This window comes from Stenotrophomonas maltophilia (assembly GCF_001676385.1).
Taxonomy (GTDB): Bacteria; Pseudomonadota; Gammaproteobacteria; order Xanthomonadales; family Xanthomonadaceae; genus Stenotrophomonas; species Stenotrophomonas maltophilia_J.
The window spans coordinates 171,066-211,782 of sequence record NZ_LYVJ01000011.1 but is presented as its reverse complement, the minus strand read 5'-3'; the positions used below and the strand labels follow the sequence as shown (position 1 = coordinate 211,782).

Here is a 40,717-nt window from a genome sequence, read left to right as displayed (position 1 = left end):
TCCCCACCTCGCCCCCGCCCCTGCCGATGTCCGGTGAATTCAGTCTCCACGGAGTGTTCGTCCCCACCCTGCTCGGGTTGATGCTGCTGGCCTACCTGGTCAACAGCGGCCTGCACGCGCTGCTGCAGCGTGCCGGCGCCTATCGCCATGTCTGGCACCCGGCGCTGTTCAACCTGGCGCTGTACGGAATCGTGCTGGGCCTGCTGTTCCATCTCCTGCGTTGGATGCAATCGTGAACAAGATCGTGAAGAAGACCCTGCCGGTGCTGCTCACCAGCGCGGCCGTGATCGTCGCCCTGCTGGTGCTTCGCCAGCTGTGGGTCTATTACATGGATGAGCCGTGGACCCGCGACGCCCATGTCGGCGCCGACGTGGTGCAGATGGCGCCGGATGTTTCCGGCCTGGTGGAAACGGTCAACGTGGCGGACAACCAGGCGGTGAAGAAGGGCGACCTGTTGTTCGTGGTCGACCGTGCCCGCTACCGCATCGCGCTGGAGCAGGCCAAGGCCAGCCTGGCCGAGCGCCAGGCCTCGGTGGCCCAGCTGCGGCGCGAGATCGGCCGCGACCGCAGCCTGCAGGACCTGGTCGCCGCCGAGGACGCCGAAGTGCGCCGCGCCAAGCTGCAGGCCGCACAGGCCGCGCTGGCCACCGCACAGGCCGCGGTCGACCTGGCCGAGCTCAACCTGGGCCGCACCGAGGTGCGCGCGCCGGCCGATGGCCGAGTCAACGACCGCACCCTGCGCGTGGGCGACTACGTGGTGGCCGGCAAGCCGGTGCTGGCGCTGCTGGATACCGGCTCGTTCCGCATCGATGGCTACTTCGAGGAAACCCGCCTGCGCGGCGTGGCGCCGGGGCAAGCCGTGGATATCCGCCTGATGGGCGAGTCGACTCCGCTGCGCGGCCACGTCGAGAGCATCGCTGCCGGCATCGAGGACCGCTACCGCAGCAACGGCAGTTCCCTGCTGCCGAACGTGACCCCGGCCTTCGACTGGGTGCGGCTGGCCCAGCGCATTCCGGTGCGCATCGCCATCGACGATGTGCCCAAGGGCGTGGAACTGATTGCCGGCCGCACCGCGACGGTGACCGTGGACACCGGTCGCCACCCGCACGACAACAAGGCCGGCACTGTGCCGGCTCAGGCGGGCCTGTGAACGCCCCCCTGCCCCGTCTCGGCCTGATCGTCGCGCTGGCCAGCCTGGCCGCGTGCAGGACCGTCGGCCCGGACTATGCACTGCCGGAAAGCTCGGCGTTCAAGCGCCCGGAGGCCAATGCGGCCTTCATCGATACCCAGAACCCGCAGATTGCCGCCAACCAGGCGCTGCCCGACCGCTGGTGGTCGCTGTACAACGACCCGGTGCTGGACGGCCTGATCACCCAGGCGCTGCGTGACAACGTGGAACTGAAGGCCGCCGATGCGCACCTGCGCCGCGCGGCCGCCGTTTACGAACAGGCGCTGGACGCCGGTGGCTTCGAGTACGAGGCCGAAGCCGGCGCCAGCCGCGCGCAGCTGTCGGCCGAATCGTTCCTGCAGGAGCACGAGCTGCCGGTGATCAACCTGGCCGATGGCAAGTTCGCGGTCAGCTACCAGTTCGATCTGTTCGGCAAGCTCAAGCGTGGTGCCGAGGCAGCGCGTGCCGACGAGCAGTCGGTCGCTGCGGCGCGCGACCTGGCCCAGGTCAGCGTGGTCGCGCAGGTGGCCGACAGCTACCTGGAAATCTGCCACGCCAACCACGAACTGCACGTGGCCGAGCATTCGCTGCAGCTGCAGCAGCGCAGCCGCAGTGTCACCGAGCGCCTGGTCGCAGCCGGCCGCGGCACGCCGCCGGAACTGGCCCGTGCCAATGCCCAGGTCGCGCTGTTGGAAGCCGCGCTGCCGCCGCTGCGCGCGCAGCGTTCGGCAGCCGCCTATTCGCTGGCCGCCCTGCTGGGGCAGACCCCTGGCCAGCTGCCGGCCGGCGTGATCGACTGTGCGCACGCGCCCAGCCTGGCGCAGCCGCTGCCGGTCGGTGACGGCCGGGCACTGCTGCAGCGCCGCCCCGACGTGCGCCAGGCCGAACGCAAGCTGGCCTCGGCCACGGCTCGGATCGGCGTCGCCACCGCCGAGCTGTACCCGAACATCCGCCTGGGCGCCTCGGCCGGTGCCGCCGGCCTGCTGGAGGACTTCGGCACGCCGATGACCCAGCAGTGGTCGATCGGCCCGCTGATCTCGTGGACGCTGCCGTCGTCCGGTACCCATGCACGCATCCACGCCGCCGAAGCCGGTGCGGATGCGGCGCTCGCCGAGTTCGACCACATCGTGCTGCAGGCGCTGCGCGAGACCCAGACCGCGCTGGACCGCTATGCGCAGGACCTGCGCCGGCTGCAATCACTGCGCACCGCGCAGGAACAGGCCGCACTGGCCGCCGAGCAGAACCGCCGGTTGTACCAGGGGGGCCGTACGCCGTACCTGTCCAGCCTGGATGCCGACCGCAGCCTGGCCACCAGCGATGCCACCCTGGCCGCCGCCGAAGCGCAGGTCTCGCGTGACCAGATCCACCTGTTCCTGGTGCTCGGTGGTGGCTGGCAGGCAACGGCCGCGCCCGCCAATGCACAGGCCTCTGCGAAGTAATCCATGAACGCGCTGACCGACCGCCAGGCCTGGCTGTTCTCGATCAAGACCTACCTGGCCGCAGTGGCCGCGCTGTACATCGCCATGGCCGGCAACCTGTCACGCCCGTACTGGGCGATGGGCACGGTCTATATCGTCAGCCAGCCGCTGCTGGGCCCGACCCGCGCCAAGGGCGTGTACCGCATCGTCGGCACGCTGGTGGCCGGCCTGGCGACCCTGCTGGTGCTGCCGGCGCTGGTGGAGACGCCGCTGGTGCTGAGCGCGGCGATGTCGATCTGGCTGGCCGGTTGCCTGTTCATGGCCCTGCTCAATCGTGGCCCGCGCGGCTACGCGTTCCTGCTGGCCGGCTACACCACCGCTTTCATCGGCTTTCCGGCGGTGACCTCGCCGGAAACCATCTTCGACACGGTGGTGGCGCGCAGCGAGGAGATCATCCTCGGCACGGTGGTGGCGGTGCTGTTCGCCTCGTTGCTGTTCCCGGCTTCGGTACGCCCGATGCTGCGTGCACGCATCGGCAACTGGATGGAGGATGCCGCGCAATGGTGCCGGCAGGTCCTTGAACGCGGCCGTGCGCATGCGCCGCGCAACCGGCTGGCCGCCGACCTGGTGCAGTTCGAGGCGCTGATCGAGTTCCTGCGCCGCGATGATCCGCGCCACGCTGGATCGGCGGTGTCGATGGAACGGCTGCGCGAGCGCATGCTGCTGTTGTTGCCGGTGCTGTCATCGATCGCCGACCGCCTGAGTGCACTGCGCAGCGGGGGCCAAGACCTGCCGGAGGGCCTGCCGGCGCTGGTCGACGACATCCACGATTGGCTGGACGGACCGACCAACGCCAGCGAGTACGCACGGCTGCGCGCGCGCATCAGTGCGCTGAAGCCGCAGGTGGACCGCGACCTGCAGCACCTGCAGCTGGCCAGCCTGCTGCTGCGCCTGGAAGAGCTGGTGGACCTGTGGCAGGACTGCCGTACCCTCCAGCACGCGATCGACCATGGCACCGCACCCCTGGACCGCGCGCACTACCGCATCCGCACCGAACGGGTGGCCGCCGACAGGCACGTCGACTACGGCATGGCGCTGTTCTCCGCACTCAGCGCCGGCGTGGCGTTGATGAGCTACTGCGTGCTGTGGATCGCGCTCGGCTGGGAAGGGGGTGGCAATGGCGCGATGATGGCCGCAGTGACCGCCGCGTTCTTCGCCGCACAGGACGATCCGGCGCCCAGCATGGTGTCGTTCCTGGTGTGGGCGATGGTCGCCTCGGTGGTGGCGGGCGTGTACCTGTTCGGCGTGTTTCCGGCCGTGCATGACTTCGGCCTGCTGGCGCTGGTGCTGGCGGTGGCATTCCTGCCACTGGGGCTGATGCTGCATCACCCCAAGAGCGCGCTGTTCGCGCTGCCGCTGACAGTGAACCTGGCCGCACTGTTGAGCCTGCAGAACACCTACAGCGCCAACATCCAGGCCTTCCTCAACTCGTCGATCGCGATGTTCATCGGCATCGGCTTCGCCGTGGTGATGACCCGCCTGTTCCGTTCGGTGGGTGCCGAATGGACCGCGCGCCGGCTGGTGCGGCAGGGCTGGACCACGCTGGCCGAGGCCGCCGAGGGTCGCGGCCAGCAGGACCGCCAGCGCTTCGCCGCGCGCATGCTCGACCTGCTGGGCCTGCTCGCACCACGCCTGGCGGCAACGCCGGAGGGCAGCGACATTGCCTCGGTGGACATGCTCAACGAGGCGCGCATCGGCCTGAACATCCTGCAGCTGCGCCGCGCCCGGCTGGAACTGCCCGAGCGCAGCCGCGAGGCGGTCGAACACATTCTTGAAGAGATCGCCGTGCACTACCGCCGGCAGATCGCTGCGCGCAGGCCGATCGCTGCTGACCAGGCGCTGCGCGAGCGCCTGGATATGTCGCTGGGACGGGTCGGCAGCGTGGCCGCCTGCAAGGCGCGTGACGAGGCGCTGATGGGCCTGGTCGGGTTGCGTTTCGCACTGTTCCCGGACGCGAAGGCATTGGCACCGGGGCTGGCCATGGACACGGCGACGCAGCCGTAGCGCGCTACCCTGTGTGGCCACAGACTCCGCGGAGGGGTCAGGGCCCTCTCCTGCGGAGAGGGATCCGACCCCGGCGCTGCAACAGGACGGTTCAATGAGTTACGACATGATGGTGTTCGAGGCCAGCGCCGCGCCACGTGAGGCGGCGGCCTTCATCGCCTGGTTCGAAAAGCAGACGCAGTGGAACGAGCGCCACGAGTACGACGACCCGGCCGTCAGCAGCCCGGCGCTGCAGGCGTGGTTCGCGGAGATGGCGCAGGAATTCCCGCCGTTGAACGGACCAGTGAGCAACGACGATGACGATCGCGCCGAGGTGACCGAGTACAGCATCGGCCGGCAGGTGATCTACGGCGCGTTCGTGTATTCGGTGGCCGAGCGCGCACATGGTCGCGTGCAGGACCTGGCCGAGAAGCATGGGGTTGGGTTCTTCGATGTGAGCGCCGATGAAGCCGCGATCGTGTATCCCGATGGACTGGTGCTGATTGCGGAATGACGCAGGGTCGGATCCCTCCCGAAGGGAGGGCTCTGACCCGGAACATGCGTGTCCCGGGCGATGGGGTCAGAGCCCGTTCCCGGTGGGAACGGGATCCGACCCCGGTTCAGAACAACTGGCCCTGCACCGTGGGCTGTTCGATGGGCGCCGGTGCTTCGGCCATACCTTCCGCACCCAGCCGCCAGGCCAGGCCACCCAACCGGCTGGCGTGGCGCTTCAACGCGGCCTGCAGCACCTCCGCACTGCCGGCTACATGCAGCACCTGGCGCGCTCGGGTCAGCCCGGTGTAGACCAGTTCACGCGACAGCACGCGGCTGTCCTGGCGTGGCAGCTGCAACCACACTTCGTCGAATTCCGAGCCCTGCGCCTTGTGCACGGTCATCGCGAACGCGCTTTCGTGCGCGGGCAACGCGGCCGGGTGGAAGGCGCGCGGCTGGTCGACGCTGTCGCCGGGGAACCAGGCCACCATCGCGCCACTGTCGTCGCGCAGGCAGATGCCAATATCGCCGTTGAACAGGCGGTGGCGGTAGCTGTTCTCGGTGACCAGCAGCAGGCGGCCCTGGAAGTACCCCGGGGTGTTGCCGGCCAGCAGCTGTTCGATACGGCTGTTGAGTCCGCGCGCACCCTGCGGGCCTTCGCGCAATGCCGTGAGCACGCGCAGGCGGCCGGCCTGCTGCAGGGCATGCACCGGATCGGCGGCGTCAGCCAGCGCGCGCCAGTGGCCCAGCAGGTGCTCGCGCTGGCCGCGTAGCGGGTCGGCTTCACCTTCGTGGAAATGCACGCCGGCCAGTGCACCGCCACGCAGCAGCTGCAATGCGATGCTGCCCTCACCCTCGCGTACGGCGTGGGCCAGAGGTGCCAGTTCCAGCGCATCGCTCTGCCGATAGCCGCGCCGCAACTGCACGCGACGGCCGGCGAAGGCGCGCGTTGCGGCCTGTGGCTGCAACGTAGCGGGTGCCAGCAGGCCGTGCAGCGCCTGCGCGTCGTCGGCGCGGGTGCCGATGCCATCGCCGCTGGCACGCAGGATCGCGCTGAGCACGTCGCCCGCTTCCACCGACGGCAGCTGGTCGGGATCGCCGAGCAGGATCAGCCGGGTGCCGCTGGCGATCGCATCGACCAGCTTGGCCATCATCGGCAGGTCGATCATCGAGGCTTCGTCGACCACCACGACGTCCACCGGCAGCGGGTTGTCGGCGTGGTGGCGGAAGCGCGGAGAATCGGGAATCACGCCGAGCAGTCGATGCAGGGTGGTGCCGGTACCGGGCAGCGCCGCGCACAGTGCCGGGTCCAGCCCCTGTTCCTGCACGCGTTGCATGGCCAGGCGCAGGCTCTCGGCCATGCGCTCGGCGGCGCGCCCGGTGGGGGCAGCCAACGCCACTTCGGGGAGTGGCTGGCCGGCCTGCTGGGCCTGCGCCGCCAGCAGCAGCAGCAGGCGCGCGATGGTGGTGGTCTTGCCGGTGCCGGGGCCACCGGTGATCAGCGCCAGCGGGTGGCGCAGGGCCACACCGGCCGCGCGTGCCTGGTGGTCCTCGCTGTCCAGCGCCTGCGGGAACAGGCGCGCGAACAACGGTGCCAGCGCCGCCACGTCGGGCGCTGGCACGGGATGCCGGCCGATACGCTGCAGGCCGGCCGCCAGCTGCCGCTCGTATTCGCGATAACGGCGCAGGTAGAGCAGTCCGTTTTCCAGCACCAGTGGCGCGTCATCGGCGACGGCGTCGGCCCGCTCCGGTGTCGCCACCCACGGCGATGCGCGCAGTTGTGCCAGCCAGTCCTGTGCGGCAGGCCACTGGGGTATGCCTTCCAGCAGCCGCTGCGGTTGCGCCGGGTCGAACGCGGCGTGACCGTGAGACACCGCCAGCGAGGCCAGCGCAGCGGCCACCGCCACGCTGTCCGGGGTGTCGTCGCGCAGCCGCTGCAGGCTGGTCGCCAGTGCATGGTCGAGGGTGCGCAGCTGGCCATTGCGGTAGAGCTCCTGCAACAGGCTCATGCGCTGGCTCCGCGGGCACGCGCGGCCAGTTCGGCCTGGGCCTGTTCGCCACCCGCGAACAGCGCGTCCAAGGCATCCACCAGCGCGAACGGGAAGCGGTCCGCGTGCACGCCGTTGCCGGTGCCGTCCAGCCCACGGCAGAACAGGTAGCGGATGCCGCCCATGTCGCGCTCGTAGTCGTACGCCGCGCCCAGCCGGAAGCGCAGCCAGCGATGCAGGGCCACGGTATAGATCAGTGCCTGCAGGTCATACTCGCTGTGGCGCATGGCAATGGCCAGCAGGTCCGGGCTGTAGCCGGGCAGGCGGTTGGACTTGTAGTCGAGCACGTACCAGCGCCCGTCGCGCACGTAGGTCAGGTCGATCATGCCGGTCATCAGCCCTTCCAGGCGGCGGCGCTGGCCAAAGCCGCGGCGCGCGCTTGAGATGCCGTGCGCATGCAGGACCTGCAGCAGCGCCGGCACCGCGGTCGCTTCGATGGCGAAATGGAAGTCGATTTCGGCGCGGCGCTCGCCTTCCCCCAGGCTGTGCAGCGCGCCGCCTTCGGGCAGCGGCACGGTCAGCGTGTGGCCCACCAGCGGCACCAGCACGGCCACGCCGTCGTCCAGATCGACGTCGGCATAACCTTCGTCGTGCAGCGCCTTGCGCAGCACCTCGGCCTGTCCTTCCGGGGCCGGCAAGCCGGGTTGCCATCCCGCCCATGCGGCGAAGTCGACGTTTTCCATTGCCTCGTGCAGCACGTTGCCGAAGCGGCTACCCATGAAACGCGGGTCGAGCGGCGCGCTGTCCTCGGCCGCCGCGGCGGCTTCCGGGAGTGCCGGTTCCAGCGGCAGGTCCGGGCCGGTGGGTTCGTCGGCTGCCGGCGCCGGCAGCGCGGTGGCAGCCGCTTCGATGTCACTGCCCGCGCCGGCATCGGCGTGGGCCAGCTGGGTGAAGCTGTACACCCACCAGTCGTGCGGCACGCGCCGGGTCAGCGCGCGCACTGCCGGCAGTTCGCCTTCCATCTCGGCCGCAAGCTGCGGCAGTGCGGCCGGCGCTTCGCTATCGTCGATGTGCACGTCGGCATGCGCGCGCAGCGCCTGCAGGTCACCCAGCAGCGGCGCCAGCCGCGTCCTGCCCAGCCCGGCCAGGTCGCCCACGGCGATCCACAGCGCATGCTCGGCACGGGTCAGTCCTACATACAGCAGGCGCGCATCCTCGGCGCGCTGCTCACGCTCACGCTGGGCACTCGCCGCTTCCCAGGCCTCGTCCTTGTCCAGCTTCCAGTGCAGCTGGCGCTGGCCGCCGACGTGCACGATGCAATGCGAGGCGGTGTTCCGGGCGCCGCCGTCGATGCCGACGAAGGGCAGGAACACCAGCGGGTACTCCAGGCCCTTGCTCTTGTGCAGCGTGATGATCTGCACGCGGCGCGCGTCCGATTCCAGGCGCAGCAGCTGCTGCTCGTCATCCTGGTCGGCACTGGCCATCTGCCCCTGCAGCCAATCCAGCAGGCCATGCATGCCCAGCGCGTGCGCCGCGGCCTCCTGCAGCAGCTCGCCCAGCTGCAGGTAGTTGGTCAGGCGGCGCTCGCCGTCGATCAGCGCCAGCAGGCGTTCGCCCTGGCTGGCACAGACGTCGGCGATGACCGCGAACGGCCCGCCGCGCTGCCAGCGCTCGCGCCAATGCAGCAGCTGTGCCTGGAACTGGCGCTGCAGGTCGCCCTCGCGCTCCATCGTGGCGATCGCACTGGCAGGTTGGCCCAGCAGTACGGTGGCCAGTGCCGCGCGCAGGCGGCCCTCGTCGGCCGGTTGCAGCAGTGCAAGCAGCAACGCGCGCAGGTCGCGCGCTTCGCTGGTGGCAAACAGGCTCTGCTTGCCGGCCGCGACCGCCGGGATGCCGACCGCCGCCAGCGCGCGTTGCACCTGGGTCGCCTCGCGATGCGAGCGCACCAGCACGGCAATGTCGCCCGGCTGTACCGGCCGTCCGCGCAGCAGCGCCTTGCCGGCACGTGCATCGACCAGGGTCTGGTGGACCGCGGCCACGCAGGCCTGGGTCGCCGCGTCACGCGAGGCATCGGCACTCATCGCCTTGTCACCGCCACTGCGCAGCACGCGCAGGGTCAGTGCCGGGGCCACATGGCCGTCACGCAGGTAGTCCGCATCGCTGCGCACGCCACCGGCCCGCACCGGCTCGAACTCGATGCCGGGTTCAAGGAAGGCGTCCTCGCCACCGTTGTCGTACAGCGCCTGCAGCGCACGCAGCACGGCCGGGCGCGAGCGGAAGTTCTGGTCCAGCACCGGTGCCTGCTGCGCCGCCCACTTGGCCTTAAGGTAAGTATGGATGTCACCGCCGCGGAACCCGTAGATCGCCTGCTTGGGGTCACCGATCAGGAACAGCGCGGGCGCCAGGCCGAGCTCACGCACCTCCGGCGAATCGCCGAACACGGTATGGAAGATGCCCCACTGGCGGTCGTCGGTGTCCTGGAACTCATCAACCAGCGCGATGCGGTACTGCGCGCGCAGCTGCCTCACCAGTACCTGCCGCTGTGGGCCTTCCAGGGCCAACGCCACGCCGTCGATCAGGTCGTCGTAGGTCTGCACCCGGCGCGTGCGCTTCAGTACCTGCAGACGTTGCGCTGCCTCGTCGCGCAGGCGGTGCAGGAAGTTCAACGCGGTGGCACGCAGCCAGGCATCGCGTTCGGCGAGCAGCGCGACATAGCGCGCCAACGGCGCCTGCAATGGCGACGACGGCGTGCGGTCGGAGAACTTCTTGTTGGTCTTGCCGGCCAGCACGTCCGGCAGCAGTGCCGGCAGGCGCTCGCTGGCCAGCAGCTCGCGCGGATCGGCGCGCTCGGCCCAGGCCAGCAGCTGCCGGCCCAGCGGGTGCAGCCAGCCCAGCTTGTAGGACACGCCATTGATCCATTTGTTGTCGACGGCATCGCAAAGGTCGATGAAGAACTGCTCGCCATGCTCGCGCAGCGCCTGCTGTAGTTCGGCAGCGGTGGCCTGCAATGCCGGCTGTGGATCGGCCGGCACCATCGGCCGTGGCAACGGGTGCAGTGGCGGTGCGCCCAGCAGCGCGCGCAGATCGGCCGCCAGCGCCTCCGGGTTGGACCACAGCCAGGTCAGCGGCTCCAGCGTTGCCGGGTCGTTGGCGTGCATGCGCCACAGGTCGGCGGCCAGCTCACCCAGCAATTCACGATCGCTGGCCAGCAGTTCCGGCGGATCGAAGGTATGGCCGCTCTCCAGCGCATGCTCGCGCAGCACGCGAGTGCAGAAGCCGTGGATGGTGAAGATGGATGCCAGGTCGATCTCGTCGGCAGCCACCTGCAGGCGGCGCTTCAGTGCAGCCGCGCTCTCGCTGCCACCCTGCAAGTGACGCTGCAGCACCTCGCGGGTCAGGCAGGCGTCCGGCGCCTCACCCTCGGCCGGTTCCAGATCGACCAGGCGCGCGGCCAGCGCCAGGCGCTCACGGATGCGCTTGCGCAGTTCCTGCGTAGCGGCATCGGTGAAGGTTACCGCCAGGATCTGGCCGATGCGCAGGCCCTGCTCTACCACCAGGCGGGTGAACAGCGTGGCCAGGGTAAAGGTCTTGCCGGTACCGGCACTGGCTTCGATCAGGCGGACGCCATCCAGTGGCAGGGCCAGATAGGGATCGCCTGCCATGCGCTGGATTCCTTCGTCTGCCATGGAGGTGTTCATTCGCTGCCCTCATGGCTGGCGTCGGCGCCCAGCGCGCGGCCTTCGCGCACGGCGCTGAAGACCACCTGGCTGTTGTGCAGAAGTTCGGCATAGCCAGCATCGGTGGCGAACGGGTCGGCACCGCGCAGCAGCAGCTGCCAGGCATCGCTGCTGGATTCGCCCCAGGTGCGGTCGCTGCCGTGCCACTGCTTCCAGCCTTCGCTGCGCTGCTTCTCACCCGTCGTGGTGTACAGCACCCAGCCGGTATACGGGGCAAAGCGCAGCGGCTGGCGCAGGCCGCGCTGGCGCAGCCGCAGCAGCGCGCGCAGCGCCGCGCGTGCAGCGGGAGCACTCAGTGCCGGCAGCACATGCGGGCCAGGCCCGGCATCGCCGCCGTCGTGGAACTGCACCAGTGGCAACGCATCGCCCGCAGCATTGGCCAGCAACCAATCCAGGCCATGGCGGATCGCCGCGTTGCCGTTGAGGGGGCCGGCGCGCAAGCGCACCAGGCCCTGGGAATGACGATCAGCCACGCGGCCGTGCAGGTGTACGCCGTCGATCTGCACGTCATAGCGGCGGCTTTCCAACGGTTCGCCCTGCATCCAGCCCAGCAACGCGGTGGCATAGGGGCGGGTCTTCAGCTGTTCCACCTCGAACTGGCGCTCGCCCAGTGGACCGGACGGCAGCAGGCCTCGCGCGCGCAGTCGTGGGTACAGGGGCTCGCTGTCGCCGCTGAGCGTGGCACGCACCACCGCCGCCTGCACGCTTCGCCTTTCCGGGCCCCGCGAGGACAGCACCAACGGTTCCAGGTCATCGACCTCCTCGACATCGTCGGCCAGGCGCAGGCCGAGCGACTGCGCGAGGAACTGCCCGGCGGGGTCGCACAGGAAGCGGCGCAGGGTATCGAGTGCAACCTCGTCCTCCACCACATCGTCGGCCGGCGGCGGCAACGGTGCATCGAACCAGGGTGGCAGGCCACCGCGCCGGCCGGTGAGGCGGCCGGCGGCCGGATGCCACTGCCGGCGATAGCTGAAGCGGCGCGGATCGCCATCACCGAACGCGGCCGGCGAGAACGGCTGCAGCGCGTGGCGCACGATGAAATCGCGGGCCACCGCAGCCGGATCGAGGTGATACGCGGCGGCGGCATCGATCAGCTCGCTGACCAGCACGGACGGCTCACGCACGCTGCCATCACGCGGATCGGCGCCGAGGTAGCTGAGGTAGAACACTTCCTGCGCCGCAGCGAACAGCTGCAGGAAGAGGAAGCGATCATCTTCGCGGGTGGAGCGGTCGCCCGGTCGACGGCGCGGCGTGTCCAGTTCGGCGGTGAGCTGGTTGAGGCCGGCGGCCGGGTCCCGGCGCGGGAAGTCGCCATCATTCAGGCCGAGCACGCAGATCACCCGGAACGGCAGCAGGCGCATCGGCACCATGCGGCCGAAGCTGATGCCGCCCGTCAGCAGCGGCGCCCGCGTGTCGGCTTCGCCCAGCACGCCGGCGAAGTGGGCACGCACCACCTCGGGCGGCACGCCTTCTTCGAAGCCGGCTTTGGCGGCATCGTCGGCGAACTGGTTCAACAGTCTGCGCAGGCGCTCCAGTGCGCGCTGGCTGTTGGGCGAGCTGGGCGAGTCCGGCAGCAGGGCGTCCAGCAGCGACAGCAGTCGCTGCCGCCATTGCGCCGGGGTCAGCAGTTCGCCGAGGCGGCGCTGGTAGGCCGCCAGCACGCGCAGCAGGCGCAGCAGGCGGTCCAGCGCTTCCAGCGCGCCACCTTCCAGCTCGGTCCACGGTGCCACGCCGGCCAGGTCGGCCTCGCTGCCCGTCGCGTGGCCCAGCACCAGCCGGTCCAGCGCGAACTGCCAGGTGTAGGCATCGTCGGCCGGTGCCTGGTGCTGCTGGCGGTGCCTGGCATCCAGTCCCCAGCGTGCGCCGGCCTGCTGCAGCCAGCCATGCAGGCGGTCGAAGTCCACCGCCTCCAGCCCGGCCGCTTCGGCCAGCGGCGCGCTGGCCAGCAGGTCCAGCACTTCGTTCAGGCCGAAGCGCGAGACCGGCAGGCCCAGCAGGTGCACGAACACGTCGGCCAGCGGCTCGCCAGCGAGCGGGCTGCTGTCGGCCAATGCATACGGAATATGGTCCTCTTCGCCGCCGCGGCCACCGAACACGGCTTCCAGGTACGGCACGTAGGGATCGATGTCCGGCGCCAGCACTGCGATCTCGCGGGCCTGCAGCGGCGGGTCGAAACGCGGGTCCTGCAGCAGGCTGCGCAACTGGTCGTGCAGGACCTGCAGTTCGCGCAGCCGGGTATGGCAGGCATGCACCTGCAGGCTGGGGTCGTCGCTGCGCAGCCCGTCGCGCAGCTCGCCCGAGGGCAGAGCGCGACGATGGAACAGATCGCGCTGCAGGCGGTGCAGCAGGCTGTCCGACAGCCCGCCTTCGGCCAGGGTTGGCCGGGTGTCTTCCTCGGGATCGGAATAAGCGGCGATCTCGCCCGCCGGGTGCACCACTTCGTAACTACCCAGCACCGCCATGAAATCCCGCCCCGCCGCACCCCAGGCTTCCAGCAACCGGTTCTCGCCCGCGGCTTCGCCGAACGGATCCGGCGCGCCGCTGCGCAGGCGCTCGGCCAGTGTCTGCAGGTCGCCCCAATAGGACTGCACCGGGGTGGGCATGTAGAAGTGCAGCTCGCCCACCCGTGCCTGGGTGGCCATCACCCGCAATACGTCGGGTGAGATGTTGAGCGTCGCGAAGGCGGACAGGCGCGGCGGCAGGCCCAGCGGCAGCGGCTGGCCAGCGCCTTCGAAGCGATCCAGGTACTCCTGGATGCGGCGCGCGCGGTAATCGTGGCCGCGGGTGATCGTGCGCCACAGGATCGCCTGCGGATCGGCCGGATCGGCGCCGGCGGCCCAGTGCAGCAGCCAGTCGCGGCGCCAAGCCTGGTATTTCTCGAACACCGCGGCCAGCTCGCCGGCCAGTGCCCACGGCTTCAACGCATCATCGCCGGCAAGATATGACTGCAGCGCGCGCATCGGCGGCTGTGCCAGCAGCGCCGGGTCGCGCAGCGCCTGGTACAGCTTCCAGCGCAGGCCCGCAGCGTCCAGGTCGTCGTGCTCGCCGCTGACATTGGCCTTCAGCGCGCGGGCGACGAATTCGCCCGGCGTCAGGAACTCGAGGTTGGCGGCGACACCGAACTCCGCCGCCAGTGTTGCCTGCAGCCAGCGCCGCATTGCTACCTGCGGGATCAACACCACTTCGGGGGCCAGCAGGGGCTGGCCAGGGACGGGCGCGCGCACATTGCGCGCCAGCAACGCCGCCAGCACGTCCAGGGAATTGGAATGGTAGAGGCGGAAGTCGTTGCCCGGGTCATTCATCATGCACAGTGTGCAGCACGGCAGGCCGTATTCAATGGCCAACGCACCGCCGGTATGGATTGTTCCGGGCGTCCCGCCGATTGTCCCGGCCTGCGCGGGCCGTTGTCGTGCAACAATACTGGACCGCCCAGTCTGCTTATGTTCAGCCAGCTGGCCCGATCCTGCCCTGTCGAAAAAACGTTAATGGTGCCCATGCCGGCTTCCGCCTCCAGTCTGGTGCAGTTGTCCAACGTCCGCATCGACCGGGGCGGGCGCACGATCCTGCGCGATGTATCGATGCAGGTGCCCAAAGGCAGCATTACGGCGGTACTTGGCCCGTCCGGCAGCGGCAAGTCGACCCTGCTGGCGGCGTTGACCGGTGAGCTTCGCCCGGTCGCCGGCGCGATCACGCTGTTCGGCAGGCCGGTCCCGCAGGACAGCGGCGCCCTGCTGGAAATGCGCAGGAGCGTAGGCGTGCTGCTGCAGGGCAATGGCCTGCTCACCGACCTCACCGTGGCCGAGAACGTCGCGCTGCCGCTGCGCACGCATACCCGCCTGCCCGCCGTGGTGCTGCGCCGGCTGGTGGAGATGAAGTTGCATGCGGTAGGCCTGCTGGCCGCCGCCGATGCGTGGCCGCGGGAGCTGTCGGGGGGCATGGCGCGCCGCGTGGCGCTGGCCCGTGCACTCGCACTGGACCCGCCGCTGATGATCTACGACGAGCCGCTGACCGGGCTGGACCCGATCGCCTCGGGCGTGATCATGAGCCTGATCCAGCGCCTCAACCACAGCCTCGGCCTGACCAGCATCATCGTCAGCCACCACGTGCATGAAACCCTGCCGATCTGCGACCAGGTGATCGCGATCGCCAACGGCGGCATCGTGTTCCAGGGCACGCCCGAGGCGCTGCAGTCCAGCCAGGATCCGCTGCTGCGGCAGTTCCTGCATGGCCAGCCCGATGGCCCCATTCCGTTCGATGCCGCGCCACGCGCGAGGGTGGCCTGATGCCGTTCGTTGACGCTACCCGTTCTCTGGGCCGCGCCGGCCTGTTCTCGCTGACGGTCCTGCGTGGTTCACTGCCCACCCGTGACTTCCTGGCCGAACTGACCCGCGAGATCTACAAGATCGGCGCACGCTCGCTGCCGATCATTGCCGTCGGCGGTGCCTTTGTCGGCCTGGTGCTGACCCTGCAGGGCTATCGCACGCTGACTACCTTCGGTGCGGCGGATGCACTGTCAACCCTGCTGGGCCTGTCGCTGTACCGCGAGCTGGCGCCCGTGCTGACCGCGTTGTTGTTCATCGGCCGTGCCGGCAGCTCGATCGCCGCCGAACTGGGCCTGATGCGCGCCACCGACCAGATCAAGGCACTGGAACTGATGGCGATCGACCCGGTGGCCAAGGCGGTGGCGCCGCGCTTCTGGGCGGCGGTGCTGACCGTGCCGTTGCTCACCGGTATTTTCTGCTCGCTGGCGATCAGTGCCAGCTACTTCGAAGCGGTGCATGTGCTGGGGCTGGACAACGGCGTGTTCTGGTCGGCACTGCGCAACAGCGTCGACTTCTGGGATGACTTCGGCGTGGCGATGCTGAAATCGGCGATCTTCGGCGGCACTGCCGCACTGGTCGCTGCCTATGTGGGTTTCCACGCCGAGCCGACCATCGAGGGCACGTCGGTGGCGACGACCCGCGCAGTGGTCAACGCCTCGCTGCTGGTACTGATGTTCAACTTCGTGCTGTCGGCAATGTTGTTCACCTAACCCTTCCACCGGCGGTGCGCAGGCGCGCGCGGCCACAACGACTCGATCAGGTAATCCAACATGGCCATCCGCGGTCCCAGACTCGAATTCTCCGTCGGCGCGTTCCTGCTGCTGGCCCTGGCCTCGCTGCTGGTGCTGGCCGTGGCCTCGACCAACCAGCGCTGGAGCTGGGGCAGCGGCGGCTATGAGCTGAAGGCACGCTTCTCGCAGGTCGGCCAGCTGCGCAAGCAGGCGCCAGTGAAGATCGGTGGTGTCACCGTCGGCCAGGTCGCCTCGATCGACCTGGACCCGGTGAAATTCGAATCGATCGTGACGCTGCGCATGGATGCCAAGGTCAAGGACCTGCCGGCGGACACCTCGGCCGGCATCTTCACCAGTGGTTTGCTCGGCGAAAGCTATATCGGTCTGCAGCCGGGTGGCGATCCGGACGTGCTCAAGGCGGGTGACGAGATCGTCTTCACCCAGCCGGCCGTGGACCTGATCCAGCTGGTCGGCAAGTACATGTTCAGCGGCGGCGCCGGTGGCGACGCCGCTCAGAAACCCAACGATGGCGCGCAGGCGCCTGCAACGGAACCGCAACCATGAAGACCAAACTGATCCCGGCCCTGCTTGCCTCGGCGCTGCTGACGGCCACCCCGTTCCTCGCCCAGGCGCAGGCCACCGCCCCCGCCGTTACCGCGACGCAGGGCCAGGCGGGCAAAGTGGTGATCGATGCCAGCACGCGCATCCTCACCACGCTGCAGCAACGCCGGGGCGAGTTCAGCAGCAACGCGGCCAGCCTGCGTGGCTACATCGACAGCGAACTGAACCGCACCTTCGACCGCGACTATGCCGCGCGCCTGGTGCTGGGCCCGCACTCGAGGGGTGCATCCGACGCCGACATCAAGCTGTTCGCCGATGCGATGGCCGACAGCCTGATGCAGCGCTACGGCTCGGCCCTGCTCAACATCCAGGGCAAGCCCAGCTTCCGCCTGAAGGGTGAAAGCCCGCTGCCGGGCAACCGCGGCGTGCGCGTGAGCACCGAGCTGGTCCGCGCCGGCAACGAGCCGACGCCGGTCGAGTACTGGATGCGCAACGTGAACGGCCAATGGAAGATCTTCGACGTCAACATCGAAGGCATCTCCTACGTCCAGACCTTCCGGAACCAGTTCGACTCCCCGCTGCGCCAGAAGGGCATCAAGCAGGTGGCCACCGAACTGCGCAACGGCAGCATGCAGGCCGGGCCTGCGGCCAATGGCAAGTAACGCGCTGGCGCTGCTGGAGGGCGATACCCTGCGCCTGCGCGGGGTGCTCGACCGGGCTGCGGTGATCGCGCTGTGGCCGCAGCTCCAGGCCCTCCCCGCCAAACTGGCGAGGCTGGACCTCGGCGAGGTCGAGCGCGTGGACAGCGCCGGCCTGGCACTGCTGGCCGAGCTGGCAGCGCGTGCACGCAGCAGCGGCCACGCGCTGGCGATCTCCGGCGCACCGGCCGGTTACAACGAACTGAGCGCCGCCTACCGGCTGTCGCCCGACCTGGATTTCAACGCTACTTCTGCTGCGAGCTGACATGAACGTCATACGCGCTTTCTTCCTGATCGTCCTGGCCGCCTCCTTGACGGCCTGTGCCGGCAAGGCCACGCACAGCGATGCACCCATGGCCGCCACTGCGGTCCCGGCCAGCGCACCCACCGAAGCGCCGGCCGATGCAGCCCCGGATGCCGTTGCCGGCACCACTGGCACGGCGGCGGCGCCGACCGTGGCCAGCCAGCCGGTACCTGCGGCGGCACAGCCTTCGGCGGCTCCTGCGCAGCCCACGGCCACCGGCACGGCCGATGCCACTGCCACCGCACCGGGCGGCGACGACGACTTCGACGCCCTGTATGGCGGCACCAACGCGACCGGCAGCGCCGCAGCCTACGATCCGTGGGAGAAATTCAACCGCAAGGTGCACACGTTCAACAATGCGGTCGACCGCAGCGTTGCACGCCCGTTGGCGACGGCCTATACCCATGTGGTTCCGCGCTTCGCCCGCACCGGCATCAGCAATTTCTTCAGCAACCTGCGTGCTCCGGTCACCATTACCAACCAGCTGCTGCAGGGCCGCGGCGCGGATGCCTGGGACAGCCTCGGCCGCTTCCTGATGAACAGCACGCTGGGCATCGGTGGCCTGTTCGATCCGGCCAGCAAGGCGATGGTGCCGCGACGCAATGAAGACTTCGGCCAGACGCTGGGCGCCTGGGGCTGGCGCCGTTCGCGCTATGTGGAACTGCCGTTCTTCGGCCCGCGCACCGTGCGCGATGTATTCGGCCTGGCCGGCGACATCCCGCTGTCGCCGATCCGCCGCATCGAACAGGACAAGGTCCGCATCGGCCTGCAGGGCCTGCAGCTGGTCGATACCCGCGCGCAGTTGCTGGCGATCGACGACCTGCGCGACAGCGCCGTGGATGAGTACTCGCTGGTCCGCGACGCCTGGATGCAACGGCGCAACTACCAGATCGAAAACGATCTGCGCAGCAAGCGCGACCGCGGTCATGACGATGCAGATTCGCCGATCCCGGTCGATGCGATGCCGATGCCGCAGTGGACCAACTGAGCCTGCTCATGAGTACGTGAAAAAACCCCGCCGAGGCGGGGTTTTTTCTTTTTGCGGCGGGTGCCAGTCCTGGTTGGCCCACCTTTCCTCAAGCAGCCAGCGCGGTTTCGATGGCCTCGCGCAGGCGCGCATCGTCGGCAGCCACGTCCGGCGCGAAACGGGCCATGACCTTGCCATCGCGGCCGATCAGGAACTTCTCGAAGTTCCACAGCACCGACGGTGCTGGATGGATCGGGATCTCCTTGCTGGCCAGGCGCTCACGCAGCGGGCCTTCACCGATCGAGACCGGCTGCGCTGCGGTCAGCTGGCGGTACAGCGGGTGGGTGTCGTCACCGGCCACGCTGATCTTGGAAAACATCGGGAAGCCGACGTCATAGGTAAGCTGGCAGAACTGCTGGATCTCCGCGTCACTGCCGGGTTCCTGACCGAGGAAGTTGTTGGCCGGGAAAGCCAGCACTTCCAGGCCCTGTGCGTGCTTTTCTGCATACAGCGCCTGCAGGCCTTCGTACTGCGGGGTCAGGCCGCACTTGGAGGCGACGTTGACCAGCAGCAGTACCTTGCCCTGGTAGTCGGCAAGCGAGGACGGCTGGCCGTCGATGGTGGTAAGGGGAATATCCTGGATCGGGGTGCTCACGCGGGGCTCCGGTTGCAGCGGGGAATGGCCCGACAGCATAGCGCCGCACGCGCTGTTGCAGAGCCGGGCCCATGCTCATTGCTGGGCAGCCGAGCATGGGCTCGGCTCTACGCAGGACATCCTCAATCCACGCAGATCGTGCCCTGCGCCGTGCCTTCGTCGATGCGCTGGCGGCAGCCGAAATTCTGGCTGGCATCACGCTGGCAGGTACCCCGGGCAACGCTGCCTGCGGCCACCGCGGTGCCGGCCAGGCACTGGCCGGTGCAGTCGCTCTTGCGGCTGCATGCCTTGCCAGCATCGGTGTAGGGAATCACGCACTGCTCGCGCTGCAGGCGGCCCAGTCGCTGCAGAGTGCCACCGGCCGCTTGGCAGTCGACATCGCGCGCTTCCTGATAGGCCGCGGCCGCTTCGGGGCCGCTGGGTGCAGCGGGCTCTGCCACCCCCCTGACAACCGGCACTGCACTGCTGCAAGCGGTGAGCAGTGCGGCCAGCATGAAACCGATGCAGAGTCGCAGGCGCATGGCGATACCCGATCAGAAGGACAGGCCACCAGCATACGCATTGATGACGCAGGCGGCATGCCCGGTCGGCTCAGGCCTCCTCGCCGTCAGGCCCTTCTTCCTCGGCCTCGGTTTCCCCCAGGTCGCCCAGCAGGGACTGCACCTGCTCCGCTGCCAGCGACTCCACGCCACGCAGGCGGCGCTCGATGGTGCGGGTCTTGCGGCTGGCCTCGCCGATGCTGCGGCCAACGGTGCTGATCTGCTTCTCAGCCTTTTCCAGAATCCCGGCGAACTTGCCGAACTCGCTCTTGACTGCCCCAAGCAGGCTCCAGACCTCGCTTGAGCGTTGCTCGATGGCCAAGGTGCGGAAGCCCATCTGCAGGCTGTTGAGCAGCGCGGTCACCGTGGTCGGCCCGGCCACCACCACGCGATGCTCGCGCTGCAGCAGGTCAACCAGGCCGGGGCGCCGGATCACTTCGGCATACAGGCCTTCGGTGGGCAGGAACATCACCGCGAAATCCGTGGTGTGTGGCGGCGCGATGTACTTGTCGCAGATCGACTTGGCCTGTACGCGGATCGCGCGCTCCAGCTGGATCCCCTGCAGGCGGACACCCTCGGCGTCGCCCTGTTCCTGTGCATCCAGCAGCCGCTCGTAGTCCTCACGCGGGAACTTGGAGTCGATCGGCAGCCACACCGGCGTGTCGGCCTGGCTGCGCCCCGGCAGCCTCACGGCAATGTCGACCATCTCGCCACTGTCAGGGCGTACCTTCACCGCGCGCGCGTATTGCTCCTGGGTCAGCGTCTGCTCCAGGATGTTTTCCAGCTGCACCTCGCCCCAGCTACCGCGGTTCTTGACGTTGGTCAGCACGCGCTTGAGGTCGCCGACGCCGGTGGCCAGCTGCTGCATCTCGCCCAAGCCACGCTGGACCTGTTCCAGGCGCTCGGACACCAGCTTGAAGGAACTGCCGAGGCGTGATTCCAGCGTCGACTGCAGCTTCTCGTCGACCGTGTGGCGCATCTGCTCCAGCTTCTGCGCGTTGTCGCTCTGCAGCGCGCGCAGCTGTTCCTCCAGCGTCGCGCGCATCTCGGCGATGCGCTGTTCATTGCGCTGGGTCAGTTCCTGCAGGCGCAGGCCCAGGCTGTCGGTGAGGCGCTGCTGTGACTGGGCGCCTTCCTCGCGGCCCTTGCGCGCATCGTCCACCAGGGTCTGGCGCAGGGCTCCCAGCTGCGTGTCGGTGCGGCTGGTGAGCTCCTGCAGCTGCTGGCCAAAGGCATGGATGCGGGCCTCCTGCTGCTGCCCGAACGCATCCAGCTGGCCACGCAGCTCCTGCAGGCGCTGCGCCAGCAGGGCTGCACCCCGCTGCTGCGTGTCTGCCGCCTCGGCACGTGCCTTGCGCGCGTCGTCGCCCAGCGCTTCACGCAGCAGGTCCAGGCGCTGGTCGGTGCGGGTGGACAGGTCATTCAGCGCGCGGGCGAAGCCATCGAGCTGTTCGCGCAGCTCGCTGCGTCCGGCCCGCGCCTCCTCGCGCACTGCCTGTTCCAGCCGATCATGCGGCGGGCGGCGCAGCAGGGCGACCAGCTGCAGGATGAGCACGGCCAATAGAAGGCCGGCAATGAGCAGGTATTCGGTTTGCATGGGGCAAGTGTAGGCTGGGCGAGTCTCATCCGCTGCGTCCGGGACCATGCTTGCTCTGTACGGAAAGCCCACCTCCATCAATGTGCGCAAGGTGCTGTGGTTGTGCGCGGGGCTCGATCTGACCCTGCACCACGAGCCGGCACCGCCGCCGGACCTGCTGGCCGCGCTGAACCCTAACCGGCAGGTGCCGGTACTGCGCGACGGCGACTTCGTGCTGTGGGAGTCCAACAGCATCTGCCGCTATCTGGCCGCGCGCGCCGACCGCGACGACCTGCTGCCCAGCCAGGCGCAGGACCGGGCCCGGGTCGAGCAGTGGATGGACTGGCAGGCCAGCGACCTCAACAGTGCCTGGCGCCACGTGTTCATGGCCCGGGTACGCCAACACCCGGATTACCTCGATGATGCCCGCGCCGAGGCCGGCATGGCACAGTGGAACCGGCTGATGGGCGTCCTCGATGCCCAGCTGGCAGGCGGTCGTTCCTACGTTGTGGGCGACACCTTCACTCTCGCCGACATCGTGCTGGGCGTGTCGACCCAGCGCTGGCGCAGCACGCCCGGCGCCAAGCCCCTGCTGCCGCATCTGGAGGCCTGGTTCGAGCGACTGCGCCTTCAGCCCGGTTTCGCCGAGCACGTCGACAATGGCGTGGCCTGAGGCAGGGCTCAGATCCCTTTCCCAAGGGAAAAGGATCTGACCCCTGGGGCGCGGGAACAGCCGGCCTTACCAGCCTTCCAGCACGATCTTGCCCCGGGCGCGGTGGCTTTCCAGCAGCGCATGCGCCCGCCGCAGGTTGGCGGCATCGATACGACCGAAGTGCTCGCCCAACGTGGTCTGCAGCACGCCGGCATCGATCAGTTCCGAGACACGGTTCAACAGGTCATGCTGGCGCTGCATGTCGGCGGTGCGGTACAGCGGCCGGGTGAACATCGACTCCCAGTGCAGTGACAGCGCCTTGCGCTTGAGTGCCATCACATCCACCTGGCCCGGGTCGTCGATCAGGCCGAGCTGGCCTTGTGGCGCCAGCAGCTCCACGACCTGCGGGTAATGCTGGTCCGAGTGGGTCAGGCTGGCCACGTGCTGCACTTCGCTGATGCCAAGCCGTGCCAGGCCCTCGGCCAGGGGCAGGCGGTGGTCGATCACATGGTGCGCCCCCATCGCATAGACCCAGTCCTGCGTATCCGGGCGCGAAGCGGTGCCAATCACCGTCAGCTTCGTCAGCTTCCGCGCCAGCTGCACCAGGATCGAACCAACGCCGCCGGCGGCGCCGATCACCAGCAGAGTCTGGCCTTCGCCGCCGCCTTCGGGAATGCGCAGGCGGTCGAACAACAGCTCCCAGGCGGTGATCGCGGTCAGCGGCAATGCGGCGGCGGCGGCATCATCAAGGCTGGCCGGCTTGCGGCCGACGCTGCGCTCATCCACCAGCTGGTACTCGGCGTTGCTGCCCGGACGATCAATCACGCCGGCGTAATAGACCGCATCGCCCGGCTGGAACAGGGTCACATCACTGCCCACTGCGTCGACGATGCCGACCGCATCCCAGCCCAGCACGCGCGGGCCGTCGGTGGCCGCGCCGCGACGGACCTTGGTGTCAACCGGGTTCACCGCCACCGCGCGCACCGCCACGCGCAGGTCGCGCGGGCCGGGTTGCGGCAGCTCCAGTTCGATATCGATCAGGGCCTGGGCATCTTCGATCGGCAGGCCGGCTTGGGTGTAGGCAATGGCGCGCATGGCAGCGGTCCAGTGGGGAAGGAGACGACAGGTTGCGCCGCGCACGCTCCCGCAGAAAGGCGCAGAATCGGGCAGCACTTTCACTCCAGCAATGAAAATGATCCGATTCGACGACCTGCAGCTGTTCGTTCGTACCGCCGCGCTGGGCAGCTTCTCGCACGCAGCACGGGAGGCCGATCTGCTTCCCGGCCAGGTCGCCGCCGCCGTGGCACGGCTGGAGCGCGAACTGGACCTGCGCCTGTTCGTGCGTACCACCCGCAGCCTGCGCCTGACCGGCGAGGGCGCACTGTACCTGCCGTATGCGCAGGAGGTACTGGCGACGCTGCGCGAAGGCCAGGCCCGCGTGCAGGGCGAGGACACCGAACTGCACGGCACCCTGCAGCTGTCGGCGCCGTCGGACTTCGGCCGCAACCTGCTGCTGCCCTGGCTGGGCGCGTTTCGTGCGGCCCATCCCCGGCTGCGCCTGCACCTGCGCCTGTCCGACGAGGTCGCCGATGTGTTCCGCGACCCGGTGGACGTGGCGATCCGCATTGGCCACTTCGACGACGCCAGCTACGTTGCCCTGCCCCTGCTGGAGGGTAACCGGCGGGTGCTGGCGGCCTCCCCTGCTTACCTCCGGCGGCGCGGCATACCCACGCGCCTGGACGACCTGCGCGAGCATGATTGCCTGGTCTATCAGCTCAACGGCCGCGCCTATGACCGTTGGTCGTTCGATACCGAAGGGCGCCGCAGCGTGGTCCCGGTGCGCGGGCCGCTGGTCTGCGACGATGCCGACGTGGTCCGGCGCTGGGCGGTGGCCGGCGAAGGCATTACCTACAAATCCTGGCTGGACCTGCGCGAGGACGTGCGGGCCGGTCGCCTGCAGCTGCTGCTCGACGGCGTCGGCAGCAGCATTCCACTGCAGCTGGTGTGCCCGCACCGCAAGCAGTTCTCGCCGGCGGTGCGGCAACTGCATGCGCAACTGCGCCAGCACCTGCAACCGCTGCTGTCCGGCATGCCGGTCGGCCCCGGCCGCCCTCTGTCGCCAACCGGGGCGCTGGCCGACAATGGCCGCCCCGAATAACAGGAGCGCATCGCCATGCCGTGGATGGGCATCCAGGACCTGTGGACGTTTCTGGTCGCCGTGCTGGTGTTTCTCGCGCTGCCCGGTCCCGGCACGTTCACTCTGCTGACCGCCACCGGACGCGGGGGCGTGCGCGGTGGCTATACCGCGCTGGCCGGCCTGCTGGTCGGCGACCAGATCCTGATGTGGCTGGCGCTGGCCGGCGTGGCCGCGCTGCTCAAAGCCAACCCGCTGGTATTCCACGCCGTGCAATACCTGGGCGCCGCCTACCTGGTGTGGGTCGGCATCAACCTGCTGCGCACACCGAAGCACGAGGGCGGTGACGCCGGCCCGATCCGCATGCAGCCCGGCCGCTACTTCCAGCAGGCGATCCTGGTCAGCCTGCTCAACCCGAAGGCAATCCTGTTCTACATGGCCTTCCTGCCGCTGTTCATCGACCCGAAGGCGCACCAGGGCATTGCCACCTTCGCAGCGCTCGCCGGCATCATCCTGGTGGTCAGCATCGCCTACTGCTCGCTGCTGATCGGCGTGGGCAACCTGGCCCGGCGCCGGCTGATCCAGCACCCGCGGATCAGCGATGCGCTGCGCCGCGTGGCCGGCCTGTTCCTGGTGGGGTTCGGCATCCGGTTGGGGCTCAATGGCTGAGGCGGCCGACCGGCACTCGGACAAATTCGATTTTTGCCTGAAATTGTGCTGATTTCGGCGCAAACGGTGGCGTACAGGCGTCATCGGTGTCGCGTTCGACCCTTGCATGACCGCCATCAGTGGTAATGCTGCGGCGCATTCGTTCACACTCGGGAGCTTGTCGTTCCCAGCCCCCTTCCGAGGCCTGCATGTCCCTGTTCCGGCGCAAGTCCCTAGATTCCGTCACCACCCACGAAGCCGGCAGGCGCCTGATCCCAACGCTCAGCTGGCCACACCTGATCGCGCTGGGCATCGGAGCCATTGTCGGTACCGGCATCTACACGCTGATCGGCGTGGGTGCCAATCTGGCCGGCCCGGCCGTGCTGATCTCATTCGCCATCGCCGGCGCGGTCTGCGCCTGCGCGGCGCTGTCCTACGCCGAACTGTCGACGATGATGCCGGCCGCAGGCAGTGCCTATACCTACAGCTACAGCGCACTGGGCGAGGTGTTCGCCTGGGTGGTGGGCTGGAGCCTGATCCTGGAGTACTCGCTGGTGGTGAGTACGGTGGCGGTGGGCTGGTCCGGCTACTTCGTCGGCTTCCTCGAATGGGTCCACACCCAGTTCGGCTGGAACGTGCACCTGCCGGCCTGGCTGGCGGCCGGCCCACACGTGGAAGGCGGCATGATCAACCTGCCCGCCATCGTGATCACCTGGCTGGTGGCCGGCATGCTGATGGCCGGCACCAAGGAAAGCGCCACCCTCAACGCCATCCTGGTGGTGTTCAAGCTGATCGCACTGGCGATCTTCGTGGCTGTGGCGCTGCCCGCGTTCGACAGCAGCAACCTGCAGCCGTTCATGCCTTACGGCTTCGCCAAGTCGATGGGCCCTGATGGCGTCGAGCACGGCGTGATGGCGGCGGCGGCCATCATCTTCTTCGCCTTCTACGGCTTCGATGCGATTTCCACCGCGGCCGAGGAAACCAAGAACCCCGGCCGCGACCTGTCGATCGGCATCATCGGTTCGATGATCGGCTGCACCATCGTCTACGTGCTGGTGGCGCTGGCCGCCGTGGGTGCGATGAGCTACGCGGTATTCGGCCACAGCGCCGAGCCGCTGGCGCTGATCATGCGCCAGCTGGGTCATCCGACCGCGGCAATGGTGATCGGCGTGATCGCGATCATCGCGCTGCCGACCGTGCTGCTGGCCTTCCTGTACGGCCAGAGCCGCATCTTCTTCGTGATGAGCCGCGACGGCCTGCTGCCGCGTGGGCTGTCCAAGGTCAACGCACGCACCGGCACGCCGGTGGCGACCACGCTGTTCACCGCGGTGGTGGTGTCGGCGCTGGCCGGTGTGGCCCGCCTGGACGAGATTGCCGCGCTGGCCAACGCCGGTACCCTGGCCGCGTTCACCGCCGTGGGTATCTGCCTGGTGGTGCTGCGCCTGCGCGAGCCGGACCGCGAACGCACCTTCCGTACCCCGCTCGCCTTCCTGGTCGGCCCGCTGGCCGCGCTGGGCTGCATCTACCTGTTCGTCAGCCTGCCGCACACCACCCAGCTGTATTTCCTGCTGTGGAACGTGGCAGGCCTGGTGCTGTATTTCCTGTACAGCCGCCGCCACGCGCTGATCGCGAAGTAAGGACGCCGCCGGGCGTGGCCCGGCGCCCCTTTGTAGAGTCGAGCCATGCTCGACTCACGCGATGCCTGTCGAAGCAGTCGAGCATGGCTCGACTCTACTTGCCCGCGGCGTAATCCTGCGCCTGGCGCATCACCCGCAGCAGGTTGCCGCCCCAGATGCCGGCAATCTGCTGCTCGGTGTAACCCTTGCGCAGCAGCCACGCGGTGATCTTCGGCAGCTGGCTGACATCGGGCAGGTCGCTCAAGCCACCGCCGCCATCCCAGTCAAGGCCGATGCCCACGTGCTCGGGGCCGACCACCTTTAGGATGTGCTCGAAGTGGGCGAAGAAGTCGTCCAGGCTGGCATGGCGCACCGGGTGTTCGTGGTCCAGCGCCTGCTCGGCCTTCAGCAGCGCGACGCCCTGCTCGATGCCCATCCCTTCCCAGCCGCCCAGCTGCTTGCTGAGTGCTTCTTCGGCCTGCTTGCGCTCGGGCGTCTTCGCCGTGTCGATCAGGTAACCGCCATAGGCGTTCACCTGGATCACGCCGCCGGCCTTGGCCAGCTTGCGCAGGCGCGCGTCATCCAGATTGCGCGGGTGGTCGTAGACCGCCTTGGCCGAGCTGTGAGAGAGCACGAACGGCACCGGCATCATTGCCAGCAGGTCATCGAACACCGCGTCCGAGGCATGTGACTGGTCGATCACGATGCCCAGCTTCACCGCCTGCCGCACCAGGTCCTTGCCGGCCGGGCTCAGGCCCTTCCACTCCGCCCCCTTGGGGTCGGTGGCCGAATCGGCGAACTCGTTGTTGGCGAAGTGCACGGTGCTGAGCAGGCGCAGGCCGGCGCGGTGGTAGAACGAGAGCAGGCTGGGGTCTTCCACCAGCGGGCTGGCGTTTTCCATGCTGATGTAGACCACGCGCTTGCCGGCGGCCTTGATCCGCGCCGCGTCATCGGCGGTCAATGCCAGCGCGAAACGCTCGGGATTGGCGGCCAGCATTTCGCGGATCTCCAGCAGTCGCTGCAACCCGTGGTCACGTTCGGCCAGGTGAGCGGCCGGGCTGCGGTCGCCCTGATCGGTGTAGATCGCCCAGAAGCCACCGTCCAGCGCGCCTTCGACCATGCGCGGGTAGTCGACCTGCGAAAGCGCGTTGCGGTCGTGGCGCTGTTCGATATCGAAGCCGATTCGGCCGAAGTTGGCCGGCGTATCCAGATGGCTGTCCAGAGTGACCAGGCGCTGCTGCAGGATCTTGGCGCGGGCCAGTTCCTGCGTACTGAACTCGATGGCGTGAGCGGACAGCGGCGCACACAGCGCCAGGGCGAGCACGACGGACAGATGGCGCAACCAAGGCATGGGCTCTCACCGCGAATGGGAAGAGCCCGACCATAGCGCTGCGGCCGGCCAATTTGTAGAGCCGAGCGTGGGCTCAGCTCTACAGCAACAGACGGGTCAGTCGACCACGCGGCAGAACACGGCCTTCAGGTAACGCGATTCCTGCACGTGGGCCATGAACGGATGGTCCGGCCCCGCGCCAGCGACCTTCAGGATCTGGATCGTGCGGCCGGAGAAATAGGCTGCGCGGCGCAGCATGTCGAGGAACTGGTCCTCGGCCACCAGGCCGGTGCAGGAGAACGTGGCGAACAGGCCACCAGGCTTGACCACGCCCAGGGCCAGCTTGTTCATGTCCAGGTACTTCTTCAGCGCGGTGATGACCTGGTCGCGGTCGCGGGTCATCTTCGCCGGATCCAGGATCACCACGTCGTACTGCTCGCCGCGATTGGCGGCATCGCGCAGCCACGGGAAGATGTCGGACTGGACGAACTTCGGACGCACGTTGTTCAGGCGCGAATTGCCCTTGGCGATCTGGATGACGTCTTCATCGATGTCGATGCCGACCACTTCAGAGGCGCCACGCGCCGCTGCGTACACGGCGAAGCCACCGGTGTTGCAGCACAGGTCCAGCACGCTCTTGCCTTCCACCTGCCGGCTCAGCCACTCGCGGTTCTCGCGCTGGTCGGCGAAGAAGCCGGTCTTGTGCGCACCCGCCGGGTCGGCGCGGAACTTGATGCCGTACTCGGTGATCACCGCCGCTTCGGTGGTGGTGTTGCCATGGAAGTCGAAGCTCTCCTGCTTCTGCACGTGCTCGTCGGCGAAGCTGTGGAAGCGGCAGCCCGGGAACTGCTCGCGCAGCGCGTCATAGATCCACTCACGGTGGCGGAACATGCCGGCGGCGAAGAACTCGACCACCACCAGGTCGCCATAACGATCGACCACCAGGCCGGACAGGCCGTCGCCCTCGCTGTGCACCACGCGCCAGGCATCGGAGACTGCATCGAGCTTCAGCACCTCACGGCGCAGCGACACCGCCTGGGCGATCTTGCGCGAGAACCAGCCGGCATCGACCGGCACGTTCTGGTCGGTTTCGAGGATGCGCACGGCGATGCGCGAGTGCCCGTTGTAGAACCCGCGGCCAATGAACTCGCCATCGATGCCGACCACGTCGACGATGGAACCGGGCTTGGGCCGGACGGTCGGTTTCTCGACCAGTTTCTGGAAGATCCACGGGTGGCTGGAACGCCACGCATTCTTGAGGCGGACAACGGGGAGGGGGGTATTCATCCAGCTATTGTAAACCGCGCGCCGGGGTCGGATCCCCAACGGGGCTCCGACCCCATTCCGCCTTGGTAGATGCCAACCTTGGTTGGCACGCTGGTCGGGGTCAGAGCCCCTGCGGGGATCTGACCCCGACTGGCCGCCCCATTTGACGGCGGCCCGGCCAGGCCGCAGAATCGGCCCCAGAAGGGGAGTAGCTCCCAGACGTTGTCGCCGTCATTTCGAGCCCGCAGGCTCCGGTGCAACGGCAGTTCCAGCCGACTGGAACTGCGAGCGAGACCTTCGCCGTACTGGCGAAGCTCTGTCCCTGGATCCCCCTCCCGGTCCTCCGTTGCAGATCCTCGCCGTCCGGCCTGGCATTCATCTTTCCAACGGACATTCCCAATGCAGACGATCGGTAACGTGTGGTTGTGGGGCGGCTTCGCAGCGGTGGTGGTCATCGCACTGCTGGTCGACCTCGTGTTGATGCGCCATGGCGGACCGCACAAGGTCACCTTCAAGGAGGCCCTGTGGTGGTCCATCGGCTGGGTCGCGCTGGCCCTGCTGTTCAACGCGGGCCTCTGGTACTACCTGAATGAGACCGCCGGCCAGGTCGTAGCCAACAAGGTCGGCCTCGAGTTCCTGACCGGCTACCTGGTCGAGAAGGCGCTGGCAGTCGACAACATCTTTGTCTTCCTGATGATCATGAGCTACTTCGCGGTGCCGGAGGAGCAGCGCCAGAAGGTGCTGATCATCGGCATCCTCGGTGCGATCGTGCTGCGTACGATCATGATCTTCGCCGGTAGCGTGCTGATCAGCCAGTTCCATTGGCTGCTCTACGTGTTCGGTGCGTTCCTGCTGTTCACCGGCTGGAAGATGTGGTTCGCTGCCGGGCAGGAGCCGGATCTGGAGACCAACCCGGCGCTGCGCTGGATGCGCAGGCACCTGCGCCTGCTGCCCGGCTATGAGGGCAACGCCATGAGCGTGAAGCGCGACGGCGTGCGCTGGTTCACTCCGCTGTTCGCGGTGCTGATCCTGATCGCGGTCACCGACGTGATCTTCGCGGTGGACAGTATTCCGGCGATCTTCGCGATCACCACCGATCCGTTTGTCGTGCTCACGTCCAACGTATTCGCGGTACTGGGCCTGCGCGCCATGTTCTTCCTGCTGGCCGGCATGGCCGACCGCTTCCACCTGCTGCCGTACGGCCTGGCGCTGGTGCTGGGCTTCATCGGCGTCAAGATGATGATCATCGACCTGTTCAAGATCCCGACCCCGGTCTCGCTGGGCGTGGTGGCGGTGATCATCGCGACCACCGTGGTGCTGAGCCTGAAGTACCCACCGAAGGAAGGTGAAGGCCAGGCCTGAGCCTGGACCGCTGCCCGGTGCGGCCGGCGGGATTGTCCCGCCGGCCGGCCGTACTCTCCCGCGGCGGTGGCCTTGGTTTCGCGCCGGTCACCGCCATTGCTGAAGCATGGACAACAACGCGCCCCTGCCCGCTGGCGATGTGCCGGCCCCCCGCAACGACCGCATGCGCATCCTGCGGGCGTTCAATACGAGCCTGGCCGCCGTGCTGGTGCTGGTCGTCGTGTTCGCACTGCAGGGCACGTTCGACTGGCGGCCGTGGGCGGTGGCACCGCTGGAGGCCAGCGGCCTGCTTGGCCTGCTCGGTGGCCCATTGCTGCATGCCTCGATCGAGCACATCGCCGCCAACAGCATCGCGATCCTGATCCTCGGCACCCTGGCCGGCAGCGTGTACCCGAAGGCTACCGTGCGTGCACTGCCCCTGCTCTGGTTGGGCTCGGGCATCGGGGCATGGATGCTGGGCAACCCGGGCAGCGTGCATCTGGGCGCCAGCGGCGTGACCCACGGCCTCATGTTCCTGCTGGCCAGCCTCGGCCTGCTGCGCCGTGACCGTGCGGCGATCGCCACCGGCCTGATCGGCATGCTGTTCTACGGTGGCATGCTGATGACCATCCTGCCGCACGCTGATGGCGTGTCCTGGCAGTCGCACATGGGCGGCGCCTTCGCCGGCATCATCGCCGCGCTGCTGTTCCGCAGCGCCGATCCACTGCCGCCACGCCCGCGCTACAGCTGGGAAGATGAAGAAGACCCGGTCGAACCGTTGGCCGATGACGAGCTGGAACCGCCGTCACCGCAGCGCGTACCGGTGCTGTGGCAGCCGCGCGAGGGGCAGGACTACGTGGTGATTCCCTTCCGGCGGCCGGACGAACCGCGCGGTTGAAGCGGTGACCGGGGTCGGATCCCTGTAGGGGCTCCGACGCCGCCTGGCATCTTCATGACCCGGTAGGGGCCGATCTTGGTCGGCACTCCTGCCGTGTGCCAACCAAGGTTGGCGTCTACCAGAGCGCGTCAGTCCGCCGCGTTCCCCGCCGCGCCCGTCCCGTCCACCGCCTGCCGGCCCAGCGCCGGGTCGTCGGTGAAGAAGGCATCGATGCCAGTCGCCAGGTAGGCGCGCATCTCGGCGACGGACCCCTCTGCATTGCGGGCGCTGTCGCTCCCCCTGCGCAGGTTGCTGGGCTGGAAGTGGTTCTCCGGGCGGAAGGTGTACGGAATCACCATCAGCCCCGCCGCGTGCGCGTCGCGCACCAGCGAGGTGGGCGTACCCAGTACTCCCTGGGCGTCGAGCGGAATGATCGAGCGCAGCTCAGGACCAATGCTGTCGGCGTAGCTGGCGATGTCCTTCAGCCCGGCCGGCGTCATCATCTGCGCGTAGGTCAGCGTGCCGCCGGCCTTGGCGATATCGGCCGGCCGGGCATCGCCCTTCCACAGCAGCTGCAGCAGGCGGATGTTGCTGCCACGGCCGATCTTTCCGCGCAGGTAGCGCAGGTTGGCGGTCTCGAACGACTGGATGGTGACCGGGCCGACGTTGGTATAGGCATTGCCACGCAGCGCGGCCAGCAGCTTGTCTTCCATCGGCAGGCCGATGGACTGGAAGTAGGTGGGGTGCTTGATCTCCGGCACCAGGCCAATGCCGCGGTTGGCACGGCCGGCCTGCTGCACCAGGAAGGCCAGGATCTCGTCCAGGCTGGCGATGCGGAACTGGCCGTCGTAGGCGGTGCTGCGCAGCTCCGGCAGGCGCTCGCGCGTGTACAGCGTCTTCAGCTCGGCCAGGGTGAAGTCTTCGGTGAACCAGCCTTCGACCCTCTGCCCGTCGATGACCTTGCTGGTGCGGCGGCTGGCGAACTCCGGATGCGAGGCGACGTCGGTGGTGCCACTGATCTCGTTCTCGTGGCGGGCCACCATCACCCCGTCCCGGGTCATCACCAGGTCCGGCTCGATGTAGTCGGCGCCATCGGCGATGGCCTGTGCGTAGGCCGCCAGGGTGTGCTCGGGCAGCAGCGCGCTTGCGCCGCGGTGGCCGTAGACCGACACCTTGGGCGCGGTCGAAGGGGAGGATTCAGCACTCATGGCCACCGATGGTGCCACTGCCAGCGACAACAGCAACGCACAACCCCACGACTTCACTGCGACGTCCTCAAGCGGTATGTGATAGGCGTCAGTATGCGGCGGCAATGTGACAGGTGGGGGAAGCCTGCACCTGTAGAGCCGAGCCCATGCTCGGCTCTGCAGTTACTTGCCGATGCAGAAGCTCGAGAAGATCCTTCCCAGCAGATCATCCGCACTCATCTGCCCGGTGATCTCGCCCAGTGCGTCATGGGCCAGCCGCAGTTCCTCGGCGGCCAGTTCCAGGTGCTCATGCGCCAGTTCGCCATCGGCGCGCTGCGCATGTTCCTGCGCGCGTTCGATTGCATCGACATGGCGGGTGCGCGCGGAGAATTCGCCCTCCACCTGCTCGCCGGCCCCGGCCGAAGCGATCGAGCGCAGGCGCGCGTGCAGGTCTTCGAGCCCGGCACCGGTGGCGGCCGAAACGAGTATCCGGTCCGGATCGTCCAGCGACGGCAGCGCTGCCAACAGATCCGACTTGTTGTGGATGTAGACCTTGTGCGGCACGGCGACCACCGCTTCGCCCAGCGCCGCTTCGCCAGTCCCCGGATCACGCGCGTCCAGCACGATCAGTGCCAGGTCGGTACGCTCGATCTCGGCGCGGGCGCGACGCATGCCCTCGCGTTCAATGGCGTCACCGCCTTCACGCAGGCCGGCGGTGTCGACCAGGGTCAGCTCCAGGCCGTCGAGGCGGATGGTTTCGCGCAGCGTGTCGCGGGTGGTGCCGGCAATGTCGGTGACGATGGCGCGTTCGCTGCCGGCCAGCGCGTTGAGCAGCGAGCTCTTGCCCGCATTCGGCGGCCCGATCAGCACTGCGTGCAGGCCATCGCGCAGGCGGCGGCCGCGCTCGGCATCACGACGCAGCAGGGCCAGGTCGCCGCGGGCCTGTTCCAACCCGTGCCGCACCTGTGCCCCACCGAGCGTATCCAGCGGTTCGTCGGCAAAGTCGATGGCCGCTTCCACGTGGATGCGCAGCAACACCAGCTGCTCGACCACAGCCTCGATGCGGCGCGAGAACACGCCATCCAGCGAACGGCGCGCAGCACGCGCAGCGCGGTTGTCGCCGGCGGCGATCAGGTCGGCGATGGCCTCGGCCTGGGCCAGGTCGAGCTTGCCGTTGAGGAACGCCCGTTCGCTGAACTCGCCCGGCCGGGCCTGGCGCGCACCGAGCGCAATGCAGCGCGCGACCAGCTGCTGCAACAGCACCGGGCTGCCGTGGCCCTGCAGCTCCACCACTTCTTCGCCGGTGAAGCTGTTCGGCGCCGGGAACCACAGCACGATGCCATCATCGATGACCTCGCCGTCGGCACCGCGCAGGCGCGCATAGTGCGCGTGGCGCGGGCGCAGCGTGGGCGCGCCCAGCGCGTTGGCGATCACCGCTGCACGCGGGCCGGACAGGCGCAGCAGGCCGACACCGCCGGCGCCGGGGGCGCTGGCGATGGCCACGATGGTGTCGGTTCGGGTCGTGCCGTTCATCACTCAGAGCTTCTCCAGCTGCGCGCGCGCCTGGGCCGCACCGCTGCCCTGCGGCTGCAGCGCCAGGTAGGTGGTGTAGGCCTGCCTGGCCTTGGCCTTGTCGCCTGCGTTGAAGTACGCATCGCCGAGGTTCAGATGGGCCACCGCGCGCGACGGGTCGATCTTCAGGGTGTTCTCCAGCCACCGCGCCGCTTCGGCGTAGTGCTGCTGGCGGTAGTAGACGAAACCGAGATTGTTGGCGGCCTGGGCGAAGTCCGGGCGCAGCTTGAGTGCCTCGGTGAACTGCGCCACGGCTTCGTCGTACCGCTTTTCGCGGTAGAGCTGCAGGCCACGGTCGTTGGCCTGCTGCGCGCGCTGGCGGTCGGACGCCGGGCCGGCGCTGGGCACCACCAGCCTGGCCTTGCCGCCCTGCAGGTCGGCCACGGTCACCGGCGCCTGGCTGCCCTTGGCCTCGCTGGCCGCATCCACCTTGTTGTTCAGCGCGATCGCATCGGCGGTCAACTGGCGCGTGCCCGCGTTGAGGAATTCCTGGCTGTCCGGCACCTGGAACACGAACTCGCCCCCCTGCGAGCCGGGCAGGCTGCCGAAGGCCGGCGTCTGCTGCGAGACCGCCGATACCGCTGGCGCCACGTAGGCCGCCAGTTCGGTACCGGTGATCAGGCCATCGCCGTTGAGGTCTCCCTTCCCGGCCAACGCCTGCAGCAGCACCCAGGTGAACACCGAATGGCCGTTCGGGCCGGCATCGGCCACCTGCTGGTCGGCACCGCCGGCGGTCAGCATCTGCCGCGCGCTGCGACGCGCGTTCTCGCGCAGGAATGACGAGGAGGACGGACCACCGCGGGTCAGGCCGAGGCCGCTGTAGCAGGCATCCATCACGAACATCACGTGCTTGGCCTGCAGGCTCTCGGCGATGTTCTGGATGTCGGTCATCGCAATGGCATCGGTGGCGAATTCCTTCGGGTCCGAATCGGCCGGGATGATGTAGCCGAGGTCACGCCCGGAGGCGAGCTGGCGGGTGGCACCGTGGCCGGCGAAGAAGACGAACACGCGATCGTTCTTTCCGGTGCGGTCATCGGCCAGGCGATCGTGAAAGGCGGCCAGGATATTGTTGCGCGTGGCCTGCTCGTTCTTCAGCACGATCACCTGCGAGGACGGGAACCCGAACTGCCCGGTCAGCGTGTCAGCCACCGCCTGCGCGTCGCGGCTGGCGTACTCCAGCTTCGGCCACTTGGCATAGTCGTCGATGCCGACCACGATCGCCCAGGACTTCTCATAGCCGGTGGTAACGGTGGCGGCGCCGGTGTCGCCCCTGCGTGCGCGGGCGACGGTGAAATCACGGCCATTCCAACCGGCGAACTGGTAGCCATCGGCAATCAGCCGGTCGAGGATCTGCGGCAGTGCCTTCACCGCGCGGTCGTGGATGTCATGGAACAGGATGATGCCTCGCTGTTCCTTGTTCACCTGGTCGAGCACGCGCTGCACGATCGACTCCGGCACCGGATCGGCCCAGTCCATCGAGTCGATGTTCCACATGATCGACTTCAAGCCGGCCTCGTTGAGCAGCTGCAGGCCTTCCGCGTTGCGCGCACCATACGGAAAACGGAACAGCGGCGCGCGCTTGCTGTCGACGTCCTTCAGCAGGGTGTCGGTGTCCAGTACCTGCTGGCGCAGCGCGTCACCGGTGGTGCGCGACAGCTGGGCGTGGGTCAGGCTGTGGTTGCCGACCGCATACCCCTCTTCCATCAGGTTGCGGCTGATCTTCGCCATCGGGCCCAGGCTGACCTTGCCGTCGGGCTCGACCTTGCCGAGGTTGCGGCCGACCTCGAAGAACACGCCCGGCACGTCGTAGCGCTTGAGGATGGCCACCACTTCATCGGTGTAGGCCTTGTGCGGGCCATCGTCGAAGGTCAGCACCACGGTCCTGGGCGGCAGGTCGCGGCCGAAGATCTCACGGTCGCTGTCCTTCATCGACATCGGGTAGGGCTCGATCACCCCGTAGTCGCGCAGGATCGCTTCGCGGCTGTGGTCCTTGTGCAGATGGGCGATGTAGTCGTCCCACTTCTCGCGCTTCAGCGCGATGGCACGGGTGCGCTCGAAGCGGCTGAAGATGCGGGTCAGTTCCTGGTTGTAGTTGCGTTCGATCTCGTCGAGCGCTTCCAGGTCCTCGCCGATGCGCTGGTGCAGTTTCACCGCCGGCAGCGAGGAGTCGGTGCCGATGCGCTCATGCAGATCACGCAGCACTTCGCGGAAGGCCAGGCGGTCGGCGTCGAACAGCTCCGGCGCCGATTCGATGTAGTCCAGTACGGTGCCCAGCGTGGCGAAGCGCTGCGGTGCGGACCCGCGCAGCAGCTCATCGAACTGCGCGGCGATGGCCGTGCGCTGTTCCAGGCTGTCATGGAACAGCTGCTGGCCGATGCGCGTGGAGGTGGCGCGGTCGGCCGCCGACTGCTGTTCCTCATCGGCCAGCAGCACGATGATCCGCCGGTAGCCGTCGAGCTGCTTCTGCAGTGCCGCCAGCAACGGCGCCGCGGCCGGATCGGCGGCGGCCGCGGCCTGCGCGCTCGGCGGGATGACGGCGGTCGCCGGTGCCTTCGCGTCCTGGTCGCCACAGCCGGCAACGACCAGGGTCAACAGCAGCGAGGGCAGGAACAGGCGGAACGACGACGCACGCGGCATGGCGGACTCGAAGGTGGGAGGGACGATGTGCCGGCGATTCTAACGCCGCATGTGAAAAGCCCGCCTTGCGGCGGGCTTCTCGCGTCGATCGGGGCGGTAGAGTCGACTGTTGGTCGACTGCTCGTCCGCCAGTCGACTAACAGTCGACTCTACAAAGCAGGTGACCTGCGGTCGGGATTACTTCTTCTTGACCGGAGCCGGTGCGGCGGTGGCCGGGACCGGATCGCCGCCATGGCGCTTGGTCATCCACCACTGCTGCAGCAGGCCCAGGCCGCCGTTGACCACCCAGTACAGCACCAGGCCGGACGGCATGAAGGCCATCATGACGCCGAACACCAGCGGCATGAACTGCATCATCTTCTGCTGCATCGGGTCCATGCCCGGTGCCGGGGTCAGCTTCTGGGTGAACCACATCACCGCCACGTTGATCACCGGCAGGATGAAGTACGGGTCGCGGGCGGTCAGGTCCTGGATCCAGCCGAACCAGGGCGCCTGGCGCAGTTCGACCGATTCCACCAGCACCCAGTACAGCGCGAAGAAGATCGGCATCTGGATGAGGATCGGCAGGCAGCCGCCCATCGGATTGATCTTTTCCTTCTTGTACAGCTCCATCATCGCGGTCTGGAACTTCTGGCGGTCATCGCCGTAGCGTTCCTTCAACTGCTGGATACGCGGCTGGAAACGCCGCATCTTGGCACCGCTCTTGTACTGGGTCGCCGACAGCGGGTACAGCACCAGCTTCAGCAGCACCACCAGGCCGACGATCGCCCAGCCCCAGTTGCCGACCAGCTTGTGCACCTGGTTGAGTACCCAGAACAGGCCCTGGCCGATCACCGCCATCATCGAGAAACGGCTGTAGTCGACCACGCGGTCCAGGCCCGGCACGTCTTCCTTGGCGATCTGGTTGACCAGCTTCGGGCCGACCCACAGGCGGGCTTCGGTGCTGGTGGACTGGCCCGGGGCCACGGTGAAGGCCGGGCCACGCGCTTCGATCAGGTCACGACCGGCCACCTGCGACAGCACGTAGTGCGCGGTCTGGTCCTTCTGCGGGATCCAGGCGGTGAAGAAGTGGTGCTGCAGCATCGCCAGCCAGCCGCCGGTGATGTTCTGGTTCAGCGTGCCGTCTTCCAGGTAGTCCTTGAACGCGCGGCGCTGGTACTTCTTGTCGTTGTCGTACCAGGTGGCACCGTTGAAGCTGAAGGAATCCGGGTTGGTCATGCTCCGCGACAGGATGGTCGGGGTGCGGTCCAGGGTGCGGTAGACGTAGCCATTCCACGGCGCGGTGCCGGCGTTGCTGACCTCGTCCTTGAAGCGCACGGCGTACTCGTTGCGCGAGACGGTCAGGGTGCGCTTGATGGTCACGCCGTTGTCGGCGGTCCACACGAACGGGATCTGCAGTTCGTTCTGGCCCTTGGCCAGCACGAAGTCCTTGGTGTCGCCGACCAGCTTGAAGCCGTCAGCGCCGGGAACCGGGGTGTTCTTGTCTTCGCTGGCCCAGCCACTGATCGCGCTGTACGGATGCGCGGGGTCTTCGGTCAGCAGCCGTACCGGCGGGCTGCCTTCGTCCTTGGTCTGCGGGAACTGCAGCAGCTCGGCATCGAGCACGCGGCCGCCATCGAGCACCAGGCGCAGCACGTCGGTGGTGACGGTCACGCGCTGGCTGGCCGGGGTGGCACTGGCCTGGGCCTGCACGGTGGCCTGGCCGGGAGCACCCGGAACCTGCGCGCTGGGGATGGCGCCCGGGGTCGCGCCCGGAACGCTCTGCGCGGCGGCCGGGGCCGACGTGGTCGTCGGGGCCGGGGTCGGAGCAGCCTTTTCACGGCTCCACTCCATCCACAGCAGCACGGCCACCATCAGCCAGGCAAAAATGAGGAATACGCGGGTCTGGTTCATCAGCGGACAGGCTCGGCGGGGCCGGGACGCGATGCCGGCTCGGTCAAAGAAGGAGTTGCGATGCCATCAGGCGGCGGCATTGTGCCGTCCGCGCCCGGCGCGGGCAATGCACGCAGGCGACGCAGCAGGCGCAGGAAGGCCTGGCGGATCTCGTCATTGCTGGCGGAACGCGCAGCGCTGCGCGCCACGACGACGAAGTCGCCTGGCAGGATGTCGGTTCGTGCCTGGCGCAGGGTGTCGCGCAGGACGCGCTTGATCCGGTTGCGCCCGACGGCGCTCGGATCGACCTTGCGGGAAACCGCCAGACCCAGCCTGGCCGGCCGGTCAGCCGGCAGCCAGTGCAGGGTCATCAGCGGATCGGACACACGGCGGGCGCCGTTGAAGACCGTTGAGTATTCGGCACGCGTGCGAACCCGCGCAGAGCGAGGGAATCGCTTGCGCGGGTCTGCAGTATTCACTGTCGAAGGGATTGCGTCTGCCGCGAGGTGCGGCATGGCAATCAGGCGCTCAGGACTTTGCGGCCCTTGGCGCGGCGGCGCGACAGGATCTTGCGGCCGTCAGCGGTCTTCATACGGGCACGGAAGCCGTGGTCGCGCTTGCGCTTGAGGTTGCTGGGCTGGTAGGTGCGCTTGGTGGCCATTGGGGGCCTCTCGTATGAATGGGACGGAAAGAACCGGAAATTCTAGAGAGGTACCCCGCCCTGCGTCAAGTGCTGGTAGCTACGCGAATTCACCGGCCTGTGCAATAGCTGTGGATGTTTTTGTGAATAAGTGGGGGACAAGCATTCCGAAGGCGGACGCTCGGTGGTAGTCTGAGCCATCCATTTCCCCCTTTTCCGGCCTGTGTTCGGGCGCCTTGGCGCGTCCCTGCCCCGGCCACCGGACGATTATTGCTGATGGATGCTTGGTCCCGTAGTCTCGAACGACTTGAGGCGGAGTTCCCGCCGGAAGACGTTCATACCTGGTTGAAGCCGCTGCAGGCCGATCTGCGCGCTGACAGCCTGGTGCTGTATGCACCGAATGCCTTCATCGTCGACCAGGTGCGCGAGCTGTACCTGGCCCGGATCCGCGAACTGCTGGCTCATTTCGCCGGTTTCAGCGACGTTTTTCTTGAAATCGGCTCGCGCCCGCGCCCCGTGGAAGTGCAGAACGCACCGGTTTCCGCACCGTCGGCGCAGGTGCCCAGCGAACCGCAGGTGCCGTTCGCCGGCAATCTGGACAGCCATTACACCTTCGCCAACTTCGTCGAGGGCCGCAGCAACCAGCTGGGCCTGGCCGCCGCCTTCCAGGCGGCGCAGAAGCCGGGCGATCGTGCGCACAACCCGCTGCTGTTGTACGGAGGCACCGGCCTGGGCAAGACCCACCTGATGTTTGCCGCCGGCAACGCAATGCGCCAGGCCAATCCGGGGGCGAAGGTGCTGTACCTGCGTTCGGAACAGTTCTTCAGCGCGATGATCCGGGCCCTGCAGGAAAAGACCATGGATCAGTTCAAGCGCCAGTTCCAGCAGGTCGACGCGTTGCTGATCGATGACATCCAGTTCTTCGCCGGCAAGGACCGTACCCAGGAAGAGTTCTTCCACACCTTCAACGCGTTGTTCGATGGCAAGCAGCAGATCATCCTGACCTGTGACCGCTATCCGCGCGAAGTGGAGGGCCTGGAGGCCCGCCTGAAATCGCGTCTCGCCTGGGGCCTGTCGGTCGCGATCGAACCGCCGGACTTCGAGACCCGCGCCGCGATCGTGCTGGCCAAGGCACGTGAACGCGGTGCCGAGATCCCCGACGATGTTGCGTTCCTGATCGCCAAGAAGATGCGCTCCAACGTGCGCGACCTTGAAGGCGCGCTCAATACCCTGACCGCCCGCGCCAATTTCACCGGCCGCGCGATCACCACCGAATTCGCCCAGGAAACCCTGCGCGACCTGCTGCGCGCCCAGCAGCAGGCGATCAGCATTCCCAACATCCAGAAAACCGTTGCCGACTACTACGGCCTGCAGATCAAGGATCTGCTGTCGAAGCGTCGGACCCGCTCGCTGGCCCGCCCCCGTCAGGTCGCCATGGCGCTGACCAAGGAACTGACCGAGCACAGCCTGCCCGAGATCGGCGACGCCTTTGCCGGTCGCGATCACACCACGGTGCTGCATGCCTGCCGCCAGATCCGGACCCTGATGGAAACCGACGGCAAGCTCCGTGAGGACTGGGACAAGCTGATCCGGAAGCTGAGCGAATGATGCACGGATGCCGATGAGGCGTCATCGCACAAAACGGTGCAGAATCCGGTAGCAAGCGCGGGACACGTTGTGGATAAAAATGCCGTTTGAAATCGCAGCAGATTTATCCACAGCTTTCCCCACCCCTTGGGGGTCGGT

Annotated in this window: 33 protein-coding genes; 18 read left to right on the top strand and 15 right to left on the bottom strand. The window is 68.0% G+C overall.

The window, feature by feature from the left end:
* The first annotated feature begins 26 nt into the window (after positions 1 to 26).
* From A9K58_RS15295 to A9K58_RS15275, 5 genes are all read left to right on the top strand, one after another.
* Complete coding sequence (locus A9K58_RS15295; protein ID WP_065200143.1) at positions 27 to 236, top strand: DUF1656 domain-containing protein; 210 nt, start codon at positions 27 to 29, stop codon at positions 234 to 236.
* The gene (locus A9K58_RS15290; RefSeq protein WP_065200142.1) at positions 233 to 1,150 is read left to right on the top strand and encodes an efflux RND transporter periplasmic adaptor subunit; all 918 of its coding nucleotides are present in this window, start codon (positions 233 to 235) and stop codon (positions 1,148 to 1,150) included. Before A9K58_RS15295 ends, A9K58_RS15290 begins: the two co-directional genes overlap by 4 nt.
* Positions 1,147 to 2,607 (top strand): efflux transporter outer membrane subunit, encoded by a 1,461-nt coding sequence (locus A9K58_RS15285; RefSeq protein WP_065200141.1) that lies wholly within the window; start codon positions 1,147 to 1,149, stop codon positions 2,605 to 2,607. Before A9K58_RS15290 ends, A9K58_RS15285 begins: the two co-directional genes overlap by 4 nt.
* Positions 2,608 to 2,610: 3 nt before the next feature.
* Complete coding sequence (locus tag A9K58_RS15280) at positions 2,611 to 4,650, top strand: FUSC family protein (RefSeq protein ID WP_065200140.1); 2,040 nt, start codon at positions 2,611 to 2,613, stop codon at positions 4,648 to 4,650.
* A 94-nt stretch (positions 4,651 to 4,744) separates the two neighbouring features.
* Complete coding sequence (locus A9K58_RS15275) at positions 4,745 to 5,143, top strand: hypothetical protein (protein ID WP_065200139.1); 399 nt, start codon at positions 4,745 to 4,747, stop codon at positions 5,141 to 5,143.
* A 106-nt stretch (positions 5,144 to 5,249) separates the two neighbouring features.
* On the opposite strand, the gene recD is transcribed toward A9K58_RS15275, so the two are convergent.
* The 3 genes from recD to recC are packed head-to-tail and all read right to left on the bottom strand — an operon-like array spanning position 5,250 to position 14,151.
* Entirely contained in the window at positions 5,250 to 7,130 is a 1,881-nt protein-coding gene (gene recD / locus A9K58_RS15270; RefSeq protein WP_065200138.1) for an exodeoxyribonuclease V subunit alpha, read from the bottom strand.
* Complete coding sequence (gene recB / locus A9K58_RS15265; protein ID WP_065200137.1) at positions 7,127 to 10,807, bottom strand: exodeoxyribonuclease V subunit beta; 3,681 nt, start codon at positions 10,805 to 10,807, stop codon at positions 7,127 to 7,129. The genes recD and recB overlap by 4 nt, the downstream gene beginning before the upstream one ends.
* Entirely contained in the window at positions 10,804 to 14,151 is a 3,348-nt protein-coding gene (recC, locus tag A9K58_RS15260; protein WP_065200136.1) for an exodeoxyribonuclease V subunit gamma, read from the bottom strand. Before recC ends, recB begins: the two co-directional genes overlap by 4 nt.
* Before the next feature lie 189 nt (positions 14,152 to 14,340).
* Here recC and A9K58_RS15255 point away from each other — a divergent pair, with 189 nt between their 5' ends.
* Genes A9K58_RS15255 through A9K58_RS15230 form a run of 6 tightly spaced genes read left to right on the top strand, consistent with a single transcriptional unit; the run spans position 14,341 to position 18,450 of the window.
* Positions 14,341 to 15,129 (top strand): ABC transporter ATP-binding protein, encoded by a 789-nt coding sequence (locus tag A9K58_RS15255; RefSeq protein ID WP_065200158.1) that lies wholly within the window; start codon positions 14,341 to 14,343, stop codon positions 15,127 to 15,129.
* Positions 15,129 to 15,878: an MlaE family lipid ABC transporter permease subunit gene (locus A9K58_RS15250; protein ID WP_065200135.1), complete on the top strand. Its 750-nt coding sequence runs from the start codon at positions 15,129 to 15,131 to the stop codon at positions 15,876 to 15,878. The genes A9K58_RS15255 and A9K58_RS15250 overlap by 1 nt, the downstream gene beginning before the upstream one ends.
* 60 nt (positions 15,879 to 15,938) lie before the next feature.
* Positions 15,939 to 16,463: an outer membrane lipid asymmetry maintenance protein MlaD gene (gene mlaD, locus A9K58_RS15245; protein WP_065200134.1), complete on the top strand. Its 525-nt coding sequence runs from the start codon at positions 15,939 to 15,941 to the stop codon at positions 16,461 to 16,463.
* Positions 16,460 to 17,122: an MlaC/ttg2D family ABC transporter substrate-binding protein gene (locus tag A9K58_RS15240; protein WP_065200133.1), complete on the top strand. Its 663-nt coding sequence runs from the start codon at positions 16,460 to 16,462 to the stop codon at positions 17,120 to 17,122. Before mlaD ends, A9K58_RS15240 begins: the two co-directional genes overlap by 4 nt.
* A complete protein-coding gene (locus A9K58_RS15235; RefSeq protein WP_065200132.1) occupies positions 17,112 to 17,423 on the top strand; it encodes an STAS domain-containing protein in 312 nt (103 codons plus the stop codon). Before A9K58_RS15240 ends, A9K58_RS15235 begins: the two co-directional genes overlap by 11 nt.
* A gap of 1 nt (position 17,424) precedes the next feature.
* Positions 17,425 to 18,450, top strand: a complete 1,026-nt coding sequence (locus A9K58_RS15230; protein ID WP_065200131.1) for an MlaA family lipoprotein — start codon at positions 17,425 to 17,427, stop codon at positions 18,448 to 18,450.
* Positions 18,451 to 18,538: 88 nt separating this feature from the next.
* Here the strand turns inward: A9K58_RS15230 and A9K58_RS15225 are convergent, their stop codons facing one another.
* The 3 genes from A9K58_RS15225 to A9K58_RS15215 all read right to left on the bottom strand — a co-directional run bounded on the left by A9K58_RS15225 (position 18,539) and on the right by A9K58_RS15215 (position 21,220).
* Complete coding sequence (locus A9K58_RS15225) at positions 18,539 to 19,123, bottom strand: glutathione peroxidase (protein ID WP_407070832.1); 585 nt, start codon at positions 19,121 to 19,123, stop codon at positions 18,539 to 18,541.
* Between the two features lie 83 nt (positions 19,124 to 19,206).
* Positions 19,207 to 19,605 carry a hypothetical protein gene (locus A9K58_RS15220; protein WP_065200130.1) on the bottom strand — a complete coding sequence of 133 codons (399 nt, stop codon included), beginning with the start codon at positions 19,603 to 19,605 and terminating at the stop codon, positions 19,207 to 19,209.
* A gap of 70 nt (positions 19,606 to 19,675) precedes the next feature.
* Entirely contained in the window at positions 19,676 to 21,220 is a 1,545-nt protein-coding gene (locus A9K58_RS15215; RefSeq protein ID WP_065200129.1) for a DNA recombination protein RmuC, read from the bottom strand.
* A 46-nt stretch (positions 21,221 to 21,266) separates the two neighbouring features.
* Here A9K58_RS15215 and A9K58_RS15210 point away from each other — a divergent pair, with 46 nt between their 5' ends.
* Positions 21,267 to 21,872, top strand: a complete 606-nt coding sequence (locus A9K58_RS15210; RefSeq protein ID WP_065200128.1) for a glutathione S-transferase family protein — start codon at positions 21,267 to 21,269, stop codon at positions 21,870 to 21,872.
* Positions 21,873 to 21,938: 66 nt separating this feature from the next.
* On the opposite strand, the gene A9K58_RS15205 is transcribed toward A9K58_RS15210, so the two are convergent.
* Positions 21,939 to 22,946, bottom strand: coding sequence for a zinc-binding alcohol dehydrogenase family protein (locus A9K58_RS15205; protein WP_065200127.1), 1,008 nt, complete (start codon positions 22,944 to 22,946; stop codon positions 21,939 to 21,941).
* A gap of 91 nt (positions 22,947 to 23,037) precedes the next feature.
* Here A9K58_RS15205 and A9K58_RS15200 point away from each other — a divergent pair, with 91 nt between their 5' ends.
* The 3 genes from A9K58_RS15200 to A9K58_RS15190 all read left to right on the top strand — a co-directional run bounded on the left by A9K58_RS15200 (position 23,038) and on the right by A9K58_RS15190 (position 26,270).
* Positions 23,038 to 24,009 (top strand): LysR family transcriptional regulator, encoded by a 972-nt coding sequence (locus A9K58_RS15200; protein ID WP_065200126.1) that lies wholly within the window; start codon positions 23,038 to 23,040, stop codon positions 24,007 to 24,009.
* A gap of 15 nt (positions 24,010 to 24,024) precedes the next feature.
* Entirely contained in the window at positions 24,025 to 24,654 is a 630-nt protein-coding gene (gene leuE / locus A9K58_RS15195; RefSeq protein WP_065200125.1) for a leucine efflux protein LeuE, read from the top strand.
* Positions 24,655 to 24,842: 188 nt separating this feature from the next.
* Positions 24,843 to 26,270, top strand: coding sequence for an amino acid permease (locus A9K58_RS15190; protein WP_065200124.1), 1,428 nt, complete (start codon positions 24,843 to 24,845; stop codon positions 26,268 to 26,270).
* A gap of 94 nt (positions 26,271 to 26,364) precedes the next feature.
* Here the strand turns inward: A9K58_RS15190 and A9K58_RS15185 are convergent, their stop codons facing one another.
* A complete protein-coding gene (locus A9K58_RS15185; RefSeq protein WP_065200123.1) occupies positions 26,365 to 27,600 on the bottom strand; it encodes a dipeptidase in 1,236 nt (411 codons plus the stop codon).
* A 96-nt stretch (positions 27,601 to 27,696) separates the two neighbouring features.
* Positions 27,697 to 28,866 (bottom strand): class I SAM-dependent rRNA methyltransferase, encoded by a 1,170-nt coding sequence (locus tag A9K58_RS15180; protein ID WP_065200122.1) that lies wholly within the window; start codon positions 28,864 to 28,866, stop codon positions 27,697 to 27,699.
* A 378-nt stretch (positions 28,867 to 29,244) separates the two neighbouring features.
* Here A9K58_RS15180 and A9K58_RS15175 point away from each other — a divergent pair, with 378 nt between their 5' ends.
* Together A9K58_RS15175 and A9K58_RS15170 are read left to right on the top strand one after the other, a co-directional pair.
* Positions 29,245 to 30,207: a TerC family protein gene (locus A9K58_RS15175; protein WP_065197164.1), complete on the top strand. Its 963-nt coding sequence runs from the start codon at positions 29,245 to 29,247 to the stop codon at positions 30,205 to 30,207.
* Positions 30,208 to 30,313: 106 nt separating this feature from the next.
* Positions 30,314 to 31,084, top strand: coding sequence for a rhomboid family intramembrane serine protease (locus A9K58_RS15170; protein ID WP_065200121.1), 771 nt, complete (start codon positions 30,314 to 30,316; stop codon positions 31,082 to 31,084).
* Between the two features lie 128 nt (positions 31,085 to 31,212).
* Here the strand turns inward: A9K58_RS15170 and A9K58_RS15165 are convergent, their stop codons facing one another.
* The 6 genes from A9K58_RS15165 to rpmH form a co-directional block, all read right to left on the bottom strand.
* Positions 31,213 to 32,328 carry a glycerophosphodiester phosphodiesterase gene (locus A9K58_RS15165; RefSeq protein ID WP_065200120.1) on the bottom strand — a complete coding sequence of 372 codons (1,116 nt, stop codon included), beginning with the start codon at positions 32,326 to 32,328 and terminating at the stop codon, positions 31,213 to 31,215.
* A gap of 105 nt (positions 32,329 to 32,433) precedes the next feature.
* A complete protein-coding gene (gene mnmE, locus A9K58_RS15160) occupies positions 32,434 to 33,783 on the bottom strand; it encodes a tRNA uridine-5-carboxymethylaminomethyl(34) synthesis GTPase MnmE (RefSeq protein WP_065200119.1) in 1,350 nt (449 codons plus the stop codon).
* Positions 33,784 to 33,786: 3 nt separating this feature from the next.
* A complete protein-coding gene (locus A9K58_RS15155; RefSeq protein ID WP_065200118.1) occupies positions 33,787 to 36,459 on the bottom strand; it encodes a polysaccharide deacetylase family protein in 2,673 nt (890 codons plus the stop codon).
* A gap of 177 nt (positions 36,460 to 36,636) precedes the next feature.
* Positions 36,637 to 38,352 carry a membrane protein insertase YidC gene (gene yidC, locus A9K58_RS15150; RefSeq protein ID WP_065200117.1) on the bottom strand — a complete coding sequence of 572 codons (1,716 nt, stop codon included), beginning with the start codon at positions 38,350 to 38,352 and terminating at the stop codon, positions 36,637 to 36,639.
* The gene (gene rnpA, locus A9K58_RS15145) at positions 38,352 to 38,846 is read right to left on the bottom strand and encodes a ribonuclease P protein component (RefSeq protein WP_081284090.1); all 495 of its coding nucleotides are present in this window, start codon (positions 38,844 to 38,846) and stop codon (positions 38,352 to 38,354) included. The genes yidC and rnpA overlap by 1 nt, the downstream gene beginning before the upstream one ends.
* 5 nt (positions 38,847 to 38,851) lie before the next feature.
* Positions 38,852 to 38,992, bottom strand: a complete 141-nt coding sequence (gene rpmH / locus A9K58_RS15140; protein ID WP_005411729.1) for a 50S ribosomal protein L34 — start codon at positions 38,990 to 38,992, stop codon at positions 38,852 to 38,854.
* A gap of 255 nt (positions 38,993 to 39,247) precedes the next feature.
* Here rpmH and dnaA point away from each other — a divergent pair, with 255 nt between their 5' ends.
* Complete coding sequence (dnaA, locus tag A9K58_RS15135; protein WP_065200155.1) at positions 39,248 to 40,579, top strand: chromosomal replication initiator protein DnaA; 1,332 nt, start codon at positions 39,248 to 39,250, stop codon at positions 40,577 to 40,579.
* Positions 40,580 to 40,717 lie beyond the last annotated feature (138 nt).

What these genes read in the sequence shown, in the direction of transcription:
- A9K58_RS15255 (WP_065200158.1), top strand. Translation starts at nt 14,341, where the DNA reads ATGCCGGCTTCCGCCTCCAGTCTGGTGCAGTTGTCCAACGTCCGCATC.
- A9K58_RS15295 (WP_065200143.1), top strand. Translation starts at nt 27, where the DNA reads ATGTCCGGTGAATTCAGTCTCCACGGAGTGTTCGTCCCCACCCTGCTC.
- mnmE (WP_065200119.1), bottom strand. Translation starts at nt 33,783, where the DNA reads ATGAACGGCACGACCCGAACCGACACCATCGTGGCCATCGCCAGCGCC.
- mlaD (WP_065200134.1), top strand. Translation starts at nt 15,939, where the DNA reads ATGGCCATCCGCGGTCCCAGACTCGAATTCTCCGTCGGCGCGTTCCTG.
- A9K58_RS15180 (WP_065200122.1), bottom strand. Translation starts at nt 28,866, where the DNA reads ATGAATACCCCCCTCCCCGTTGTCCGCCTCAAGAATGCGTGGCGTTCC.
- rpmH (WP_005411729.1), bottom strand. Translation starts at nt 38,992, where the DNA reads ATGGCCACCAAGCGCACCTACCAGCCCAGCAACCTCAAGCGCAAGCGC.
- A9K58_RS15200 (WP_065200126.1), top strand. Translation starts at nt 23,038, where the DNA reads ATGAAAATGATCCGATTCGACGACCTGCAGCTGTTCGTTCGTACCGCC.
- A9K58_RS15220 (WP_065200130.1), bottom strand. Translation starts at nt 19,605, where the DNA reads ATGCGCCTGCGACTCTGCATCGGTTTCATGCTGGCCGCACTGCTCACC.
- A9K58_RS15230 (WP_065200131.1), top strand. Translation starts at nt 17,425, where the DNA reads ATGAACGTCATACGCGCTTTCTTCCTGATCGTCCTGGCCGCCTCCTTG.
- recB (WP_065200137.1), bottom strand. Translation starts at nt 10,807, where the DNA reads ATGAACACCTCCATGGCAGACGAAGGAATCCAGCGCATGGCAGGCGAT.
- leuE (WP_065200125.1), top strand. Translation starts at nt 24,025, where the DNA reads ATGCCGTGGATGGGCATCCAGGACCTGTGGACGTTTCTGGTCGCCGTG.
- A9K58_RS15235 (WP_065200132.1), top strand. Translation starts at nt 17,112, where the DNA reads ATGGCAAGTAACGCGCTGGCGCTGCTGGAGGGCGATACCCTGCGCCTG.
- A9K58_RS15155 (WP_065200118.1), bottom strand. Translation starts at nt 36,459, where the DNA reads ATGCCGCGTGCGTCGTCGTTCCGCCTGTTCCTGCCCTCGCTGCTGTTG.
- dnaA (WP_065200155.1), top strand. Translation starts at nt 39,248, where the DNA reads ATGGATGCTTGGTCCCGTAGTCTCGAACGACTTGAGGCGGAGTTCCCG.
- A9K58_RS15225 (WP_407070832.1), bottom strand. Translation starts at nt 19,123, where the DNA reads ATGCTGTCGGGCCATTCCCCGCTGCAACCGGAGCCCCGCGTGAGCACC.
- rnpA (WP_081284090.1), bottom strand. Translation starts at nt 38,846, where the DNA reads ATGCCGCACCTCGCGGCAGACGCAATCCCTTCGACAGTGAATACTGCA.
- A9K58_RS15250 (WP_065200135.1), top strand. Translation starts at nt 15,129, where the DNA reads ATGCCGTTCGTTGACGCTACCCGTTCTCTGGGCCGCGCCGGCCTGTTC.
- A9K58_RS15240 (WP_065200133.1), top strand. Translation starts at nt 16,460, where the DNA reads ATGAAGACCAAACTGATCCCGGCCCTGCTTGCCTCGGCGCTGCTGACG.
- recD (WP_065200138.1), bottom strand. Translation starts at nt 7,130, where the DNA reads ATGAGCCTGTTGCAGGAGCTCTACCGCAATGGCCAGCTGCGCACCCTC.
- A9K58_RS15215 (WP_065200129.1), bottom strand. Translation starts at nt 21,220, where the DNA reads ATGCAAACCGAATACCTGCTCATTGCCGGCCTTCTATTGGCCGTGCTC.
- A9K58_RS15190 (WP_065200124.1), top strand. Translation starts at nt 24,843, where the DNA reads ATGTCCCTGTTCCGGCGCAAGTCCCTAGATTCCGTCACCACCCACGAA.
- recC (WP_065200136.1), bottom strand. Translation starts at nt 14,151, where the DNA reads ATGATGAATGACCCGGGCAACGACTTCCGCCTCTACCATTCCAATTCC.
- yidC (WP_065200117.1), bottom strand. Translation starts at nt 38,352, where the DNA reads ATGAACCAGACCCGCGTATTCCTCATTTTTGCCTGGCTGATGGTGGCC.
- A9K58_RS15280 (WP_065200140.1), top strand. Translation starts at nt 2,611, where the DNA reads ATGAACGCGCTGACCGACCGCCAGGCCTGGCTGTTCTCGATCAAGACC.
- A9K58_RS15205 (WP_065200127.1), bottom strand. Translation starts at nt 22,946, where the DNA reads ATGCGCGCCATTGCCTACACCCAAGCCGGCCTGCCGATCGAAGATGCC.
- A9K58_RS15170 (WP_065200121.1), top strand. Translation starts at nt 30,314, where the DNA reads ATGGACAACAACGCGCCCCTGCCCGCTGGCGATGTGCCGGCCCCCCGC.
- A9K58_RS15175 (WP_065197164.1), top strand. Translation starts at nt 29,245, where the DNA reads ATGCAGACGATCGGTAACGTGTGGTTGTGGGGCGGCTTCGCAGCGGTG.
- A9K58_RS15275 (WP_065200139.1), top strand. Translation starts at nt 4,745, where the DNA reads ATGAGTTACGACATGATGGTGTTCGAGGCCAGCGCCGCGCCACGTGAG.
- A9K58_RS15210 (WP_065200128.1), top strand. Translation starts at nt 21,267, where the DNA reads ATGCTTGCTCTGTACGGAAAGCCCACCTCCATCAATGTGCGCAAGGTG.
- A9K58_RS15185 (WP_065200123.1), bottom strand. Translation starts at nt 27,600, where the DNA reads ATGCCTTGGTTGCGCCATCTGTCCGTCGTGCTCGCCCTGGCGCTGTGT.